We start from the raw sequence: 56,034 nt of genomic DNA, 5'->3' as shown, positions 1-56,034 counted from the left end.
TCTCCTTGGTGTTGAGAAAGTCGGTATCAGTATGGGATTGTTTGGTACTTTAGTTTTAGAGAAAGCTCGCTTCATTCTACTCGTTCAACATTCTGTAAGTTCTAAATCTGAGGTTAAGGAGAGGGTCTCGGCAGATGATTGGGTTTTTATAGAACAGATAGCAATGAAGAAGGGTATTACGCCTGTTGTTTTGGCGTCTCTTCTAGATGCTGTGGATGCCGTCGGTAGATCCAAGATAGAAGTTTTGCCATTGGAGATAGCGGTGGTAAAGATTTGTGAAGGAGTTTCAAAATAATAGAAGTATTCAGTTTTAAATGTAACCTTGTATATCGGCCTTTTACGGGTTAATATAAGAACAAGTTCAGATTTGAATCGTAAGATTACAGGCTGGATCAAAGGTATAACAGAATATTGGGGGATCGTCTAATGGTAGGACATCAGGTTTTGGTCCTGATTATCGGGGTTCGAGTCCCTGTCCCCCAGCACACTGATACAGTTCTTGGATATTTGATGTTCGTAACTGGGCTTTTGTTAAGCCATTTTTTTCATGTCTGTTTACTTTGATCCTAGGTAATAAACGGTACAGGCAAGTAAACAGGGGTCCAAAAGTAAACACCATCGGCGTCCAGGCTTGTTTATGATGCCAGGATATTGCTAAATTGGGAAAATGATCCCAATACTTTCCACTCGCACGTTTAAGCATCTGCGTAAAATCCAACGAAAATCAGGAATAGAATCTACTGATGAAGAAATTCATGACATGGGTGTACGGTTCCTTGGTCTCTGCCACATTGCTGCTAGTGTGAAAAATCAAGAGGAAAAAGCAGTTCAAGATTTACTCACCGAACCAGAAAAGGAAGCTCTTCAAGTTTTACGTCAGCAATATGCTGCCACTGGTAGTTTTCCTTCTGTAAGGGGACTTTCGTCGGCTTTAGGTTACCAATCGTCACGATCTGGACATGTGCTCCTGCAACGTCTTTTGAGTAAAGGATTTTTGGTCAAGCGGGGTGGGCACCTCAGCCTTGTTAGGGAATGAAAAGGGAATTTTGAGCGAAACGCCAATCTCCCTATCCTTCAGAACTATTGCTGAAAATATTGATGTAACAATTTCTCGTTGAACATCTGGACTGCTATTGGGGAATGATTGGGTAATGACTGCCAACATGCTGGTGGTATCCGGTTTTGTGCTCAAACGTCCAAAACAGGTGTTAACCCAGTGGTTGTGAAAATCGGGAAGATGCACACCTTCAAGGTGGCGAATGATCTGACGTTCCAATTCTTTTCGCTCAACTCCGAGCTCGGTACAGGCGGGATTGGAAGATTTGGTACAGTGGTAGTAGGTGTAAGTGAGGTGGACTGGTTTTACCATGTTTGCGATAGCTGTCTGGCATCGTGGACACTGCTCTTTGGAGCGGTAAGCGAACTTCAATTTACAGACTGGGCATATAATCTGATGCTTTTCCTCTGCTGTCACAGCGCCTTGGCATCCACCGCACCGGATGATTCCAGTGAAGGCAAACACCTTGCGGTTTCGTGGCATATGGCGAGATCGTGATAAAATGTGTTGGACCGTATCAAATTCTTCCTCTGTTATCATAGGGGTATGCCGACCAGTGTGCCAGTTATCACTTCCTCTTGGATATTCATAAGTGCCATGGTAAAAGGGATTTGAAAAGATGTTGTAAATGGTGCTACGCCCCAGAGGATTTCCATGATTTGTTGTATACCTCCATGCGGTATTGGCAATTTCTCTGATTTCTGGAGGTGTGTACTTTCCAGTAAGCATTAAGTCCCAGCACTTTCGGATAATATCAAATCGTTTGGGATCCTTGGCGATAACATTGCGTCCCTCGTCGTTCTCACAATTCATGTATCCTGGCGGGGTAACGCTTGGAAACCAACCAGATTCCGCTTTCGCCCGCAAACCCCGTTTTACGGTTCGGCTCAAGTCATCAACGTATTTCTGTGCCATGCCAAATTCCAGGTACATCCAGACGACATTGTCTTCGGATTGTCCGTATGTCTGTAAAGGGGTAATAATTTTTACCCCATGTTCCTTCATGGCCCAGATGATAGCACCACCATCAACAGGGTTACGAGCAAGACGGTCCAATTTCCAGCACAGGATTCCATCAGCTTCACCACGGTACAACCGTTCCATTAGAGAATTAAACACCGGACGTCCCGGTGCCTTGGCTGATTTGGCCTCGGTCAGAACAGCTACAATTTTGATTCCTTTCTTTATGGCATGCTGTTTGAGTTCATTGATCTGAGAATCAATTGATAAAATCTGCCTATCCTCGGCTTCGGTAGATTTGCGGCAGTAAACAAAATATGTGGGCATGGTTTGCGGTTTAATTAATCACCCCGAATCCTACTCTCTTTCAAAAAAGGCGCAAATCTGGGTGGTAAATCCATAATGTAATGGGTATTGACTTTAGATATACTTGGGTATACTATAATGATATACACGCCCCAGCCAGCCGCAAGGTCCGCTGGGGTTTTGCGTTATTGATATGGTAGAATACCCCCATGGAAACAGTCCTGTTAATTGATGGGGAGAATCTCAAGGGCAAAATAAGGGCCGTTTTCAGTGAGACTAAAAACAACAAACCAGTATGGCATGAATTTGATTTTCGTGGATTATTTGTGAAAGTCTTGGAAGGTTTTGTTATTGATCGTAAGATCTTCTATTTTGCCCAGATTAAAGTACATGAAGGAAGCAGGGAAAAATCCCAGCAACTCATAGAAGAGCAACGTTTGTTGAAGACTCATCTGGAAAATCAGGGTTTTGAAGTGGTTTTACGTGGACGCGTCAGGGGGCAAATGGAAGAAGGTCTGAATGGAAAGAAAGTCTTGGTTTTTAAAGAAAAGGGTGTGGATGTAAAAATTGCTGTTGATATGGTAACAATGGCTTGTGACGAATCTGTAAAAGAAATTATATTGGCTAGTTCCGATTCTGATCTGCAACCAGCCATCAAAGAAGTTCGTGCGCGAAAGGTAAGTTGTGTCTATCTTGGTTTTGAGAATCAGCCAAACAAAGGTTTGTCGTATACTACAAACAAGACCATTTTGATGCGCAATTCTGAGGTCCTCGCATTTAAGACGTGTCAGCCGACTATTGTTTAATTTATCGTTGATGGCTACATTTGGAGTAGTTGTAACTAATAATTGGGAATTTTAATAGTTGAAGAAATTTTCTTAAAAACCTTCCTTTTCTGCAAATAATATGGTAAGGTTTTGTTATGTAAATTTCCATATCGGAATGAATAATCTCGCCACTAAATTTGTTGATCTACTACCATATGTTATCTTTGTTGTTTTAGTTGGTGCAATATTAATCCCGATTGCTCATTTCGGTCTAACATACGATCATTTAATAAGCTTAATTAACGCAACAATTTGGCCAGCGATTACACTTTGTGCGCTTATCTTCTTTAGGAAAGTATTTACGTACCTTTTCTTTTCAATTGAAGAATTCAATTTTTTTGGAGCGAGGGGAAGACTTAATGATATACAAGAAATGATTAGGAATAAAGCGAATAAATTATGGGATGATGAAAAAAATCAAGAAAAATTAAATGCCGAAAGAGTTGAACATCAGAAAGAACTTGCGGAAATAAAAAACGATAGAGATCAGAGTGCCTTTAATCGTGAACGTGTGGTGAAATTTGCTGAGAAACTTATTGACGAAAATGGTAAACTTCAAAAGCAAAATATTGAACTGGTGAAAAAACAAGAGATGTTGAATCTGATTTTATCAAAAATTCCACAAACGGACTCGGAGACGGGGGTGGAGTTGGCAAGTATCGAAGAAATCAGGGATGTTGGATCTACAAACCCAGTATCTGTGACTTCAGAAATAAAATAATAATAATGAATACCTACCTTATTTCATATGATCTAGGTCAACCAGAAACACGACAGGATTATGTTAATCTTATAGCAAAGATTAAGTCTTATTCATGGTGGGCAAAGCCATTATATTCCGTATGGTTTGTAAAAAGTAAAAAAACTGCTGGTGAAATTAGGGATGAGCTAAAAGGCTTCCTTGATGCTAATGATAAATTATTGGTCATTCAGATCGTTAAACATTGGGGGACATACGGAGTATCTAAAGAAGTGAATGAGTGGATGAAGAATAATATAGAATAAGATGATATCCTTAGAAAACATAAAAGTATTTGGTGCTATTTGTATTGTTGGTCTGATTTTACTTCCAATCTTTTCAATTCCTGTTATGGGGCCTAAATTGCTAAGGTCGTTACGTCTTAGGAAATTAGCTAGACGATATAATCTAAACTTCCAAATGAAGTTTTGGTCAAACATAACTTTTGCAGATATGCCAGACCATATGGAGCAGAATGTAATAGAGGGAATTTTGAAAGGAAAGTCTGTAAAGATTTATGACTCTTTTGAGATAAATAACAAAATTAGTAACCCTCTTATGTTTGAGTCTATTTACGGAAAGAATTCTTCAAAACCATACGCTCGTAAAACAATCATTGAGATTAATGGTAAGCCAGAAATGATTAAAGGGTCATTCATATTTCCGTTTGCAACTGTTTATGAAATTAAGAGGAGAGTTGAAGTAATTTAAACAAAACAAGTAACGGTTCACTGTAAAAGTTGCTTGTCCCGGCAATTTTTGCCGTCTTTTTTCAATTCCATATATCGTCGATACTTCCCGAATGATATAACAGAAACCAATCAGATATTGTAAAGGAAGGGGACTCACAGACGCTTCTGAAGAAGTGGTATATTGCCTTGACTGCATACTCATTTATATTGCGAAATGTTCGAACATCGTCCAGCCCTGCCAGCAATTTCGCAGAAAGGTTCGGAGTCCGAAGAGCATTTTTATAAGACCCATAATGAAGAAAGCATTAAATTAATATGAAAGATCAAATTGAGAAGATTGATAATGTCTTAATCACAGCATCGATAGCCCTGTTGGCTGCCTTTGTGGTTTTATATTCCCTTCAGACGGGGCAAACTGTCTATTTCAAGATTTCTACTATTGTCTCAATCGTTCTTCTTGTTCTGTGCCTACTTCTTACGTTGTACGCTAAGTACAGGGAGTCTCTGAGAAAAAGTATCTTTGATAGTCAGAAAGATAAATGGAAATCAGATTTTGAATCTGATTTGGATAAGATAATGAAGGAATTTTATACTCCATCATTATTACAGTTCATAAAAGTAACTCTAAGCAATGAAGAAAATAAAAAGGCTTTAGAAGAAAAAACTAGAAATGTAAAAGATATATTGGAATCTGAAAGACTGCTTTGGGAGAAAGAAAATAAAAGCCAGCATGAGTATCCAAGGAAACTTTTTGCGGAGAACCAAGGTTTAAAAATTCAAAGAATGCTTGACAGTACTTTTTCAGGACCACTGAAGGAAAAGCATGCAATCGTAAAGTACCAAATTGAAATGTTATCTCAAAAACGCTTTACATTGTTCGTGCTGGGCCTCCTAGCCTTTATTGTTTCTGTAGCCGCAAAACTTTTTGCGTAAAATATTCCGAGGAGTGTCAAAATGATAAACTAAAAAACATTGGAAAAGTCTTGTGGGGTAAGGTGTAGAAATATACGAACCCGCGAAGGTCAGCTAATGTAATTAGAAAATATTTATCAAAATCAAAAATATAATGACAATCCTTCTCTGGATACTAATCAGTATTTACTTCAAATGATTTCACCTGTGTCTGGTAGGTTGTGAATACCTTGCCTTAACCCCCTCCATTCCTCTATAAACATGTTCCAACTTCGTCCCACACAGCCAGCAAAAGTTGTAGATAACCACGGTCATTTAAAAATCAAGATATCTTACATATGCATATGGAAATAAAATTCTCTCACATTAATCGTTCTGGCCAAAAACTCAACCTCATTTATCGTGAAGATAATCCGTTGAAGGATCTCGATGGAAAAATACTTCAAGCTGTCCATGCTTTTTGTTTCTATAAGGGCAAACTCGTTGTTGTCTATGCATCCGAAAAAGGGTATTGGACTCCACCGGGAGGAGGTATTGAACAAGGAGAAACATATGAAGAAGCTGTTGTGCGAGAGGTAAAAGAAGAAACGAATATGAAAGTATTAAGTCAAAAGTTTATCGGCTATCAAGACATCTATGAACCGGATAGGATCGTGCGACAGACTCGTTCAGTTTGTATAGTAGAGCCTTATGGACCATTTGAGTCAGATCCAGATGGAGATATTACAGAGATCAATTTGATTGATCCAGCTGATTACAAAAAGTATTTTGATTGGGGTGAAGTTGGAGAGAGGATTATGAAAAGAGCGCTTATTTTGAAACGTGATCTTTCAATAAATGTTTGAATTCTTCTAGTTTGTTGATTCCTTTGTTTATAACCATTTCATAAATCTCTTGTCCAGATATTTTGACACCGTTTTCTTGTCGGTATTTTTTGAATGTTAGAATAGCTTCTCGTTGCTCGTCAGATAGGGTGAGCTTCGTTACATCCATATTTTCCTTATTGAATCGATTCTGCTCAGCAATACTCACAAACCAAATATCAATTTTCCATCTAATATCGCCAATCCGTGTCTTCAAACCGATGTAATATCCATAAGGAAATTTGGGGTGAACATTACTGTCATTCCAGTCACCAATGTAATAACTGTTGAATTTGGTGGAAGCAACAATTTCATTGAACATATTCAACGTTTCTTGTTTAGTAAACTCTTTGTCGCGGAGGATGTGAATGTCAATGTCACCATGCATCATCAATCCTGCCGAGTAAGAACCGACGAACCTGACTTGACCATATTTTTCTAAAATCTGGGGTAATTTTGATGAGGCGAGTAAGTCATCCGCGAGGCTCTTGAATTTGTTACTTTGTTCAGTGAGTAGGGACATGTTGGTATTAAAATGATAACATAAACTATTCATAACCATGCAAGTCTACAACAACATAATCTAATGACCGAACAAGACATTCTAAAAATTATTGAAGATGATAAATGGATGATGGATATTTTGCACGTTGCTCAAAAATTGAATTTGCCAGATTGGATGATTGGTGCAGGGTTTGTGAGAAATAAAGTTTGGGATTATCTGCATGGATATAAAAATGAGAAGGTGCCGACAAGGGATATTGATCTCATATATTTTGACAAAAACAATATTGATGAAAATAAAGATAGTCAACTATCTCTGGAAGCCAAGGAAAAAACTGGTGTAGATTGGGAGATTGTCAATCAAGCTTATACCCATAAATGGCACAATAGAGGGTCATATAAAGATACGCAGGACGCTTTAGCTGATTGGGTAGAAATACCAACATGTATAGCGGTGTCTATGGATAATAATGGGGAACTACGACTCCATGCTTCGTTCGGGATTGATGATTTGGTGAATTTGGTTGTACGGATGAATCCTAGATGTTCTGATGCTGGGGCATACAACGATAGAGTGGTGAGTAAGCGCTGGAAAGAAAAGTGGCCGAAATTGAATATTATTTGGAATTAGATCATATATGAAATTATCAATGCATACCAACTTTATTCTCTTTGATTTTGATGGAGTTATAGTAGATTCTTTTGCTACAGCCTTTGAGGTGAAAAAGATGATCTGTCCTAATGCAACAGAAGCTGATTATAAAAAAGGTTTTGAAGGAAATATTAATGATTGGCAAAAAGCAGATACAAAACATGATGAAAAATGTCGTCACGATATTGATTTTTTTGCAGAGTATATTCCAAGAATAAAAGAACGAGTTCTGACTATTCCTGGTATAGAAAAAGTTATAAAAGAGTTAGCAAAATCATATACACTCATAGTGATTTCTTCTACACTTACAGCTCCGATACAAGGACTTTTGGAAAAATATAATCTAGCACCGTTTTTTGTAGAAGTGATGGGAAATGATGTGCACACGAGTAAGGTTGAGAAAATGAAGATGGTTTTTTCTAAATATAATATTGATTCAAATAAATGTGTTTTCATCACGGATACTCTTGGTGATATGCGCGAAGCAAAGCATGTAAAGATGGGTTCTATTGGAGTTACTTGGGGTTTTCATGATAGGGAAACTCTTATTCGTGGAGAACCTTTTAAGATTGTTGAAAAACCAGAAGATTTGGTAACGACAGTTTCAGAATATTTTAAGAAATAAGAAAAGACCTCACATTAAAAGCGTGATGCCTTTTCGTGTGAGGTCTTGAGATTGTTACTCTGCAACACTCTATTTGTAATGTCCGAAGAGTGGTCCAGAAACTGTAGCGACACCGGTAATACGTCTACCTGTTATACGTTTACCTTCTTTACAGATTTCAGCTTCCTCGTTTTTATCTTCTGTACCAGAATGTACAACCCATAAACCACCAAAATCATCAACGTAACCAGTACCGCTCTCACCTTGCCTAACATGTTTTTCAATAAGAACAAAGTTAGAAATGTTTGTTCCTTGCCTGCTTTGTACATAGCCAAGTGTATTTACGTATTCACCTGATAATAATGAACGTAAACGTGTAATTTTAGTTTTACCTATAACGACATTACCCCAGAAGTTTTGACCAATTTCGTTATATAAGAATCCGGAATATGGTTTAAGAACAACAGGTTCCGATCCTAACGAGGCAACAACAATATCACGTTCATCATGATCTGGTCCACCGAGTTCTTTACCTGTTGCAATAATACGATTGATGTAGGCTACGGGCGGATTCATTTTTTGACGTAGGGTACGTACACTTAATATTTGCGATGAGTGTATATCAGTCCGAAAGACATGTTCAGCTGTGGCTATTTGTATAACACTATTTTTATCACTGAATATTGTTCCAACACAACAGAACATCTCATTTGTCATGTTAGGGCGTTTGAAGTAGATGAAGGCTGGTTCGAAACCCGGAGCTACGTCTTTCTGTGTAATTTGTGAGCGAATATAAGATTCAATCTCAGGCTCATGGTTTGATGATTGAATTATTAGGTAATAGATGATGCCTATTAGTGCAATTATGTTTAGCACCACTATTGTTCCAATTTTTGTTCCACGGCCGTTTTTGAACTCATAACGACTAGTTATTTTCTGTTTTTTCAAGGAGGATCCTTTCTCTTTAAGGTTTATTGTTTATGTTTCTATCTGGTATTTAGATTACTATATTATGATACGTAAGTCAACACTTGGCAAGTCTCGCAAATTATCATTTTTTTCAATAAAAACATCTTTCGTAGTATACTAAGTTTATGAGGATTAATACTTATTTGAATATAACTCCAGAAGAAATAAGAGATAAACGTCATAATATATGGTTAGGTATAAGTCTTGGAAATAAATATTTTTTTAAAGATAACATTGAAAAGTATATTAAATGGGCTATTGCTAATACCAAAGATGGTGTTTTAATCGTAATACCTGATGCGTTGCATACAGTTAATTTGGAGGTATTGGATAAGCGAAGTCCTAAGCGTGCTTTGAGGAAAGCTACAAAGATTGGTGACAAGAAGAATGAAGAGATCCAAGAAATTATTGCCACTTTATCATCAGAAGATCGGAATAAAGTTCGAGTAGTGAGATGGGGTGATGTAACTCAGAATGAGATTTACAAATATAATTTACAGGCGATAAAAGACGAATTTGTAAATAATAAAGAATTTCATGATTTTATGACAGATATCGTAGTGTCTGGAAGAAGTGATCGAGTAGAGAGTATTTCAAAAATGTCCCAAGAGGAATTAGATAGACTAACAGATTATGTACTATATGAGTTACCGCTTTTTGTGAACGGAGTACATATTCAAGGTAGTGATCTAGTTTATACTCTATTACCATATCCGGGTTTGAATAAATTAGATGATTTGTGTATTGGTCTTTCGAATAGGACCATGTTTCCGCATTTGGCCGACAAATTACATTTATCAAATCATATAGGTATCGTAGAGGCTTATGTGGATTGATGTAGTATACTAACCCTATGAAAAAACCTTCTTTAATTTCAATTATCGCTATAGTAGTTATCGTCGTTGCGGTCTTTACTGTTCGTCTTTCTACCGCTCCAGAAGGTTTACAAAACGGTAACGCTGACCCAAAGGATGCAACTTACATCATTGATGGTAAAAGTATCACACTTGTAAATGGGGTGTCTGAAATAGAGATAACTCCAGTATCGGCTTCAAAAATGGTTACGAGGTACTTTGGTAATGAAGTCCGACACGATTTTAATGGTGATGGTCGCGAAGACATCGCTTTTCTCTTGACTCAAAATTCTGGTGGTACGGGTACTTTCTATTATTTAGTTGTAGCTTTGAATACCCCTAGGGGGTATGTTGGTTCAGAGGGATTCCTTCTAGGAGATCGTATTGCTCCACAAACAACCGAAATGGGTAAGGGTAATATTATTGTTGTTAATTATGCTGATAGAAAAGAAGGGGAAAGTTTCGCTGTACAACCTTCAATAGGAAAAAGCATATCTATATTATTAGATCCAAAGACCATGCAGTTGGGTGAAGTTGTTCAAAATTTTGAAGGTGAAGCTGATCCTGCCAAAATAACTTTGGATATGAAGGATTGGAGTTGGATAAGTACGGTCTATAAAGATGGCAAGATTGTAGTTCCAAAAGATCCAACGAGATTTGTTCTGACATTCAAAGGTAACAATTTCTCAGCTAAGACCGATTGTAATGGTGTCGGTGGTGAATATATAGTAAATGGCAGTAAGATTTCTTTTGAAAGGATGATGTCTACACTCATGTATTGCGAAGGTTCACAAGAAAATGATTTTTCCAAGATGATGAGTGAGGTACAAAGTTATCATTTCACCTCAAAAGGAGAATTGGTTTTCAATCTGAAACTTGATGGGGAAATGGTGTTTAGATAGTATCATCAAGGTCGGACCTTGATGAAAAAAGCGGAACCTTTTGGGTTCCGCTTGTGTTTAGTTGGTGACTACTATCGTTTTTGCAATTTTTTCAATTGTTGTTCCGCTAACTCTTTGACTTGTTCAGCTTTCCTGATTTTTTTAAGCCTCTTATCTTCAGCTTTCATGATCTGATGTTTTTTAAAAAGCCACGCTGGTGCTGAGCCTAGAAGACAAGCTTCTTCAATACTCATAACATTGCGTTCCTTCATGACATATTCAGAATGTGCGCAGAACTTACTTCTGAAGGCTATTTCCTTCATTTTCATTAAACAATTGTCGTCTAATTTCAGGATATGCTTGTCTAATAGCCGAAGTTCCTTTATACAACAAAGAACTTCAATCATCCAAAACATCGCCGAAGATATCGTGGAACGTATCATGAGATTTTTTCTTTCTTTCTCTACTCCACAAGAATCCCATTCTCTAATTGGGTCTTCTTCCCATGCCCACATGAAATTAGCTAGACGGAGTAAGAATTTCTTGGCATTCTCGTGCCTAAGATCTTTATCGCCTATATCTATATTACGAACTTGAAGTTCACTGAATCGTGTTTCAACACGAAAAAAGTTCTGGACAATCGTAAAAAGTTTCTTTTCTGAAACCAATGTTATCCAACGCCAATTTTCCTCACCGTTGTATATGTATGGTCCGATGTTAAAGAAATTAGCACAGAGCATTTCAAAAGCTTTGGTAGCAAGCAATTGACGTATTTCGCTAATACTCAGATCTTCAGCTTCATTGTTGTTTTCTCTTTTCATTCTAAATGCCCAGCTAGGATGTTCAGTGGGTTTTTCTAATAAAGAACTACTTGTCCAACCATCTGCAATGGTTAGATAAAAGAGATCACGATCGTTTGGACAGTATTTTTTATCGCCATGTTTTTGAGGGTCAAAAGATATGACTTTGTAACCTCTGTGTAAAAGGCCAAGCATTTCCTCATACGTCTTAGCGGATTGCCAACGTTCCAACCATTCATTCCAATTTTGTATAGGGCGAATCTCGCGCGAGAACAGGTCGTGTATTTGGTTTTCTACCGGAGGAGCCTCTTTTGAGACTGTATTATTTGCTGTTGTCATAGAACTAACTCACTTTCTTTGTTATGCCCCGCACTGTGACGGGACAGTTTTATTCCATTTAAAATCTACTCCTTTGGTAATAGGTGTCAAGGTCGGTCCACCAGTTGGCGGATTGATGAAATGCTATAATCCAGAGATGAAATCCACCGATATTACAAAAGAATTAAAAACTCTAGCCGATCCTACCAAAGCCAAACTCCTACAAAGATATTTCAAGACTGGTAAAGGTGAATATGCAGAAGGGGATAAATTTTTAGGTATTATGGTGCCACAGCAAAGAAGTGTGGCAGGGAAATATCAAGAACTTTCTTTGGTTGAAATTTCCAAACTTCTTTCCAGTAATATTCACGAATATCGTTTTACGGCACTGGCTATCTTAGTCTTGAAATACAAAAAAGCTGATCAAAAAGAAAAAGATCAAATTGCTAAATTTTATTTAAATAATCGTAAAAATATAAACAACTGGGATTTGGTGGACACTTCCGCGCCTTATATTTTAGGAAATTGGCTGATTGATAACGACAGATCTATTTTATATAAATTAGTTGTATCAAAAAATCTTTGGGATAGGAGAATCGCTATAATTTCTACTTTTTCATTTATAAGAAAAAGTGACTTCAAAGATTCTTTACGTTTAGCAGAAATACTTTTGGACGATAAACATGATCTCATCCACAAAGCGGTTGGTTGGATGTTACGCGAAGTCGGTAAGAAGTCGGAGTCAACCTTATGTGAGTTTTTGGATAGGAATTACAAGATCATGCCTAGAACGATGCTCAGATATGCTATAGAAAAGTTTGAGGAAGATAAAAGGAAGAGATATTTATCAAAGTCCGCTTCGGTCGCCGTAGCTTATTAAAGCGAAGGCGACACCTCGTCAAAATGCCATAATAACACAATGGATAAACATTCACCTTTTGTAACTTCTATAAATGGTGATTTTGCAACCAAATAGGTGGTTCGTTCGTATATAAATAAAAGGTCTATTTATTAGAGATTAACTTTTTGACACCATGATAACAAAAATATTTGTCAATCTACCAGTCAAAGATTTGGGTAAATCCATGGAATTTTTTAGTAATCTTGGGTATAGTTTTGATCCAAGATTTACTGATGAAAAAGCGGGATGTTTGGTCATAAGTGAACATATTTTTGCAATGCTTGTTACTGAAAAATTCTTTAAGACTTTTACCAAGAAAAAGATTGCTAATGCAAAAGAGGTGACAGAGGCGTTATTGGCTTTATCGGTAGAAAGTAAAGAAGAAGTTGATGATGTATTTAATAGGGCAATAGAATCTGGTGGTAAGATTAATCATGAACCAGAAGATTTGGATTGGATGTACACCAAAAGTTTTCAAGATCTAGATGGTCATGTTTGGGAAGTGTTCTATATGGATGAAAACAAGATGCCAAAAACCCCATAATTTCATCTCTCGTGTAGTTATAACGAAGTCTCGAACGTTGTACGGATGCAAACCCTTGACAAGGAAAAGAATATGGATTATACTAGGGCAACTGTGTATACAAATTTTAGAAACGCGCCAAGAGGAGGAAAACCCTTTTCTGGCCAGCATAGACGATCTCCTGGCACTGCCGGAGGTCGCCCAAAATTCTCAGGGAGAGGCCGTGGTAACAAAGGTTCTACAGGAGAATATCTCAATCCAGCACGCTTCGTTAACAAAGTTGTCGTAACGGAAGAGGCACAAATCTACAAACCCGAACATGCTTTCGGTGATTTTCTCATTGATGAACGCATCAAACAGGCTATTGTTACAAAAGGTTATACCGCTCCAGCTCCTATTCAAGATCGCTCCATTCCTCATATTTTGAAAGGTGCAGACCTCGTAGGTATTGCAAATACTGGTACAGGTAAGACTGCCGCTTTTCTTATCCCTCTTATAAACAAAGTTATTCAGAAACCTTCTGAACACATTCTTATTATCGTCCCTACAAGAGAGCTCGCTTTGCAGATTGATCAAGAATTCAAAAGTTTTAGTAAAGGTATGAAGATTTTCTCTGTCTGTTGTGTTGGTGGAATGTCTATCAATAAACAGATTTCTGATCTTCGCTATCCTTACAATTTTATCATTGGAACACCTGGTCGTCTCAAAGATCTTATTGATAGAAAACGTATCAATCCAGCTATTTTCAGTACTATCGTTTTGGACGAAGCTGACCGCATGTTGGATATGGGATTCATCGGTGACATGAGACTTGTCATGTCCCAGATGGCCAAAGTCCGCCAAACACTATTTTTCTCTGCAACACTTTCTCCTTCTATTGAAAAACTGATCGGTGAATTCCTCAAAGAACCAGTCCGAATCTCTGTAAAGACAGGAGATACTGCTAGAAATGTTGAACAAGACGTTGTTCGTACTGCTGGAAAAGATAAATTGGATGTTTTACGCAACCTTTTGGCTCAAAAAGAATTTAGTAGAGTCCTAGTCTTTGGTCGCACCAAACATGGTGTAGAAAGACTTTCAAAATTGCTCATAGAAAAAGGTTTCAAAGCTGAGTCTATTCACGGCAACAAAAATCACTCCAAGCGCCAACAGGCTCTAAGGATGTTCAAGGAGGGAAGTGTCCAGATCTTGGTCGCTACTGACGTAGCTGCTCGCGGTCTTGATATTGCTGATGTAAGTCATGTTATCAACTACGAATTACCTGCTACTTATGATGACTACGTACACCGTATTGGTCGTACAGGCAGAGGTGACAAGCGTGGTAAAGCTTTGACTTTCATCAACTAATTTTCTCCGGAGGTTACACCTCCGGAGTACTATGTAGTTATCCACAGTTTTTGCTTGCAGGTGAACTATCGTTCACCTATAATGATATGGCAATAGAGAACATTAATCATACAAAGCCATGAGTAAGCATCAAGCCATCAAAACAATTCGTAGTGAGATAGAAAGACTCAATAGAGAGATTGACCTACGCATCATCAAAGGTCTTTCATACAGACAACAATCTCAAAGACACAAATTTTTGATGGCTCAGCTTGCTAGGCTCTCCAAGATCCAATCCAACTGGTTTGGTAAATCTTTGAGTTTCGTATCAACCTTCATGTTTTAATTTAAAAAATTTATACCGTATCACTTTATTATTTAATTTATGGAAAATTATAAAAACAAAATAATCTCTTTTTATAAACGAACAAAGCGTATGCCTAGTTATACCGAGATTATGTCTTTACTTGGTTTCAAATCCAAAAATTCTGTCTACAAACTTATAAATAAACTAGTTGATGAAGGTGTTTTGGACAAAGATTCTAGAGGCAGGCTTGTGCCAAACAGGCTTATCGGTGAGATACCTTTGCTTGGTTTGGTAGAAGCTGGTTTTCCTACAACAATGGATGAACAGATGACTGACACCATGAACATAGAGGATTATCTTATAAAAGATAAATCCGCTACGTATTTATTAGAGGTAAAAGGCGACTCTATGATTGATGCTGGTATCCAAGAGGGCGATTTGGTCATAGCAGAGCGCAAAGGAGAACCAAAACCAGGTGATATTGTCATTGCCGAGGTTGATGGTGGTTGGACTATGAAATATTTCCGTAAACAGGGAAATGTCATCTATCTAGAACCAGCCAATAAAAAGTATAGACCGATATATCCGGAGCAGGATCTCAAGGTTGCCGCTATTGTAAAAGGGGTTGTTAGGAAGTATTAAGTAATCAATGATCAGCGCCCACAAAAAAGTGACGGATTTTTCGTCACTTTTTTGTTAGAAAAATGGCGGTCAAAGAATGACCGCCATTTTGAATTTTGTCTTAGCCAGTTACCTTTAAACTCGAAAGTGATAAATACACCAGAGTAACTACAATACCAATGACTATGACAAAAATTGCTCCGTTACAATCATTAGATTTTTGACTCATATTTACCTCCGCCGTAATTTATACCACAGAGGCTCACGGTTTTCAATTGTTAACTTCAGCAAGAGTTTTGAACCTCATGGTATCTCGTATCTCCTCTTTTATGTCACCAATAGTATCCGACATATCTTGTCGACTGGATTCTATACGGTCTTCTATTTCAGAAAGACGTGAATAGATGCGTGACTCACTGTCATCGCCACGTTTTTCTAGTCGTTCAAAGCTTCTAGCTATGGATATTGCTATATCGTCACTATTTTTGTAGATTAGACTTTCTATTAACTCAAGATCTTTTTGTTCTAAGGACATATTTGTTTTGATAAATGATAATGTGTACGACATTACGATATCAAAACGAGTTAAAATCCTGATTAAGAAAGGTTAAAGAAACGATAAAGAAGTTATTAAGAAATAATGAAGAAATTCTGTTGTCATTCCCGCGAAGGCGGGAATCCAGGATATTACCAAAAAATCCATTTATTTGTCTTCATGGATTCACCGGTCCATTCGACACGATTTTGCTAAATCGCCTTCGCGGGAATGACACAGCGACTATATCCTAACGATTTCAATCCCCTCAGCCGTATCTTTGACTGTAAAGCCCCTATTCTCAATCTCTTTTCGGATGGCATCAGCCTTTACCCAATCTTTCTCTTTACGAGCCTCTTCACGCGTTTCTGCCAAAGCTTGTATTTCTGGAGGGACTTCTTCTTTTGTCTCAGGGATAGAATCCAATTTCAGACCAAAAACTCTATCAAAATCAATCAAAGTTGCTCTTTTGTCAGCATCTTTTTGATTGGAATCAGCGATTAGATTCCAAGCTAGAGCGATAGCTTGTGGCAAATTCAAATCATCATTAATAAGAGTCAAAAATTTTTCTTTGTATTCAGGAATAATCTGACCATCTTTTGGATAACTTACGATCGTCTTCATAAGTTTTATGAGGGCATTTTGAGAACCACGGACAGCTTCGTAGGTGAAATTAACTGGTGAACGATAATGTGCAGTCAATGACCAATAACGATATGCAAGAGGTGAGATAGCTTCTTCTTTCAGGGTCTCTAAAGTTACATAATTACCCAAAGACTTGGACATTTTGTCTCCGCCAATGATGAGAAACTCATTGTGCATCCAGTAATTGGCCAGAGGCTTATCGTAAGCCGCTTCAGATTGAGCTATTTCATTGTTGTGGTGAACAGGAATATGATCAATTCCTCCAGTATGGATATCAAATGGTTGTCCCAAATATTTCGCTGACATTGCCGAACATTCTATATGCCAACCAGGAAAACCTTTACCCCAAGGACTATCCCAACCAATCTTCGGGTCAAATCTCCATAAGACGAAATCTGCGGGATTACGTTTGTTTGAATTAGTCGTTATGCGAGCACCTTCCTTGAGGCTTTCAATGGAAATGTTTCCGAGCTTGCCATAAGAAGGGAATTTGGCAGTATCAAAATACATACCATCATCCAGAGCATAATCGAAACCTTTTGTCTCAAGTTGTTTGACTATCTCAATATCTTCAATGATATGTTCGCTAGCTCTAGGATATTTTTGAGCCGGCTCTATATTCAATGATTTCAAATCTTCCAAAAACTGGTCGGCGTATTTAGAAGATAATTCCAACATTGCTTCTAGGGTGATAGGTTTGCCTTCACGCTTCAAACCTTTTGTCATTTTATCTTCTCCTTCATCACCATCACTGACCAAATGGCCAACATCAGTAATGTTCATGATCTGTTTGACCTCATAACCGTTGTATTCAAACATTCTTCGTAAAATGTCTGGAACTATAAAAGCGCGGAAATTACCAATGTGAATACGATCATAGACGGTTGGTCCACAGTGGTACATTCCGACTACGCCTTTGTTTATAGGCTTGAAAATCTCTTTTTTGCGAGAAAGGGTGTTAAATATTTGAATGTTATTTATCATGTTATTTTTCAAAAACCTATGAATTTGAATGCAGTTCGAGGCGCAAGCGATGTTTGCGACTGAGCTGTATAGTTTAATACTGCGATGGAGCAAACGAGCGAAGCAACGAAGAAATGCATCAAATTCATAGGTTTTTACTAGATCCAGTTCTTCTTTTTAAGTAGATACCAAAAACCGCCGGTACAGACAATAGAGATGATCATGAGGATACCCCAACTATTTGAATTATTCAAAATAGGGATGCCTAAAGCTGGAATAGTGAATATGGAAGCAATGAGTGTGGCTGGATAGAAGATCACGGTGATAGTGGTCAACATTTTGATCGTCTCATTTTGCTTGGCATTTAAAAGGGAATCGTTGGTCTCGCGTAGATCCGCCAAGAGTTCATGGGTATTTATGATAAGTTCATGAATGATGTTAAATTCATTGCGAATATCGTGTACGTAAGAATTGAAGTCTTTTCCGAAGAAATTTTTCTCATCATAGTCCACCATTTTCTCCCAAACTTCACGATGCATTCTGGCAGTTTGCTTGATATCAATAAGTTCATGACTGAGAGCTGATAAAACCTCAACCATTTTGCGTTCATCGCCTTGGTATATACCTTTTTCTGCTGAAGCCAGTGAATCCTGAATATTTTTCAAATCTTCAACCATGCCGGCGTATATACGTTTGACCATATAGTAGAAAAGATAACCGGCGTGTTCAATCTTTTCATCTTTATTGAGAATAGAATTGGTATCAAAAATCTTACCGAAATACTCCAATTGTTCAATAGTATCTTCTCTTGAGGTAATAAGAAAATTTTTACCGATGACAAAATCTATCTCACGATCTACAATCTCATAGCCACCATTTTTTGTACGCTTGCGGACTGGTAGGGTAAGAACGATAAAGATGTAATCATCAAAGAAATCAATCTTGGCTATAGAACTAGAAATCTTGAGTTCCTCTCCAACTAGAGGATGGAGTCCATAACGTTTTATTAAACTGGAAACTTCTTCATCTGAAGGGGATTCCATATCGAGCCAAACGATACCACGGTAAGAATGTGTGTAAATCATATGAATAGTATAACAAAGATAAGCCCCGATTCGCCAGTTGATGAGAAACCTCAAACATATTAGGTTAATATCACCATCTATGCTATGATGTCTACACAAAGAAACGAGTCGAACTTCTTCAATTTATATTTTAAAATCAAAAACCATGCAATCAGGAACAATCAAGACTTTGACAGAGAAAGGATTCGGATTCATCGCTCGTGAAGGTGAGACAAAAGATCTCTTCTTTCACTCAAACGATCTTTCCGGTGTCACTTTTGCTGAACTCAAAGTAGGTGATGCTGTTACTTTCAATGTCGTTGACGGTCAAAAAGGACCAAACGCACAGGATGTAAAGCGCGTATAATACTTTTTAGGCCTAACGGCTTAATAAGAATAGAAGAAGCCTCGCGAAAGCGGGGTTTTTTCTTGGTCGGGTTTTACCATTAGAGAATCCAAAAACCTTGACATTTTATAAAATAGTAGTACACTTTTTGTATGAAATCTTCCAATAAATTCACCCTAGCCGGAATCATTGTTATTGCCATATTTGGCTTGTTTATGGCTATTCCTAGCCAAGCAGAGGCTCAATATTACGATTACGGAGGTTATTACAGTGATTATGGTGGATATGATGGAGGTTACGATAGTTACGACAGTGGTTATTATGGAAGCTATTCCGATAGTTACTACAGTGATTATTCTAGTGTAAGTTATTATGACTCTAGTTATTACGGATCATATTACGGTGGATATGACTATGGTGGTTACAACGATTATTACGGTGGCTATGATAATACTTATTATGGTAGTTCTTACTACGGCAATCCTTATGGTACTGGAATTTACAATGGTGGATACAATTATTACAATTACGGCGGTCCTGTTGGCAGTGCTTATTATGGTGGCCCATTTGGTACTGGAATCTATAACGGTGGATACAACTATTATAACTACGGTGGTCCTATAGGTAGTGCTCATTTGAATACTTATTATGGAGGATACGGCCACAGATACTAATCCTTGCGTCATTCCCGCGAAGGCGGGAATCCAGGATATTACCAAAAAATTCCTTTAATTGTCTTCATGGATTCCCGCCTTCGCGGGAATGACACAATATGCTAATATCTTCATATGGACGGAAAATTCCTAAAGCCTTACGACCCAAAAGAGACCGAGGAGAGAATATACACGAAGTGGGAAAAAAGTGGTTTTTTTAACCCTGATGAATGTGTAAAAAGTGGAATCACTGCAAAGGATGCCAAGCCTTTTACTATTATCATGCCCCCAACCAATGCCAACGGTTCTCTTCATGCTGGCCACGGACTAGTTATGACGGTTGAAGACATCATGACTCGCTACAAGCGTATGTCTGGTTTTAGAACTCTTTGGTTGCCAGGTTTGGATCATGCTGGATTTGAAACTCAAGTAGTTTATGAAAAAAAGTTGGAGAAAGAAGGTAGAACTCGTTTTGATATTGAACCAAAAAAGTTATATCAGGAAATCTTGGATTTTACTTTGACCAATTCTTCCAATATCACATCTCAAGTTAGGAAAATGGGCGCTTCCTGCGATTGGTCACGTCAAAAATTCACACTAGATCCAGATGTAGTCAAGACTGTTTACGGAACTTTCAAAAAACTCTCTGATGATAACCTACTTTATCGTGGCAAGCGCATAGTCAGTTGGTGTACAAAACATCAGACGGCTTTTTCTGATTTGGAAATAAAAGATGAAGAGAGAACCGAAGAATTCTATTTCTTGAAATATGGCCCATTCGTCATCGGTACTTCTAGACCAGAAACAAAATTTGGTGACAAATATGTCGTTATGCATCCGGATGACAAGCGTTATGCAAATTACAAAGAAGGACAGAAAATAGAACTTGAATGGATAAACGGTCCCATCACCGCCACCATCATCAAGGATACAGCTATAGATATGGAATTCGGTACAGGTGTCATGACCATCACTCCTTGGCATGATCCTGTGGACTTCGGCATTGCCGAGCGTCATAACCTTGATAAAGAGCAGATTATAGATGAAATGGGTAAACTTTTGCCTATTGCAGGAGAATTCGCTGGCCAACATATCAAGAAGGCTCGTCCGCTTATCATTGAAAAATTGAAATCAAAAGGTTTGGTTGAAAAGATTGATACTGGTTACAAACACGTAGTTCGTACTTGCTACAAATGCGGAACTCTCATTGAACCTCAGATTCGCAGTCAGTGGTTCGTCAAAATGAAACCTTTGGCAGAGAAAGCTCTAGAAAAGATTAATTCTGGTGACATTACTTATATACCAGATCATTATCAAAAGATCACTCTTCATTGGCTAGAGAATATAATGGATTGGAATATTTCTAGACAGATCGTTTGGGGTATACCTATACCTGCCAAGATTTGTAAGAGTTGCGGAGAAGGTTTTGTTGATCTAGAAGACAAACTAACCAATTGTAAAAAATGCGACGGTGCTTTGGAAAAAGATAACGATACTTTTGATACTTGGTTTTCTTCATGCCAATGGCCTTTTGCTACACTCGGTTTTCCAAATGGAGAAGATTTCAAAAATTACTATCCTACAGATGTCATGGAAACAGCTGGAGAAATCATTTTCTTCTGGGTTTCTAGGATGATAATGATGGGGCTTTATGTTACGGGAAAGATTCCTTTCAAAACTGTTTATTTACACGGGCTTGTTTTGGATGCAAAAGGTCTGAAGATGAGTAAGAGTAAAGGAAATGTTATCAACCCTCTAGACCTCACTTCTAAATTTGGTACAGATGCCTTCAGGATGGGATTGGTCATAGGCAATACTCCTGGAACTTCTCTAGCTCTATCTGATGACAAAGTCTCGGCTTACAAAAAGTTCGCAAATAAACTATGGAATGTTGCCAGATTCGTCTTCTCAACCTTGGAAGGCATCGGTCCTGGTGGAAAGATCATTGAAGGGACTTTACCTTTTACATTTGATAGCAATTTCAAAGCCTATGCACCAGCTGATCTGAAATTATTGAATGAAATGAAAGCTCTCATGACTGACGTTACTTCAGATATGGACAATTTTAGATATTATCTAGCTGGAGAAAAACTCTATCATTATGCTTGGCACAACTATGCTGATCTCATCATAGAAGAAAGTAAGAAAGTTATTTCTGAGGGTACAGCCGAGGAAATCCTCTCTAGAAAACAATTGCTCATGGAAATCTTCGCTACGATCCTGAAGGCACTGCATCCATTCATGCCATATATCACAGAGGAGATTTGGTCAGAAATGCCTATTTCAAACAAGAAAATGTTGATTGTGGAAAAGTGGCCTGCTCCGAGCACGGTCGAGGAGCCCGCTTAAATTATCCACAAGACCAAATTTAAAATAAGAATAGTGCTATAATTATCTATCATGTCAACTGTTGCGGAAAATATCGCTGATACGTTCGAAATACCAACTACGAAAAAAGCTGTCTCAAAAGAGAGGATCATAAACGAGTTTGCCAAAATTACTCAATACGTCACGTGGCCGTTGCTTTTCTTGTTGTTCCACAGCACGCTCAAAGTCCGTATACGTGGCCAAGAAATATTCCCACGCACGAAGGGGCCTTTTGTCATCATTACAAACCACGTCTCTTTTTACGACAGTTTTCTCTTTCGTCTAGTTCTAGGTGTATTCACCCATCATCTACCTTTGCGATTCATGGCTGTTACCAAGTTCAATACTAGATCTCTGAATTTTCTCGCTAAAATAGGTGTTGTTGATTTTATTTATTCATTATTTGGGGTATTCACTGTAACCCCTGGTTTGGGTATTGAAAAGAATATTGAGAAAGCTGTAGAGATCATCCATATTGGTGGTAATATCGTTATTTATCCGGAAGGGAAGATCACCTATGGCGACCAAGTTGGTCCATTCAAAAAAGGTGCCGCTGTCCTCCAACAAAAGACTGGTGTCCATATCATTCCTGTCTCATTCCGCCTGGGTGAACGTAAGTGGCTTCGAAGAGAGTTTTTCATCAATGTTGGTGGTGAAATCAATATCCCCAATGGTCAATCTGTAGATTCTATAACAGAGATTTTGCATAGGGAAGTGAGTGGGTTGTATGAGAGGGTTTAGGGTGATAGAAAACTTGATTTTTATAAAATGTGTGATATAATGTTACACAGAATTTTTGCGTACGTGCGTACGTGAAAAAATTAACATCAACAAAAGAAAGATCTTTGACTTGTGAAAAAAGTACAAACTCTAAAACGGATTTGGGGCTTATGTGCTCCATATCATCGTAAAATCATCAGTATTCTCGGCCTTATCCTTGTCATTCAAGCGATAATCGCGATATTCCCAATGATCTTTGGAATGATCGTAACGTCGGTCTCATCGTCAAAAACCGACGAGACTCAAACCCTGATCATAGCTATCTGTCTTTGGGGATTACTCGGATGTACAAGGAACAGTCTCGCTCTCTTTCGAGAACGTTTTGAAATTCATAATTTGGATTATGAATTGTACAGGCATCTCTCACGGATATCTCTGGAAAAGTTTTTCAGCATATCTATGGGCCAACATCATGCAGGACACTCGATCATCAAACGAAGTATTATGAGCAAAGGAGAAGCTGCCGTTGCTGGTATTGTAAATATGGGAATATACGAACTTGTTCCGACTATTCTCATGGTTTTCATACCACTAGGACTTCTTCTAGTGAAAGTACCGATTATCGGTGCTTGTGTAATCTTTGTAATTATCTGCTATGCCATCTATACCGTGAAGTACAATACTTCTTTTTCTCCACGGTTACGAAAATTGGACACTTTATCCAATACTGTTTCAAAGAAACGTGGCGAGGTGATAGAAAATGCAGATCTTGTCTTTGCTAATGCCCAAGAAGAGCGTGTGCGAAGAGAGTGTGACGAAGAAAAGAATACTGAAGGATTGCAAGGTAAGCCAGTGTGGTTATCCTACGGTGTTTGTTTCTATGGGGGACAATTCTTTTTGATAATCTCCCAGACATTATGTATTGCTATTAGTGCCTACTTGGCCCGTAAAGGAACGATTACACCAGGAACATTTGTAGCAGTTGTCATATGGATTGGTTCGGCATTAGGGACTTTGACTAACATTAGTCACGTCCAACGTAATCTGATGAAAAATCTAGCACCTGTTAGTAAATATTTCAGGTTTTTGGATTATCAGCCAGATATTCTAATGCCCGATAAGCCGGTACCCATTGAAAATCTGCAAGGGAGAATTGAGTTTCGTCACGTCAGTTTCACTTATCGTAAGCGCACAGATAAGGATTCATTAAATGACGATGAAGGTGAAGAAACTTCCACGAAAGAGCATCAGGAGATACCAGCTCTTCAGGACATCTCTCTCGTTCTAGATCCCGGTAAACGTTATGCGTTTGTTGGTCCATCTGGAGCAGGGAAATCAACGCTTATAGGACTTGTTCTTAGGGCGTACGATTCTCAGGCTGGTCATGTACTGATAGACGGAGTTGACATACGGATGCTCGATTACCGAGAGCTTCGTCGCAATATTGGTTTGGTACCGCAAGACGTAGCACTGTTCGACGGTTCTATGCGCTACAACATCACCTTTGGTCTGAATGGGTCAGCTGATAAAGTTACCAACGAACAACTTGACCATATTTCCAAACTCTCACGCGTATCGGAATTTTCCAATAAGCTTGAAAATGGTTGGGATACTTTGGTCGGTGAACGTGGTCTCAAATTGTCTGGCGGTCAGAGGCAAAGGGTCGGTATTGCTCGAGCACTCATCAAGAATCCGCAAATATTGATCTTTGATGAGGCTACTTCAAGTCTTGATACTGAAAATGAAGCTATTATTCGGGAAAGTATCCGAGAAGCTTCTGTTGGAAAGACGACCATCATCATTGCTCATCGTTTGGCGACAGTGAAAGATGTCGACAAAATATTTGTCTTTGATGAAGGGAAGCTTGTTGAGCAAGGTTCTCACGAGGAACTTGTACAAAAAGATGGTTATTATCGACGTTTGGTACACAATCAAGTGATTCTGGCCTAACGTATTTTAAATTCACGAAAACTGCATGATCCCAAAAGGATTTTGCAGTTTTTTAATTCCACAAATTCACCTTCACTATTCCAAAAGTCTCTAGAATCCTGAGGAGAAAAAATCCAACGATCAGCATGAGGACACCACCCATGCCTATACATTCGGTGAAAAAAGCGATCGCTTCTTTGTTGGGTGATTTATCCATTAAGGGAATAAATCTAGCACATCTCTCAAATATTTGAAATTTTTTGTTTCTTACCGACTTCGCTCGTCCTTTTTTGTTCCTATAAATGCGTCAAATAAATCTTTGAAAAGGTAAAAGGCTTTGGATAAGATATCCTTGATTATTATAGGAAATATAGCATTTGGATTATCGATTTCCATATTTAAAACATAAAATACCTATACGTAGGTAACTTGTTAGTGATTGGTATAAACTATCACGCTGTAAATATTTATGTTTACATAAAAATTATTTTTGACCCAAAAACACCCTCACATACCCCTTTTTACTCTCACTTTTTACATGTTTTTAGCAACTTCTCGAGGTAAAAGTAGATTTTATCGTTATTTGTAGCCACATTACAGAATCAAAATCTTCATTGTTTCTTTAACGCTTTTTTATCGTTTCTTTAACCTTTTTTTATCAGGATTTTAACTCGTATGTGTATGATATACTCAAAGAAAGTAGACGATTGTAGTTTTAAAACGAAAGGAAAAACTATGCCCGAAAACACATGTGACGGTGATGGACAATGTGGAAGGAGAATCAATTGATAAAGAAAGGTCTAAAAAGAAGGAAGCTATTGATTGCCTATTTTAAATAATATGAAGATATCAAAAATTGTATCCATTGATAATGCTAAGATTCTACAAGATGACAAAAATATATTGACTTCATTTTGTGATTCGTTTGTTGAATATAATTCAGACCCAGTTTCGGATGAGGAGGTTTTACACCGCATATCTAATGCGGAAGTTATTATTGTCAATAAATATAGACTAGACGATTCTATCATCGGAAAACTCAATAAAACAAAATTAATTTGTGTATTCGGGTCTGGTTTTGATTTTATTGATATAGATGCTGCAGATAAAAATGGAATTGTGGTGGCAAATATACCTGATTATTGTACACAGGCGGTTGCTGAACACGTTATCGGTCTATTGATTGCATCATCAAGATTATATTATAAGGCTGTATCTGAATTACGTGCTGGTATTTGGGATCCACATCTTTACAGGGGACTAGAATTGAAGGGTAAAACGCTTGGAATTATAGGATACGGAAGGATAGGTAAAAGAGTCTCTGAAATAGCGCGTAGTGGATTTGATATGAATATTATTTCAATTGATAGTAAGAGTAATAGAGATGAGTTGGAACAGTTGCTCAGTAAATCAGATTACATTTCATTGCATGTGCCGTTGAATCAAAATACAAAGCATCTAATCGCTCGGAGAGAGTTTAATCTGATGAAAGATGGGGTAGTGCTTGTAAATACAAGTCGAGGTGCGGTTATAGATACTGAAGCTTTGGTAAGTAATATTAAGAGCAAAAAGATTTTTGCGGCTGGACTAGATGTATTTGAAAGAGAACCAATCAAAATAGATGATTCCTTACTTAGTTTTAATAATGTCATTCTTACACCGCATATAGGTTTTAAGACAATGATGTCTGAGACCAAGATATCTAAAATATTAGTCGATAATATCAGGGCGTTTATATCAGGAAGAAATTTAAATATCATAAATCATGAAGACAAGTATATTATCTAAGTTGCCCGTAAATGAATATCGACCATTCTTACTCTGGATACTCTCCAATCTGGAGTCTTTATCGTATGTGAATTCGTGTTGGCTTCACGGTTCTCGTGTGGCGGGGACACATGATAAGTATTCAGATTTGGATATAGCATTTATTGTAAATCGTGAAGCGGATAAAGAAACACTTAATAAATTATTTAAGACAAAGCTTTCACATAGAGAATTTTTTGATTATTTTAAGAATAGAATATTTAATTATTGGAGATTTCATGACCGAGAAGTTGGAATACATGTATATACCAGCAAGGAATTAACTGAAAAAGTAGATTTATTCACCTCGAACTTCAGTAGTTTTAATGAATTACAATGTCCCGTACAACATATAATTATAGACTCGTCTGTATTTTTTGATAAAGATGATTTTTTTGTTTCTCAGCGAGAGAGATGTTTTAATTTTATGAATACTCGTCAGAGCGAGTTTATAAATAACTACATAAATCGATTAAAACAAGAAGCAGAATGGTGGGCTATCCGCGGTAGGTGGAGAAGTGTATTTGAAGAGATGAATCAAGTGAATTTATTCATGGCTGAGGTAGCAAAATGTCATTATTTACTAAACGGTAAGTTATCTATGAATTCATCTAAACATTACCAGGATGATCTATTGGTACTTAAACCAAGCCTTGGTAAAGAAGTGATCAGATTGGTGGCGATTGATCCACACGATCTTGATTGTAAGAATAAGATTAAACTTATGGGAATCATCTATAAAAAATTATTAGCCTATTCAAAATCATCATGATAAAACTGTCTAACATTTCTTTACACTTTCTTGAGCCTGATGAGAAGAATTTTGATTTGATATCAGAAAAACAAAAGAAGTTGCATGAGATAATTTTGAATTCTTCAAATGACGTCGCTTCTCCTAGGATGAAGATTGATCCCATGTTTAGATACGGAGAAAAATTAGAAAAAGAATCGATACCATTCAACGGTTTAGATGACGACATGATTTACAGCCTTGTTTCTAAAGCTTTTGAAGGTGTAATCAAATTTCATCATCCCAATACTCTTTTTAATATTACACCTCCAACATCATTGGATGCTATAGCTGTATCAACGGTGACGAACCTTTATAATCCGAATATTTTATGGGATATTAATTCTGGGAATATGGTTTTATTTGAAAGGTATGTAGTCAAGTATCTTTGTGATTTAGCTGGGTTTGATTATAAAACCGCAGATGGCATTTCTTGTTTTGGTGGCAAGGCGACTATGATATACGCGATAAAACAGGGATTGGAAAATATAGACAAACACACAAAAGATGACGGCGCTAAAGATGATTATGTTGTTATAACATCGAAGGCTTGCCATTACACCATTGAAAGTGTTTGCGATTTACTTGGTCTCGGTAGAAAGTCATGTATTAGGGTATCTTGTGATGAGAATGAGAACATGCGTCTGGATGATTTTGAACATGTGTTAGGTAAATGTATCGTTGATGGTAAGAAAATCGCTTGTATTATTTTGGCTGGTGGAGGCACTTTGGATCTTAATGTTGATAACATTCCTATGGTTATCGAAATCGTCAAAAAAATATGTCTTAAACATAATTTACAATATGTGCCACATATTCACCTTGATAGTGTTATCGGGTGGGCATGGTTGTTCTATAAGAATTACGATTTTGAAAAAAACGAGCTTTTGATTAGTGCATCAGCTCTTAATAAGCTAATGTTGGTAAATAAAAAAATAATGAATGTCAATCTAGTCGATTCTTTTGGTGTGGACCTGCATAAAATGGGTTTTTGTCCTTATTCTTCAAGTTTTTTTATTACAAAGAAGAGTCTTGGTAATCAAGATAAATTTAATCAATCATATGGCGATAATCAAGTCTATACATATTCAATCGAAAATTCTAGATCTGGTACAGGAATATTGTCGGCATGGGTAACACTTAATCAGTTAGGAATTAATGGATTTAGAGAATACTTGGCATATATTATGGAAGTGTCTGAATATTTGAAAAGACAAATATCAGTAAAATATTCAAATGATTTTCAGATTATCAACGATTTTTCAGCTGGTCCATGTATAATGGTTAAGCCTCATTATAAGGGTCAAGGTAGTGACTTCTACGAATTATTGTCTCATGATCAATCAATAAGAGATGATTACAATTGTTACTGCGAAAAATTTTATAAGTATGCCTTTTATAAATTATCTAAGGAAAAACAGAATTATCCATTGATTGGTTTCTTGTCCAATTATCGAAAACGAACTATAGGATCTGATCTATCCGCCTTAAGATTATTTCCAATGTCATTATTTTTGGATGAAAGCCTATGCGATAGGATATTGGACGGTCTTCTAAAGATGAAAACAGAATTTGAGCAGTCATACTTACACAGTAATGAATCTGACACAATTAGTATTCATGAGCATCAGCCAAGATAATGTTTTTTATGATTAAAAAACCTAATTTATCAAACTATTATCAGACTAGAAAAGTTTCCGTGATTAGATCTGTCTACGAGAAATTAAAAGAACGTAAAGATATTGTGGTGCCAATAGATATGGCGCTCGGAAACATCAATCGTGCGATGTATCCAGCGCTAATTAAGAGGATGAGAAGATTAGCTGGTCCTCAGAGTCCATTCAATAAAGGAATAGTCAAGTATTCTTCATCGGCAGGCTACGTTGAGACACAAAAAGCTTTTTTAAAGATATTCAATGCGAGCGACTTACCGATAGATAATCTCTATATTCAGATTACAGATGGCGCAAGTCAAGCAATAGAATTTTGCTTATTGGGTATTTCTGGAAACACAGAAAAAAATATTGGACCGATTTTATTATTTGATCCTGCATACACTTCATTTGAATACATGGCGAGAAGGTTAAATCGTAGAACTATATCCATGGTTCGTATAATCCAGTCAGATGGGATATTCGAATTTCCGTCTATAAAAAAGATCGAGCAATTCATATTAAAGAAAAAACCGAACGCGATGATAATTATTCCATACGATAATCCTACAGGACAACTCATTACTCAAAATCAACTAGAAGCTTTAGCGAGGCTTTGTGTTAGATATAACATGTGGCTAGTGAGTGATGAAACCTATCGTGAATTGCATTACTCGAAATCAAAAGCCCCAAGCATTTGGAGATTGTCCGATGAAACCATCCCAGGCATTCAAGGAAGACGAATTTCATTGGAGTCAGCTTCTAAGGTTTGGAATGCTTGTGGTTTGAGGATTGGCGCGATCGTAACTGACAACGAAACTTTTTACGAGAAGTCTGTTGCAGAAAGTACAGCGAATGTGTGCCCAAATGTAATTGGTCAATACATATTTTCAGCTTTAGCTAAAGAAAATAAGAAAGATATCAAATGTTGGTTTGATAAACAGAGGGAGTACTACCAATCTATCATTAGCTTTGTCTCCTGTGACCTTAAGAAGAAAATTCCTAGCATAATTATATCCAAACCTGATGCGGCTTTGTATCTTGTCTTAGATTTTAAAAATATAGATCCAAATTTTAATGCTATTGATTTTATAAATTTCTGTGCAAAATCTGGCAAATCAAAATACGGTAACCAATATTATACAGTTCTCATGACACCACTAGAAAATTTCTTTAAGGACAAGAAATTAGGTAGGACAATGGTTAGGATATCATTTATGGATTCGATAAACAGGATTCGTATCTTACCAAATGTATTGAAGGATCTCTTGGATCAGTACTTCAATACAAAGTGACACTGTTCCATTTTATTAAATAAATGGTAATATATTAATATGATAAATATCGAAAGTAATAAGGAAAAAATATCCGATATACTTACACGCGGGGTTGAAGAAGTGATCGATAAAGATATTTTGGAGAAAAAACTCCTAAGCGGTAAGAAATTACGTGTAAAATTAGGTATTGATCCTACAAGCCCTAATATTCATATTGGGCGATCCATCCCACTTCTCAAGCTCAAAGATTTTCAGGAGCTTGGACATACAGTGGTATTCATTATAGGTGATTCTACTGGTATTATCGGAGATACTTCCGACAAGGAAAGCGAACGACCAATGCTGTCTAAGGAAATAGTCCAAAATAATCTCCAAACCTATATAGAACAAGCGGCAAAAATAATTGATGTGGAAAAGGCAGAGATATATCACAATAGTGAGTGGCTTGATAAGCTTACTTATCAGGAGATCGGAAGACAGGCAGGAGTCTTTTCGTTGAATTCTTTTATCATGCGTGAGAATATTCGCAGAAGATTGGATGACGGTAAAAGGGTTTCATTACGAGAATTACTTTATCCTCTTATGCAAGGATATGATTCGGTTAAGGTTAAAGCAGATGTTGAGATAGGTGGTACAGATCAAAGATTTAATCTACTTGCTGGTCGTGATCTACAACGTGAATACGGTCAAGAACCACAAGATGTGATAACTAATCCATTGTTAGAGGGTCTTGATGGAAGAAAGATGAGTTCGAGTTGGGGTAATACGGTTAATCTGTTAGATACGCCAAATGATATGTTTGGAAAAATCATGTCTCTGAAAGATGAATTTATCATCAGGTACTTTACTTTCGCTACTCGAGTCCCTACGGAAGTCATCAATACTTATTCTGATGCATTGAAAGCTAAATCAAATCCACGTGATATAAAAATGAGACTGGCTTATGAATTAGTAAGGATGTACAATTCAGAGAATATGGCCAAGCAGGCCCAAGAATTTTTCGTAAATACGTTTAGTAAAAAAGAGATCCCCGATGTCGTGCCCGAAATAAAGCCTAGTAGTTACGATGTCATCACTGTTATGGTCGAGTCCGGACTTTCTCCAAGTAAATCTGAGGCTCGACGTCTCATTGAGCATAAGGGAGTCAAGATTAATGAAGCCGTCATGGACGATCCAAAGAAGGTGCTTAAAAAAGACGATATCGTCCAGAAAGGAAAAAGGTTTTTCGTTAAGGTTATTTAACAGGTTAGTAACACGCGTTAACGAGAAAGTAGATCTGCCAGAGTACCTTCGTGCGGAATTTTTATGCGTTCGATTTTGTTTTTTCTGTTATACACCTTAACCTAAAAGGTGGAAAAATTGGAAAGGATATGCCATACGAAGTACCACTAAATCCTGATTTGACTATTGATTCAACCGAGGAATCATTACTTGCAAGCTTGGATAAAATCATAAAAAGCATAGGTAAATTAGCGGGTATAAGTAATATCTCTTCAAGATAAATCGGTTTTTACTTAATAAGTAGATTTCAATTCCGACAAGAAGCCAAGTAAAAAGTAGAGGGTGGAGGAATATTGTTGTTGAGGAGGAAATAATGAAATATTACCATTTTCTCTTGCGTTAGGAGAATTACTATTGTATATTTATTAGGAAAGGAGGTGTTATTATGTTTACACACCCCAATGAGATTGACGAGTACAAAAGACAAGGAGCTCGCAAGATGGGTATCATCGTTCCGTCTGCGACCTATTCAGGAAAACAGATTACCGTGATACTACTTGTTTTTGCTTCTCTGGTATTGTGCGGATTGTATCTTTTCAAATGAAAGTGGAAATATACAACCGTCGTGCCACACAGTCCTATCGGAATAGGGCTGTTTTTATAACTGGAAACACAAGCGTGTGGTAGAATAAAAGAAAATTATGAAAACATTATCTGAAATACAACAAGAACAGAGCGAGTTGTTGAGTGGTATCGAACATCCACGCTTGGGAAATACTCTAGGTCTCTTCGAAGAAGTTGGGGAGGTGGCCAAGGAAGTGACTGAAATTGAGATGTATGGTCAAGCAAAGAAAGTTGAACTTGGAAAAGAATGCGCGGACGTTCTTTTCAGTTTACTTTCTCTATGTGATTCGTACGGTATCAATCTGTCCACCGAATACGTTGCAAAGCTCGAAGAAATTAAGAAAAAAGTTCCTGAATGGAGAGTAAAGTACGGTAGAGTTCTGGACGAATTGAGAAAAAAACTCGATTAAACACGAACTACAAAGGCATCTACCCAATCTTTTTAAAACCCTCCACCCCTCACCCTCACCACCACCTTCGTTCCTCTCCCTTCACCCTCTGATACCAGTTCAAGTTCACCATGATGAGCTCGGACAATAGCTCTCGCAACCGATAATCCAACGCCCATGCCCATAGGATTGGCTTTGCGAGCCACTTCACTGCGATGGAAGAGGTTACCGAAAATCTTTTCTCTGTCTAGAGGATTGATACCCACGCCAGTATCGGTCACAGAAAGTTCAAAAGAGTCACCAGAAATACTCGTCTTCATCTCTATTCGCCCACCGAGAATGTTGTAACGTACTGCATTCTCTATGATGATGAGCAGGGCATCACGCATCTTGGATGCATCAACCATGAGTATTGGCCAACTCTTTTCATCTTCTGGATAATTCACAATCAATTTCTTTTGTTCAATATCTATATACAGTTCCGCGAGAATGTCCACAATCATAGGTTTCAAACTAGCCGATGCCAGATTCAAAATATTTCCACCCGGCTTGATGGCTGTTATGGCGAGAAAGTCGTTCACTATTTTGGTCAATCGTACCGCTCCAGCATTTGCATCTGCGATGGAACCGCGCAACTTCGAATCAATATCACCATGTTCACCCGATAGTATTGACTCCAATTGGCACTTGATACCCGTCACTGGTGCCCGCAAATGATGTTGGGTGATCATAATAAACTGATCCTTTGTCTCATTGAGCTTTTCCAACTCCCTTCGAGCATGCTTTTCCATGTCGTAAGATTTGCGGATTTCTTGGGTTTGTTCGGCGACTTTGGCCTCAAGGTTTTCGTTGAGGTCTTTGAGCAATTCAGCCTGACGTGTTTCAAGGAGAATACTTTTGATGAGGTAGAAGGCGAGGGTGATAAACGCGATAAAAGTGATGACGCTGAGCCATAAGTCAGAAGTTATATTGAGAAAGATGTTAATGAAAAGAATAACCGTCATCGCAATAGCCAAAATTTCAGCCGTTACGGCCTTTACGTTCATCTGGCGGTATTTGATGATGGAATACGAAAATATTGGTATCCAAATCAATTCTGTTACAGGCCCTAGCCAATTAAGATCGTAGTATCCGAATCTTGGTAAAATAATACACATCAAACTTGGTGGCGTTGCACCGACAACAATAACCCAAAGCATGTATTTTAGATTTGCTTTTGTATTTAAATCTGTACATTTCTTAAATTTGTAATATAAAATCACAATACCAGTTCCAAAAAATCCAAAAAAGAAAATCTCAAATAGAGGTGATAAAGGACCAAATCCCCACCCCAAAAAATTATTACCACTAATTGGAAATAACTTAGATACTATGGTGTCTGTAAACAAAAATAGATATGCAAAAATAATCTGAACAGTTAAAATCGACCATTTTATCCAGTTACTAATTTTTCTATCTTCAGGATAACTTAGGAAGAAGTATAAAAATGAAGCCGCAATGGTACTTCCTAGAAAATATGTCATTCTAGAAAAAAATATTGCACTTTGGTAGTCTTTAGACGTTGCAACAAAAAGACCTACACACGTAATCCATATTGTTACCCAAAAGATACTATGAGTAAAAGCACGAGAAGACGGGTTGCTACTTCCTAGAAAGATAACCAAATCAAGACTTCCAATCAAAATTGCTGAAAACCAAACAAGTGTTGTATAAATATTAATTTCCATATAATTAGCACTATGATATCATATACTCATATGAATATTATCGTTGATCATGATAATGATTTGACGTACGAGACAAATGGTTATTTGCGTAGATTTTTCAATAGCATATGTATCCCAGTTTTAAACATATTGCCACCAAAGTCAAATACGTTAATTAGAAAGAGTCACAAATCTGTTGATGAGGTTGTAGATAATGCAACCACCCACAAGGCTCTTGAATTGTTATACAAAAAAGGACACAAGAAGCATTCAAAAAGTTGGCCACAAAAAGTTATGCATAAACTTTGGTTCGGTACTAATAATTCAAAAGCTGTGCGTAATAGACTGCAGCTTGTTAAAAGAGAACTAAGAAATACACTAATGACCCTTAAACAAAAAGATACACCAATTTCAATTTTAAGTATTGCTTCTGGCTCTGCAAGGGCCGTTATAGAATCTATAGTAGAAACCAATAGTATGGATAAAAAAATCTCAATAATTTTTCTTGATAAAAATCCTGAGGCTCTAGAATACAGCAAGAGACTCTCTGAGGAACATAATCTAACAAGTAACAGTAATTGCAATCTTACGTGGATTAATGGCACAGCGGAAACATTTCTTAGATCTGTACAAGATAACAAGTTCGATATTGTCGAAATGGTTGGATTACTAGATTATTTTATTGATGAAAAGGCTGTTTCTGTATTTAGGAATATAAAAAATGTTCTAAATGGTTCAGGAATATTTATAACAGCAAATATTAGTCATAATCAGGAAGAGAAATTTCTAACCGATGTGATTGGTTGGAAAATGATTTATCGTTCTGCAGAAGAATTAGGAGGACTTCTTTTAGAGGCTGGCTTTAACGAAAGAGAAATCCAGTTATATTACGAGCCTTTAGAAATTCACGTAGTATCAGTAGCAAAAAATAAGTAAATATGGACATAATTAGTATATCTCTTACACTTGTTTCTCTAATTACCGCAGGTCTAAGCTTGTTCATTATTAGGGGTGAAGATAATGCCTCAAATAAAGTCTTTTCTTTATTTATACTATCAATCAGTCTCTGGGCTTTTGGGCTTTTGATGTTCAGACTAACCGATAACCTAGAATACGCTCTTTATTACACACGTTTTTACTACATTACAGCAGCAGCAATTCCATTTTTCTTCTTAAATTTCTCATACACATTCCCTAAAAAAATCACCCTAACGATTGCCCAACGTTTCTACATATATTTACCTTTTTCGTTAATTACACTTGGAATACTGATCAGTCCCCACTTTATATTGCAATCGGTTTACTTTTTAGAAAGTGGCATTAAATCAGCCACCGTTAATACTTTTGGTTATACTATATATGTTATATATTTTATTGCATCTCTCGTTGTTGCTTATTCAAATTTATTTAAATCATTTAATAAAAGTAATGATCATACGGTAAAAATTCAATTAAAATTTATCTTTCTGGGTACAATACTTCCTTATCTTATAGCCATGTACTTTGACCTTATCTCTCCACCTTATGATTATACCCATATTTGGATTGGTCCTCTCATGGCATTTATTGTTGCTTGGGTACTTTTATACGCAGTTTATAAACATAATCTACTAAACGCCAAGGTCATTACCACAGAAATGTTTACTGCATGTCTGTGGATATTTATCTTAGTACGAGTACTACTTGCAGAGACAGATCAAGATCGTCTATTAAACATAGGTCTATTAATTCTTACTATTATAGTCGGTTCGTTACTTATAAGAAGCGTCCGACAAGAAGTCAAACACCGCGAAAAAATCGAACTTCTCGCAACCGACCTTGAAAAAGCCAACACGCGTCTGACGGAATTGGACCGTCAGAAATCCGAATTCGTTTCCTTTGCAACACATCAGTTGCGGGGACCACTTACGGCAATGAAGGGTTATTCATCTCTCATACTGGAGGGCGATATGGGTGAGATTTCTACAGAGGTTAGAAACGGTGTTACGAGAATATTTGATTCCACGAATACATTGGTGAACATTGTTAATGACTATTTGAACCTCAGCCGTATTGAGCTCGGGGCAATGAAGTACGCATTTGAAACGATAGATCTAAAGACGATGATAGAAGACGTGGTGGCTGAACTCAAACCAAACATTGATAAGACTGGCGTCAAACTCACGTTCACAGCCGAAAATCATGGCATAGATTACAGGACTACAGCAGATAGGGACAAACTCAAACAGGTTGTTGCCAACATTATTGATAACTCACTCAAATACACACCTTCCGGTTCTATTGACGCCAAACTTTCTTATGACAAGTCTCGCCACCTATTCATCTTCGCGGTCAAAGATACTGGCGTGGGCATCGCACCAGAAACATTACCTAGATTGTTCCAGAAGTTTTCTAGAGCCGAGAATGCAAGTAAGACAAACATCCGTGGTACTGGCTTGGGACTTTATGTGGCAAAACAAATGATAGAAGCTCATCACGGTACCATCCGTGCCGAATCTCCTGGAGAAGGGAAGGGTGCAACATTTATTGTTGAATTAGAACCTTTCGCAAAGGCATAGTATTCGACCGTGTCCGACCTAGCCGAAAACATACAAAAAAAATACCCCGTACAAAAGTGGGGTATTTCTGATTGAAACTTGCTCGATCACTTTATTCTTGATCACTTGGTGGCAATCCACGCCACTTAGGTTGCTCCTTCTTCCTTGGCGTTGGGTGCGATTTACTCAACATAGGATGAGCAGTACGAGCTACTCCGACCGATTTCCTGATGTTATTAAAAAGATCCATCAAAAAATCCCTTTGGGTACGCGTTATTGCATGATTCATAACGATTCCGTTTCGGTTAGTTGTTGTGTACAAAACTACTATAACAGTATACGCTAAATCGGTGACAAAGTCAATAGTAGTACTTATTTTACCAAACCCTCTAGTACAATCTTAACATCATTACCATCTGCTCTGCCACCCAATTCCTTCATAACTTGACCAGTGATCTTTCCGATAGCTTTTGCATCAAAAGAACCTTGTTTCTTGAGGTTTTCAATGACTTTACTGGCAACAACCATTATTTCTTCTTTAGTAGCACCAGCTGGCAAGAATGATTCCAAGATCACAAGTTCAGCCTTTTCTTTATCAGCCAAATCTGCACGTTTACCGATTTCGAATTGTCGGATTGAATCTTGACGTTGTTTTACACTCCTCTTGATGAGAGCTAAAACTTTTTCATCTGGCAAAAATTCTGTAGTGATCTTTTGGGCCAGCATTTCATTCAAAAATAATGCATTCAAACCTCGGAGAGTGTCTAGACGAACAGTGTCCTTGGCGCGCATAGCTTCTTTTATTTGCTCTTTGATGTTTTGGTGTAGGGTCATGATAAAGACAGTTTACAATGAAAAGTGCAATTCGCCAACCGGCGAAGCAAAGTTTTAATCACAATCGAACGCGTTCAAAGATACTTAATAACTATTAACTAAAACTGTTTGATTTCGTATAATAGAAACTTGCAAGTCACATTGTCGCACAACTGTGGATAACTTTTTTAGCGATACAACATAAGTAGACGAGTGGCCATAAATAGGTGTAATATTCAGGTAATATCTGGCTTAAACATTAATAATAACAAAGCTAGATAAATACAAAACTATGGCTCATGAAAAAGATTATACCATCATAGTGAACGGCACAGAACATGTGTTGTCAACTGATGTCGTGACTTTTGAACAAGTCGTTGAGATTGCTTTTCCTGGACATCCGACAACTCCAGACACAATCTTCTCAATCACCTTCGAGAAGGCACACAGTAAACCACATCAGGGTACGCTTGCCGCGGGCGGATCAGTGACCGTTAAAAAGCACGGTACCGTATTCGATGTCACACAGACTAATCGATCTTAATGACGATCTTCGGAAACTCCGTGACGCAGGTTTTAATGTAGATATCCATGCTGGACATCTTATCGTCAGGGATATTCCATATGTAAACGACAAGCGTCAGGTTTGTCGTGACGGTATTTTGGTGACCAGTTTAGACTTGAATGGGGACATTACCAATCGTCCAGGCGATCATACAATCAAATTTGTTGGGGATCATCCGTGCTCGAGTGATGGCCAGCTTATTGCGGGTATTAAACATAACAGTGACCTTGTTCGAATAAGCGAGAGTATAACTACGCGGCACTCTTTTTCTAGTAAGCCTCCTCGCGGCCACTATGAAAACTACTATGAAAAGATAAAAACATATGCGGCAATAATAGAGGGTCACGCCTCAGTCATTGATCAATCAGCGACTTCGAAGACGTATCAGGTGGTGGTGCCCGAAGACGACAATTCACCTTTTCAATATATTGATACTGCGTCTGCTCGGGTAGATATAAATATGATTACTCAAAAACTCGCAGTAGAAAAGCTGGCGATAGTAGGGCTGGGTGGTACCGGTTCATATGTTCTTGATTTTATCGCTAAAACACCAGTCAAAGAAATTCATTTATTCGATGGTGATAAATTCTCATCACACAACGCTTTTCGAGCGCCTGGGGCAGCTTCGATAGACGATCTCCATAGGCAAATGTTTAAAGTAGACTATCTTAAAGAGATTTATTCTCGTATGCATAAAGGAATCATCGCTCACCCAGTGCCGATTGATACTACGAATATCGATCAGTTAGATGGCATGTCGCATGTATTTCTTTGTATGGATGCAGGTCCCGCAAAGAAAACCATAGTCGAGTACTTGGAACAGAAGGATATTTCGTTCATTGACACGGGAATTGGTATTTATGCCAAAGACGAAAAACTGGGTGGAATATTAAGGACAACATCCAGCACATCCAGTAATCGTGAAAATGCGCGGTCACATATCTCGTTTGTACCAACTGACCAAGGAGCAAATGAGTACGATAAAAATATCCAAGTAGCGGATCTCAATGCCCTTAATGCAATTCAAGCAGTTATTAAATGGAAAAAAATGCGTGGCTTCTATTTTGACACGAAGAAAGAAAACTTTAGTACATACACGATAGGAGGAAATATGTTGTTAAATGACACAGATGAAACCGACTAAAATTATCCAACCAAATTTTGTTGAATTTATCCCAACTGACTTGAAGGAAGGCATTCTTTATATTTCAAATAAATACCAAACGTGCAGTCACTTATGTTGTTGTGGGTGTGGAAATAAGGTTGTGACACCTCTGAAGCCCAGTGGATGGAGTCTTAATATCCAGAAAGGAAAAGCAACACTGTATCCATCGATTGGTAACTGGAATTTTGCATGTCAGTCGCATTATTGGGTACGATCGAACGAGATAATGTGGGCGACTAAATGGACAAAGAGTGATATTGAGGCAGTTAGGATTAGTGATAGGGAAGCTCGAAGTCTACATTACGATCATGCATCAAAGCCTGATTCCTTCTGGATGAAAATCATATCCTGGTTCTGGGGGAGTTAGTTCTAAGATTATTTTCGTTATCCACCATATCTAAACTTTAGATATTGACTTTCTGTATATACGCTATAGTATATATGGATAAGACAATACGGACAAAGGAGTACGCGATCTTTATTGAGCGGATGAAAAAGGCTCGATTGGACGCAGGGCTACGACAGATAGATGTAGCAAAGAAGATGAGGCGCCCGCAGTCTTACATCTCTCGCGTCGAGTCAGGAGAATATCGTTTGGATATTATGGAGGTCAAAAAGTTTGCTCAGCTATACAACAAGGATATCAACTATTTTATTAAATAAAAATATGGAAGAGTCTAATAAAAAGAATATTTTCAAACGCTTCAAAGAAAGTTATGGTATATCCGGCATGTTTCTTTTTGTAGTAATTGTTATCGCTTCATATATAAAGATCGATAATTTTTGGGGTCTTAAAAATATGTATTCTGTGATGACATCAGATGAAATTCGAAAGGTTCTTTTCTCTGTAATTACTCTCGAAATGGTTTCGAGCTTTATTCTTGCATTGCTAGGCATAGTCACAATATATTTCTTTATAAAACTAAAAGACAAAGCTCTTATTTGTGCATTTGTTTTTATTGCACTGCAGCCTATATTGGATGGACTTACAGAAATTGGATATTCGGGCAATATCGGAAGCGGAGTAGGGTCTTTGATCGGTGGAGCAATAATCTTTTGGATTTTCTGGCATTTCTTAGGTCAAAAAGCATCAAGTTACCTAAAATTAGCGTATGTCAAAAAAATAAATTTATGACTGAAAAAATCAATTTGGAAAAAATAGAAAGAGAACTTCACCCTTTTGTTGTTGAGTATCTCGTAAAAAAGTTACACATTGATGACCAGTCAATGCAGAAGGCCGAAGTTAAACCTTTTTTGGTTCGCCCAGAAGAACAGTCATGGGATACTTTGGCGAATATAAACGAATGGAATGCAAAACCCGATAAGGCATCTAAATTCGGTAATTTTACTATCAATCCTGACACTATAACCTTGCATTGGGAAGATATATCACCAGATAGGGTTGTTATTGAGAGACTGCCAAAATATTTTTCAGGTAGCGGTGAGAAATCTGGAATAGCAAAAAATGCGGTTACGGTTGCTGACGTTGCAAAATTCGTTGTTGAAAACTACGGGACCACCCATTATATCCCCGGAATTGAATACCTAAAATATCTTCAAGAATCTGAATCGAATTGGTTTAAGGAGAAAGTAGGTGGAATATTTAATCGTATACAGAGTGGTGATAAAACTGCTGTTAAGGATGGCTTTGTCACATACGCGTTTTTCGGCTCAGTAATATATGGAAAAAGTAGAAAAGGAGATATTTACACTCAACATATACCTTGCTGGACTGCTCTAAATAAGGATATCACTCTCGGCAGTCTTCCTTGGATGGATGAACACGATAGGTTTGTTCTCATAAAAAAGTAGTTTAATGGAGAAAGATCTTATTAATCTGTTAGGTCTTGTATTGAATGTTCTGGGTTCAATTATTCTCGTAAAATATCTTTTTATTTCCGATAAGGAAATAGAGGACATATCGGAAATTCCGATAGAGCCATCAACTACTCATTTTACATCAGCGACTTCTAGGAAAACTTTGTCTGGTGCACTCACGGATGTAGAGAAAATAAATCGGTATCGAGGCGATTTCATACGGAGAAGGCGTGATGAAAGGACAAACGGTAAAAGGGGAATATATCTTGTCATCGTCGGTTTCATTATTCAGGCGGTCGCTTTATTTATATGAGAAATATTCTTTTTAAAACAGCAGCCATCGTCATTCTAGTAGGCCTGATTTTTGCCAGCATCTATATAGTAAAGATATACCAAAAGGAAGATAGTAAACTATTATGGCCGGAAAAGTTTTTTGATTTTGGATATGAACTGGAATCTTTGAAAGATATTCACGATTCAGCTATGAAAATATTATCTAAGAATAATCAAAATGTAAGATTTTGTGGATCATTTTTTGATGTGTACGACAGTCGTTACAAATTACAGCCAGGAGAAATTGGTGGGTGTGCCGAATTTGGTACTGGCGAAAGTCGAATTATTCGTACCAAAGACGATGTTCAGACTAAAGAGGTTGGTGATGATCAAGATAAATTTTTGGTGCATATCAAAACAGATAGAGCTTATAAAATAAAAGATTTTTCTCTAGAATTAATAGATACGGGTGACTACAATGTTGGTAATGACACGGACATCTGTAGAATATCGATTACTAATTCAACCAGGTCATTATTCTCTTTGAGTAAGGAAGATTTTCGTTGCGGTCACCTCTCAAGTATAGAATATGGTGACGATATACTTTTGATCATTCAGGACTATGCCCCCAAAGGAAACCAGTATACGGGCGATTCCCATATTTTATTTATTCAAGAGGATAAATTATTTGATATTGGAACAATTGATACAGACTGGTATGGAGGAGGATTACAAGCCAAAGATTTTTGGGTTAATAATAGTGAATTATTCCTTACATTTTATGATGGAAGATACGGGTGGAAGTACGGACAATCGCATAACAGCTCAACGTATTCATTCATTCCTCGTGTATTCAAAATCACTTCACATAACGATTCCGTATTGTTGAGTGAAGGAACGAAAGTATCAGATGATATAAAAAATATTTTTACACATCAACTTAATGCTATAAGAACATCATTTAGCAAAGTATCAACATCAACTCACGATGCGTCTACTATCAACGCCTTTATACCATATTGGATCGGAATTTCTCGATATGTCCTTACTGGTGATGCGCTATCAAGAGAACTTGAAAGCATCAAAAATGACATCGCTAAAATTAATAGTAGTAATTTCTCCATAAAACCTAGTGAAGTGGATACAATCTATACTGATATTATTTCTCAGGAAAAAGTAATAAAATCTCTATGATCCGTAACAAAAAGGCCCATAAAATATGGGTCTTTTCTGTATATATGTTATCAACACCTAGATATTGATTTCTAACTTCAATCGTCTATACTGTATCTAATCATTAGAAAACGCCAACCTGTGTGGCGTTTTCCTTTGTATATGATGTTATGCACAAGGGGTCTTTACAATTTCCTCAAATCTGCTAGTATCTAGATGACCTTAACAGTCAATTTTCCAGAGCTTGGGGGCCTCGCAAGAGGTCCCCTTTGCATTATAAAAGCTTCATCTCTTTTTTGTAGCAGATGAATTCCTTGATCTTCTTTACATCATAAATCTTAAGGCCTTTGGCGCAAAGATCACTAAGTTCACTGGCTACTTTACCAGAAGTCGCAAATAACATCACATGCTTTTTATCTGTAAGTAGCTGACTGATCGGGTCTTCAAAATCACTATCTCCACTCCATAATATAAAAGTCTCGACATTATTATTTTCAAAATCGCGAAGCAGGTCGCGTCCAATTTCCACATCAAAATTAGACTTCAGATCCTCGATCTCTAGAATGCCTTGCTGATTCAGTAATCGAAGTTCATTGTTCAGTGTTTCTATAGTTTCAACCTTGAGTTTTGCCAGAAAAGGCTTGCGAATAAAATTTTTTAGCAATTCAGGTGAATTCGCGGGAATACTGGAAGCATCAATAGATAGTTTCAGTATTTTGACTGGTTTGGTCCTCACAATGTAATCGAAATGCTTTGCATCCTCGATCAGCATTTTTGAATATGGATTTATCTTTAGGGTGCCATGATAGAACTTTACTTCGTTTATAGTGTCAAAGGATTTAATTGCATCAGACGACGGAGATCAACATGCCAGCCGAGCTTTTTGGCCCAAGGACGGACATTGCCATAGTCAATATAAATATTCGTCTTCTTATCGAAGATCTTTTCAAGGCCTTGAATCTTTTCCGGGTAAGCGGCCGCGAGCTCTTTTATCCTGTCTGTTGTGGGCTTAAACATATTGTGGAAATATTATCATATCCAGAATAAAATACATCATTGGATTTTCTTAGAAATTAGTAATTAAAAATTAGAAATTTTCTGTTATAATACCCCCATGCAAACCACCCTCATCATTTTAGTCGTCATTGCCGTCGTAGCCAACATTGTCATGATTTTTGCCATTATGAGACGTAAGAACGAAGAACCGGTAAAGGAAGACGGGCAAGGATTGAATCTCATCTTGGAACAAGTAAATGAACTCGGACGTATCGTAGACCGACGTGTCGGTGACCTTTCTAGGACCGTAGATAATAAGGTTGATGGACTTACCAAAGCCGTAGATACCAAGATCCATGAATCATCCAGAAACATGCAGGAATCAATGCGTGCTCAACTTTCTGAATCTTCAAAATTGATCAAAGAAGTTACCCAAGGCTTGACCAAGCTCGATGAGACCAACAGACAGGTCGTCTCTTTCGCTGATCAATTACAAAATCTGCAAGATATTTTGAAAAATCCCAAGCATCGTGGAATCCTCGGTGAATATTATTTAGAAACATTACTCAAAAATGTTTTGGCGCCAGGACAATATCAGATGCAATATGCTTTCAAGAATGGAGAGATCGTAGATGCGGCTGTTTTCGTTAAAGATAAAGTTATACCGATAGACTCCAAATTTTCTTTGGAAAATTACAATAAATTGGCTGAGGAAAAAAATCCAGCCGAGAGAGATAAACTAGAAAAGGCTTTTGTTGGTGATTTGAAAATCCGTATCCAAGAGACTGCCAAATATGTCCGACCAACCGAAGGGACGATGGATTTTGCCTTCATGTTTATACCTCACGAAGCTATTTACTATGATCTTTTGGTCAACAAAATCGGGGCCGTAACCGAAGAGACCGATAACTTGATTCAGAGAGCAGCCAATAAGTACAAAGTTATTATCGTTTCTCCAACTTCATTCTTGGCGTATTTACAAACAGTTCTACAAGGCTTGAAGGCACTACAAATAGAAGAAACTGCAAAAGATATCATCAAGAGGGTCTCGGATCTCGGTACACACTTAAAGAAATATGAAGAATATCATGGTAAATTGGGAGTTTCGCTTTCTACGGTGGTCAATCATTACAATACTGCTGGTAAGGAACTCAAAAAGGTAGACAAAGACATCCTACGCATTACAGAAGTGGCTCCAGGTATAGAGGTAGCGATGATAGAGAAGCCGGAGAGCGCAGAAGAGAGTTAAGAGTTAGGAGGTAAGAGTTAAGAAAAAACGCATTTGTGACTATTCTTAGCTCTTACCTCTTACCTCCATTTTTTGCTTGCATGTTCCAATAAAACCTGTATACTATGTTCCACTATGGAATTTGCAGTAATTCAAACAGGTGGCAAGCAATACAGCGTCTCAAAGGGCGATGTTATTAGCATTGAGAAGCTTTCTGACACTCAGAAAGAAGGCGACAAGATCGTCTTCGACAAAGTCCTCCTAGTTGATGATGGCAAAAATACTACTATTGGCACACCTTTCATTGAAAAGGCTTCAGTCAAAGCAACTGTCGTAAAGATCGGTCGTGAACCTAAGGTTGTGGTTGTTCACTACAAACAAAAGAGCCGTTATTTCAAGAAAAATGGTCACAGACAGCCTTTTGTTCAGGTCAAGATTGATGCGTTGAAGTAGGGTAGAGGTAAGAGATAGGAGTTAAGGGATAAGAAAAACGCACCAGAAATAGTGCGTTTTTTAACTCCTATTTTTGAGGGCACTCTTAATAGTCTCACCGTCAACATATTCCAACTCGGCACCAGTAGACAAACCGCGACCAAGTACCGAGATTTTGATAGGTTTGGCACCAACAACCTTTTGTATGGCCTCTTTAACTATTTGAGCAGTATTCTCACCATCAGGAGTCGTATTTAAAGAAAGGATAATTTCCGCGAGGTCCGACCTAGTGGGAGCCGAAACCGCCGAAACTCTTTTCAAAAGCATTTCCAAACGAATACGCTTATCTGGTTCTTTGTCTAGAATAGGTATTGTCCCACCAAGGACAAAGTACAAACCGTTATAAGCGTGACTCTTTTCTACAGTCTCTAGATCTGAATCACGAGCGACTATCATCAAGCTGGATTGGTCACGGGAAGTGTCGGAGCAAATTTGGCAGAGAGAAGATTTGGAGTTAAGAGGTAGGAGATTAGAGGTAAGAGTAAAAAAGCGGTGGCACATTGAGCATTCCAAAGTAGACTTTTTGACCTCTTCAATGAGCTGGGTAAATTCTCTTATAGAAGATGGTGACTTATTTAAAATATAATAAACAAAACGCTTGGCTTGGCGAGGACCAATACCGGGGAATTTGGCAAATATTTCTTCTAGGCGGTGAAGGGAATCCATAGGAGTAGAGTTAAGAGGTAGGAGTTAAGAGATAAGATCCAGCAAATTGATTGGTTTTCGAAATAAACCCTTGAAGAATCCTGTGCGTTTGATTGGCTTGTTCCTCAATATTTAAATAATCTACATCTGAAATATAACCTATATCCCTAGCAATTAAAAGTTGATTTTTTAGTTCAGTAAGTGAGCCTTGGGCAATATAATAAAAATGAGACCTCTCTTTATAAGCACGCCTACCAAACCCTTCAGCAATATTGGATGTAACTGAAACGGCAGATCTTTGCATCTGACTAACAAGCCCAAATATCTCAGATTTAGGAAACTTTCTAGTTGTCTTATAGATCATAAGAACAAGTTTATGACCCTCTTGCCAAACAACTAAATCAGTAAATTTTTGAATCTTAATTGTTGTCTGCATTTTTCTTACCTTCTTATCTCTTAACTCCTACCTCTTACCTCTCCCTTACTTCTCCTCAAAACCACCAAAGTCCGCTTTATCAATAGACATGAAAGTAGTTTTCTTACTATCAAAGAATAGTTTGGCAATACCAGTAGGACCGTTTCTATGCTTTTCAATGAGAATCTCAGCTTCTTCCTTCTTACCACCGAGGTCTTGGTCGGCTTCACGATGGATGAACATGACTACGTCAGCATCCTGTTCAATAGAACCTGAATCGCGAAGGTCTGAAAGGCGAGGTTTACCACCACGTTGTTCCACGGCACGAGAAAGCTGTGACAAAGCTAGGACAGGAACTTCTAGTTCACGAGCGAGGTTTTTCAAAGAGCGGGAAATCTCGGTGACTTGTTGAACAAGGTTGTCGTTGTTCTTTGTTGTAGTTGGCAACATGAGCTGGAGGTAGTCCACAACGATAAGTCCGAGACCCTTTTCATTTTTGAGACGACGAGCGACGGCGCGCATTTTCAAAATATTATTGCCCGGAGCATCGTCAATATAAATAGGAGCATCGGAGAGACGGCTGATAGCTTCACCGATAGCTTTGAAATCTTGTTCAACCGAAAGATTGTGACCGGTGCGTATCTTCCAACTATCAACTTGTGATTCTGCAGAAAGCATACGATCCACCAATTGTTGCGAGCTCATTTCTAGAGAAAAGATAGCGACTGGAACTTTGTGATTGACGGCAGCTTTACGTGCAATATCCAAAGCAAGGGAAGTTTTTCCCATAGAAGGACGGGCAGCGAGAATGATGAGGTCAGACTTTTGGAAACCAGAAAGTTTGGCATCAATCTCTGCAAAACCAGAAGGTACACCTCGAAGCTCACCCGTAGTCTTGTGTAAATGATCCAAACGTTCCCATGCTTCATGTAAAGTGTCTTTTAGAGCAACAAATTTGTGTGAGCCTGTCTTATTGGTTACATGATATAAGGCTTTTTCCGCTTTTTCCAAAAGTTCATGTAATTCTGATTCTTCATCATAACCAAGACCAGATATTTGCTCAGCTGCACGTAGAAGTTCGCGCATGCTGTGCTTTTTCTCAACTATTTCAGCGTAATGATTGGCGTTAGTAGAAGAAGGAACCGTGTTGATGAGTTCAGTGAGGAAAGCCATGCCACCAGTCTGTTCCAATTGCTCTTTTTCTTTGAGGCGGGCCGACAAAGTGAGAACATCAATAGGAGAACCTTTGGTATGAAGTTCCAACAAAGCTGACCAAACCATTCTGTGAATATTTGAATAGAAAGATTGTTCGCCAACAATATCAACAATGTCATGCATTGCCTCACCACGGATCATGATGGACCCAAGAAGAGCTTTTTCCGCTTCCAAACTGTGAGGCGGAATTTTGAGGTCTCTAGTTTTGAAATAAGGGGAAGCAGTGTCCATGAAATAAAATTCTTAAACAAAATTATGTGAAAAATATAATTGAGTTGTTTAATTGTAGCACGTGCAATTTTTATATCTCCAAATAAAAAAGGTGGACAAACAGTGGAAAAGTTATTTGCTTGTCATTCTCAGTGTTGTGTCATTCCCGCAAAGGCGATTTAGCAAAATCGTGTCGAATGGACCGGGAATCCATGGTTACCACAAAATATAGATTATTGATTCGTAATAATTCTGGATTCCCGCCTTCGCGGGAATGACAATAACAAAACTGTGGTAAGATACATGAAGGTGAGTTTGACTGCCGTTTTTTACGACTACCGTCAAACTCCGTGACACGAATTACCAATTAATATTTAAATTAAAAATCATATGACAACAACAGCAAAAACGGGTATTGCTCTAGTGATTATACTAGTTATTATCGTAATAGGTTGGATTTGGTACAACAATTCGCAAGTAAAAGTAGAACCAACACCAATAGTAACTGAAACCGTCGTAACTCCACCACCAAAAGAACCTAACACAGCAGGTACAGGACTTAGTGCGGAGACAGACACATCTACTACGGCTATACAAAATGATCTTGACGCTTTTAGTAAACAAGTAGAAGCTTTGAACGCTGACGCAGCCAATGTTGATCAGGGTATGACAATAAAATAATTATTAACCATAACCAATATACAAATATGAAAAACAAAACAACAATTCCACTTATAGTATGTTCTATGGTTTTTGCTTTATTTATCACAATATCTTCAGTTTCAGCTGAAGAAAGACGTGTAAATAAAATTTCTTCAGATGATCAAGAGGTTGAGAATGAGATTGAGACCAGATCAGCTTCCTCAACAGATAACAAAAAAGAAATTGAAGAAAAAAAGGGGGAATTGGCAGAAAAAAAGATTGAGAGAATCAAAACAGCGGCTGATAAGGAACTTGAAAAGAGGATAGAAGATTTAAAGAAACTTCAAGAGAGGATTAAGGAATTCAAAAATCTATCCGATAATGATGAATCTTTTATCGCCTCAAACGTCAACGAACTTGTAGCTGAGCTCAACAAACTTAAAAACACGATAGATACTACAAATTCAACGACGACACTAAAAGAAGCTCGTGATTCTATAACTAGTAAATATCGCGTTTACGCTTTGTTTATGCCAAAGATGAATATCATTGCGTCAGCAGATAGAATAACCACAATGGTAAGCATGATGTCTATAGTCAGCTCAAAATTGGAAGCTCGTCTGAATAGTCAGGCAACTTCAAGTCAAATAACATCGGCAAATATTGCTTCGGCTAGGGAAGCTCTTGTAAGGTTCAATTCCAAGGTTGCTGATGCTCAAATACAAGCTCAGGGAGCCATTACGGATGTTGCAAACCTTATCCCTGATCAAGGAGACAAAGGTATGATGGCTTCTACTACGAAGGCTCTACAGTCTGCTCGTGCAAAGATAAAGGTTGCTCATGGAGATCTCACTTCTGCCAAGAACGAAGCAAATACTATTATTAAGCTTCTAACAAAGGGTGATAAGGAAAGGGAGAAGTTAAATATAAATATGGGTAACAACGCAACTTCTACTCCAAAAAGTGATTCTGGTAAGGATTCAAATAAGAAATCCGATTAATAGTTGAAAACCTATTCAAAGGTTGGTGGATTTAATGGAATTAATTAAGAGGTGAAAGATTCCAATTCAAATAAGGATCTAGGAAAGTAGAGACTAACAGAAAAGACTGAAAAATGAAAAAACGTCGAACTTTTCGACGTTTTTTCATATGCAAGAAATTCAAAGGAAGGGGATAGGGAGTCTTTTTTCTCATAAAATAAATGTGACGGAAAATCCGTCACATTTATTTTATGAGAAAGAGAGAATTTTCAAAGAGTAATATGTGCGGACGTTCTTTTCTTTAAAAGTAAAAGCGACCCCCCCTCTAATCTTAATAGTCTTTAATTCGCTCAACCAAAATCAAAAGACTCACTTACTTTTTCACCACCCTCTTTGCCGGCTTAACAAACAAAATATGCTTGAAAAAATGATACCAATATTTCATCATCAGATTGAACTTACCTTCAGCCTTGAAACGGCGAGCCGAGGTCTTCATGACAACACTTGGACTGAACTTGACCTTACCATGAGCAGAGACACGCTTGGCGGTATCGGTATCTTCACCATAAAAAGTAATAGAAGTATCATAACCGCCGGCTTTTTCTAGTGCACTTGCCCGTATGAAATTGTTACCACCTATGATAGTTGCTCCACGATGAATGAAAGGTAATTGGAAAAACATATTAGCAATAGGATATATAGCACTTTGAAAAAACAATGAGGACTTTCTGAAAAACCAATCTGCATCATAATAATCATATGGTCCAGAAACTGCGGCAATCTTCTCATCTATAAAATATGAAGAACCATTTGATAACCAAGTTTTATCTGGCAAACAATCCGCATCAGTGTTAGCAATAATATCTCCGACGGCTTCAATCCTCCCTCGTTCACGAGCCCAAAGAAGTCCCTTCCTATTCTCAGTTACCACTTTAACAGGGAACTTACTGGCAACTTCGTAAGTTTTATCAGTACTAGCATTATTAACAACAATTATCTCATAATCTTTATAATCTTGAGCCAAAAGAGCCTCTATTGTCGTTGCAATATTTTTCTCTTCATTATAAGCTGGTATTACTATTGATATTTTCATGTTTTTGCCTCGGTCGCCGTAGTCGGATTTTTATCTAACATCTTTCCATTCCTTCGCTATTGACCTGTCATTTATAGCCACATACAAGGTTTCGGTCATCCAAATATACAAAAGCTTGGGCCACCCTATTCTATGCGCTCTACGGCCATAATGGAAGACCCTGAGATTGGATAAACAGATGGTTCTACCTATTTCACTCAATCTTTGGAACATGTTTGCATCTTCACGAGAAACGAGGTCCTCGCGGTAACCGTTAACTTTCAAAAAAGCTTCCTTACGAATCATCTGGAATTTGCCAGAAGCTTCGCCAGTATGAAAGATATTATTTTTTAAAACATGTGTCCAATTGAAAATAATATAAATAAAACGATCGGTAAAAGTCTCACATTCTTTCAAAACTTGCAAATAAGTAGTCACAGCCACTACATTTTTATTAGCCTCAAAATATTCTAAAATCGTACTAAAGAATTTATCAGGATTTTCTATTCTACTATCTCCATCCATGAAAACGAAAAAATCACCTTTAGCTGTACGAGCTCCTTCGTTTCTATTTGCTCCGATAGCTTGATGCTTTTTTTCTGGAACTAGGACGGTCACATCCTGAAAAGATTTGGCAATCTCAACTGTTTTGTCAGTACTTTTGTCATCAGATACGATGATTTCGTGAGGTAAAGTAAGCTTTTGCTTGAATTGCTCTAAGCTTTCGCCGATGTACTTCTCCTCGTTATAGGTTGGGATTATTATAGAAAGCATATAGAAAGCAGGATTATATAAAAGCTTTGGCTTTTTTGGATAAATACCTCTTGTATCTTAGGAATCCAATGAATACCAAGATAAACATAGCAACAACGAACATTTTTCCCAAAACAGATTCAACCGTTACATATAGATTACCAAAGAAATATCCTACACCAATCAAGAATCCTGTCCAGACAAATTGACCAGTAGCATTGATAGCCATGTATCTCCAAAATGGAATCTTAACCATACCAGCTGTCATGAGAGTAACAAGAGCAAAACCCAAACCATTTGTTATTTTAGAAATAAAAAGGATGTGATGTTTGTATTTATGAAAAATATCAGTGACTTTGATAACTGACTCTTCCGTAATATCAAAATATTTTCCAAAACGTTTGATGAAACGATGACCATAATAACGGCCGATATTATACCAGAGAGCATCACCAAGTAAGTCTCCGACCATCAAAGCCACATAAAGTGGGATAAAAGAGAAATAACCGAGCTTAATCAAGACTCCACCGATAAGTGACAGGATTGGCCCTTCGGCGCAAGCAGTCACAATTATAATTGCATAAACAACGTAAGGGTGAACTGTGACAAGTTGTATGAGCCATTCTTGCATAAAAACTTGGTTACATTATAACCTATTTTTCGTCTAGGTCCGACATAGTCGGAATATGGTAATATATCTCCATGTTATATAAATCAATCCTAAAACCTATATTCTTCAAATTTGACCCCGAAGATGTTCATGATTTCATGACTTATGTTGGTGAATTTCTAGGTAACTACAGTTTGACCCGCAAACTTACCAACCTCATCTATGGTTACAATGGTCCTGATATTTCTAAAACTGTTGATGGTATAAAATACCGAACACCTTTTCTTTTATCTGCTGGTTTTGACTACAACGGACATTTGGGCAAAATTCTTCCAGAAATAGGACTCGGTGGGGAAGAAGTCGGTTCGGTCACAGCCAAACCTTGCGAAGGTAATCCAAAACCTCGTTTGACTAGGTTACCAAAATCTCAAAGTATCATTGTTAATAAAGGTTTGAGAAATGACGGAGTTGATGCGGTGATCAAGAGGTTAAAAAAAGTACAACTAATAAGAAGTGCTCTGCCTTTTGTCACTGGCATCTCCATCGCCAAAACCAACTGTTCCGAAACAGCCGATATAGAATCTGGAATGAATGATTATTTGTATTCATTCAAAAGACTAAATGAAGAAAATGTCGGCGACTATTACACCATCAACATCTCATGCCCAAACGCTTTTGGTGGGGAAGCTTTCACTACTCCAGAATTATTGGAAAGGCTTTTGACCAAGCTTGATACTATTCCATGCAAAAAGCCTGTCTATATAAAAATGCCCATCAATATTCCTTGGGAACAGTTTGAGTCTCTACTTAAAGTTATTGATAAACATGGTTTACAGGGCGTGATCATTGGTAATTTGAACAAGGATTACAATTCACTAGATTATCGTGACGAGGCTCCAAAAGATTACCATGGCGGTCTTTCTGGCAAACCTTGTGCCAGTCTTTCTACTGAACTCATAAGGAAAACCAAACAGATTTACGGTTCTCGCTTTACTATTATCGGAGTCGGTGGAGTAATGTCATCAGAGTTAGCACAAGGAAAATTTGATGCTGGCGCTGATCTCATTCAACTTATTACAGGGATCATATATGAAGGTCCTAGTTTAATTAAAAAAATGTGTAAAAAAGTGCGACCAAATTTGGCCGCACTTGTGAAATAAATAACCTCTACCTTACCTTAGTGGCACATACTCGGTGCAAAATGTCTGACACACCAATCTTTTTTCTTCTGCTTCCTTGACGCTTTCTCTTTTTCCCGATGGATTCGTTCGTCCATGGCATGTCTTGCCGTATTAAGAACTGTCTTGATACTACGTATGATCTGACGAATAACATTTCCAATAGTTACACCGATGTTAACTACAATAACTGGAATCCAAACACCAGTCCGCCGACATCGCTTATCAAATTTCTTTTGAGCTCTCTTTGAGCTCTTGACCTGTAACGGAACATCATATCCATTCTCAAGCTTAACAACGAAATCGATCCCTTTCCTATCAAGATTTGAATTCGGAGTTGCATGAATTATTTCTGTAATTTCTGCAATATCAGGCTTTTTCTTTCTCTTAAGAATAGTCAACGCCCGTTTAACCATCGCCTCACTAGCGAAACCACGGTCTCTGTTATTATTGTTCATAACATTATAAGGACTCGAACACGTTTTGTGCTCGTATTATTCCGTATCAAGTCTATAATTTTTGGTAAATTTATACAAAGCAGGGCTGTGTACAAGACACAAAACATGGGTGCATATTTCAACAAGACCGTGATACAATTATTCCAATTAACTAACAATATTCATAATATGAAAAAAATCCGTGTTGCAATAAATGGTTTCGGTCGCATCGGTAGAGCCTTCGTCAAAGTTGTCAAAGATCGTAGTGACATAGAAGTTGTAGCTATCAATGACCTTGGTGACATAAAAAGTTTCGCTTATTTACTAAAATACGACACAGCTTACGGCGTTAGTCCTTTTGATGTTTCTGTAAATGAAAAAAATAATTCCATCGTTATTGATGGTGCGGAAATTCTTTATATAAGTGAAAAAGATCCTGCCAAATATCCTTGGAAAGCTATGGACATTGATGTTGTAGTTGAATCCACCGGATTATTTACTTCAAGTGAAAAAGCCAACGCTCATATCATTGCTGGTGCCAAGAGGGTAGTTGTCTCTGCACCTATCAAAGACAAAGAAGATTCAACAGTTAAAGGCGCAACCATTCTCATGGCTATGAATGAGGATAAATTAGAAACTTGTCAGATCACTTCAAACGCTTCCTGTACAACGAATGCTGCTAGTCCTCTCATGGCAATCCTAGATGAATCTCTTGGAATTGAAAAAGCTATTTTGAATACCGTTCACGGATACACCGCTTCACAAGGACTAGTTGATGGTCCAAACAAAAAAGATCTCCGTGAAGGTCGTGCCGCTGCCCAGAATATCGTTCCTTCTTCCACCGGCGCCGCTATCGCTGTTACAAAAGCCCTTCCTCAACTCGCAGGCAAGTTTGATGGTATTTCCATTCGTGTTCCAGTAGTTTGTGGTTCTATCGTTGATGTCACTTTCATTTCCAAAAAGAATACTACCGCCGAAGAGGTCAATGATATTTTGAAGAAAGCCGGTTCAACACCTCGTTGGAATGGTATCTTCACCACAACCGAAGAGCCTTTGGTTTCTCATGATATTATCGGTAACCGCCATGCTTCTATTGCCGATCTAGCACTCACTCGCGTTGTTGATGGTAACCTTGTGAAGGTAATGGCTTGGTATGACAATGAGATGGGGTATACGTATACATTAGTGGAACATGTGGTAAAAGCAGGGAGGTTGGTGTAAAAACTGTAAAAATTCTTAATTATTATGGAAAAACATCTGTAAAAATGGTATAATAATACTATGTCAAATGTTGACCAAATCAGCAAAGAACGAGCCAAAAAACTTTTCGGTAGTCAGGAAATTGAAAGTTTTGAGGTCGGCACAACCAGAGGTTTACAAAAAATCCACCAATATTTATTTGTGGAGCTTTACGATTTTGCTGGTCAGATTCGCATAAAAGATATAAGCAAAGGGGGCTTTCGATTTGCTTCTTCTTTATATCTGGAAGAAAGTTTAAAAAAGATTGATAAAATGTCGGAAATTACTTTTGAGAACATCGTCGCAAAATATGTGGAAATGAATATAGCTCATCCATTTATGGAAGGAAACGGGCGGAGTATGAGGATCTGGCTTGATTTGATGTTTAAAAAAAATCTCAAACAATGTGTTGATTGGGTCAAGATCGACAAGGTCAACTATTTGAACGCAATGCAACGCAGTCCGGTGAATGACCTAGAGATTCGCGAGCTTTTGCGTACCGCTTTGACCGATAAAATCGATGACCGCGAAGTTTTCATGAAGGGAGTGGATCAATCATATAATTACGAAGAAATTGAATGAGAAATTTATCCCAAAATATGCTATAATATAGATATGAAATTCAGAGAATCACTCTTTTGGGATACCAATCCCGCAAAAATAGATCTAGATAAAAATGCTCGTTATGTCATTGAGAGAGTATTGGAATATGGAAGATTAGACGAAGTTCGTTGGCTTTTTAAACAATACTCCAAAGATGCTATCAAAAAAGTTATGGAATTACCTCGTGTACAGTTGTCATCTAAATCAAAAAACTTATGGTCACTAGTCCTACAGTAAAGACATCGATTGAAAGTCTACACCTTGAGATGTTGTCCGAAAAGACAAAGGGGGCTTTCTTACGATGCGTGGAAATCCCATTATTTGCAGAAAATGGTTGGTATCTTGCTGGTGGAACAGCACTCACTCTTCAAGTTGGTCATAGAAAATCAGTTGACTTGGACTTTTTTACAAACCAAAAGTTTGATGAAGGGAAGATTGCTGAACAATTGAGCACTTTAGGTCAATGGGAAACAACCTCAATGAGTCCCGGGACTATTTATGGAGAATTTTTGGGCGCAAAGATGAGTCTGATTTACTATCCATTTTTTAAGAATGCAGATGATATGCTCAAGATTGGTTTTGTAAACGTTATAACTCCCAAAGATATCTCTGTCATGAAGGTTGTCGCTATAAGTCAACGAGGACGAAAACGAGATTTTATTGATATGTATT

General features: G+C 37.7%; 67 protein-coding genes and 1 tRNA gene (2 of these 68 running past the window's edge). 48 read left to right on the top strand and 20 right to left on the bottom strand.

What is annotated here, in order from left to right:
• Positions 1-295 carry the end of a DNA polymerase III subunit gamma/tau gene (gene dnaX, locus WCS89_01305; protein ID MFA6554124.1) on the top strand. The gene continues 758 nt to the left of window position 1, outside the view, so the window shows 295 of its 1,053 coding nt (coding positions 759-1,053); the start codon falls outside the window, past its left edge; it ends in the stop codon at positions 293-295.
• A gap of 117 nt (positions 296-412) precedes the next feature.
• Positions 413-483: transfer RNA gene (locus tag WCS89_01300), tRNA-Gln, on the top strand.
• A 463-nt stretch (positions 484-946) separates the two neighbouring features.
• On the opposite strand, the gene WCS89_01295 is transcribed toward WCS89_01300, so the two are convergent.
• Positions 947-2,344: a recombinase family protein gene (locus WCS89_01295; GenBank protein ID MFA6554123.1), complete on the bottom strand. Its 1,398-nt coding sequence runs from the start codon at positions 2,342-2,344 to the stop codon at positions 947-949.
• 188 nt (positions 2,345-2,532) lie between these two features.
• Between WCS89_01295 and WCS89_01290 the strand changes: the two genes are divergently transcribed.
• The 6 genes from WCS89_01290 to WCS89_01265 all read left to right on the top strand — a co-directional run bounded on the left by WCS89_01290 (position 2,533) and on the right by WCS89_01265 (position 6,338).
• On the top strand, positions 2,533-3,129 hold the full coding sequence (locus tag WCS89_01290) for an NYN domain-containing protein (GenBank protein ID MFA6554122.1): 597 nt from the start codon (positions 2,533-2,535) through the stop codon (positions 3,127-3,129).
• A gap of 136 nt (positions 3,130-3,265) precedes the next feature.
• Positions 3,266-3,871 carry a hypothetical protein gene (locus WCS89_01285; GenBank protein ID MFA6554121.1) on the top strand — a complete coding sequence of 202 codons (606 nt, stop codon included), beginning with the start codon at positions 3,266-3,268 and terminating at the stop codon, positions 3,869-3,871.
• A 5-nt stretch (positions 3,872-3,876) separates the two neighbouring features.
• The gene (locus WCS89_01280) at positions 3,877-4,155 is read left to right on the top strand and encodes a hypothetical protein (GenBank protein MFA6554120.1); all 279 of its coding nucleotides are present in this window, start codon (positions 3,877-3,879) and stop codon (positions 4,153-4,155) included.
• A 154-nt stretch (positions 4,156-4,309) separates the two neighbouring features.
• A complete protein-coding gene (locus WCS89_01275) occupies positions 4,310-4,600 on the top strand; it encodes a hypothetical protein (protein ID MFA6554119.1) in 291 nt (96 codons plus the stop codon).
• A gap of 296 nt (positions 4,601-4,896) precedes the next feature.
• Positions 4,897-5,514, top strand: a complete 618-nt coding sequence (locus WCS89_01270; protein MFA6554118.1) for a hypothetical protein — start codon at positions 4,897-4,899, stop codon at positions 5,512-5,514.
• Between the two features lie 323 nt (positions 5,515-5,837).
• On the top strand, positions 5,838-6,338 hold the full coding sequence (locus tag WCS89_01265) for an NUDIX hydrolase (protein MFA6554117.1): 501 nt from the start codon (positions 5,838-5,840) through the stop codon (positions 6,336-6,338).
• Here WCS89_01265 and WCS89_01260 read toward each other — a convergent pair.
• On the bottom strand, positions 6,304-6,879 hold the full coding sequence (locus WCS89_01260) for a hypothetical protein (GenBank protein MFA6554116.1): 576 nt from the start codon (positions 6,877-6,879) through the stop codon (positions 6,304-6,306). The genes WCS89_01265 and WCS89_01260 overlap by 35 nt on opposite strands.
• Before the next feature lie 63 nt (positions 6,880-6,942).
• Here WCS89_01260 and WCS89_01255 point away from each other — a divergent pair, with 63 nt between their 5' ends.
• Positions 6,943-7,491 (top strand): nucleotidyltransferase family protein, encoded by a 549-nt coding sequence (locus WCS89_01255; GenBank protein MFA6554115.1) that lies wholly within the window; start codon positions 6,943-6,945, stop codon positions 7,489-7,491.
• A 7-nt stretch (positions 7,492-7,498) separates the two neighbouring features.
• Positions 7,499-8,137: an HAD hydrolase-like protein gene (locus WCS89_01250; protein ID MFA6554114.1), complete on the top strand. Its 639-nt coding sequence runs from the start codon at positions 7,499-7,501 to the stop codon at positions 8,135-8,137.
• 69 nt (positions 8,138-8,206) lie between these two features.
• On the opposite strand, the gene WCS89_01245 is transcribed toward WCS89_01250, so the two are convergent.
• Positions 8,207-9,064 carry a hypothetical protein gene (locus WCS89_01245; protein MFA6554113.1) on the bottom strand — a complete coding sequence of 286 codons (858 nt, stop codon included), beginning with the start codon at positions 9,062-9,064 and terminating at the stop codon, positions 8,207-8,209.
• Positions 9,065-9,210: 146 nt separating this feature from the next.
• Between WCS89_01245 and WCS89_01240 the strand changes: the two genes are divergently transcribed.
• Together WCS89_01240 and WCS89_01235 are read left to right on the top strand one after the other, a co-directional pair.
• Positions 9,211-9,921, top strand: a complete 711-nt coding sequence (locus WCS89_01240; GenBank protein ID MFA6554112.1) for a tRNA-dependent cyclodipeptide synthase — start codon at positions 9,211-9,213, stop codon at positions 9,919-9,921.
• 17 nt (positions 9,922-9,938) lie between these two features.
• The gene (locus tag WCS89_01235; protein ID MFA6554111.1) at positions 9,939-10,841 is read left to right on the top strand and encodes an META domain-containing protein; all 903 of its coding nucleotides are present in this window, start codon (positions 9,939-9,941) and stop codon (positions 10,839-10,841) included.
• A 71-nt stretch (positions 10,842-10,912) separates the two neighbouring features.
• Here the strand turns inward: WCS89_01235 and WCS89_01230 are convergent, their stop codons facing one another.
• The gene (locus tag WCS89_01230) at positions 10,913-11,959 is read right to left on the bottom strand and encodes a hypothetical protein (GenBank protein ID MFA6554110.1); all 1,047 of its coding nucleotides are present in this window, start codon (positions 11,957-11,959) and stop codon (positions 10,913-10,915) included.
• A gap of 136 nt (positions 11,960-12,095) precedes the next feature.
• Here WCS89_01230 and WCS89_01225 point away from each other — a divergent pair, with 136 nt between their 5' ends.
• The 5 genes from WCS89_01225 (at position 12,096) to lexA (ending at position 15,637) form a co-directional block, all read left to right on the top strand.
• Positions 12,096-12,818 carry a DNA alkylation repair protein gene (locus tag WCS89_01225; protein ID MFA6554109.1) on the top strand — a complete coding sequence of 241 codons (723 nt, stop codon included), beginning with the start codon at positions 12,096-12,098 and terminating at the stop codon, positions 12,816-12,818.
• 154 nt (positions 12,819-12,972) lie between these two features.
• Positions 12,973-13,383, top strand: a complete 411-nt coding sequence (locus WCS89_01220; GenBank protein MFA6554108.1) for a VOC family protein — start codon at positions 12,973-12,975, stop codon at positions 13,381-13,383.
• A gap of 45 nt (positions 13,384-13,428) precedes the next feature.
• Entirely contained in the window at positions 13,429-14,709 is a 1,281-nt protein-coding gene (locus tag WCS89_01215) for a DEAD/DEAH box helicase (GenBank protein ID MFA6554107.1), read from the top strand.
• A gap of 118 nt (positions 14,710-14,827) precedes the next feature.
• Entirely contained in the window at positions 14,828-15,034 is a 207-nt protein-coding gene (locus WCS89_01210) for a hypothetical protein (protein MFA6554106.1), read from the top strand.
• A 39-nt stretch (positions 15,035-15,073) separates the two neighbouring features.
• Positions 15,074-15,637 (top strand): transcriptional repressor LexA, encoded by a 564-nt coding sequence (gene lexA / locus WCS89_01205; protein MFA6554105.1) that lies wholly within the window; start codon positions 15,074-15,076, stop codon positions 15,635-15,637.
• A gap of 250 nt (positions 15,638-15,887) precedes the next feature.
• On the opposite strand, the gene WCS89_01200 is transcribed toward lexA, so the two are convergent.
• The 3 genes from WCS89_01200 to WCS89_01190 all read right to left on the bottom strand — a co-directional run bounded on the left by WCS89_01200 (position 15,888) and on the right by WCS89_01190 (position 18,844).
• Positions 15,888-16,151: a hypothetical protein gene (locus WCS89_01200; GenBank protein MFA6554104.1), complete on the bottom strand. Its 264-nt coding sequence runs from the start codon at positions 16,149-16,151 to the stop codon at positions 15,888-15,890.
• 243 nt (positions 16,152-16,394) lie between these two features.
• Entirely contained in the window at positions 16,395-17,780 is a 1,386-nt protein-coding gene (gene cysS, locus WCS89_01195; protein ID MFA6554103.1) for a cysteine--tRNA ligase, read from the bottom strand.
• Between the two features lie 137 nt (positions 17,781-17,917).
• Complete coding sequence (locus WCS89_01190) at positions 17,918-18,844, bottom strand: CorA family divalent cation transporter (protein MFA6554102.1); 927 nt, start codon at positions 18,842-18,844, stop codon at positions 17,918-17,920.
• A 145-nt stretch (positions 18,845-18,989) separates the two neighbouring features.
• Between WCS89_01190 and WCS89_01185 the strand changes: the two genes are divergently transcribed.
• The 5 genes from WCS89_01185 (at position 18,990) to WCS89_01165 (ending at position 24,859) form a co-directional block, all read left to right on the top strand.
• The gene (locus WCS89_01185) at positions 18,990-19,190 is read left to right on the top strand and encodes a cold shock domain-containing protein (protein MFA6554101.1); all 201 of its coding nucleotides are present in this window, start codon (positions 18,990-18,992) and stop codon (positions 19,188-19,190) included.
• Between the two features lie 131 nt (positions 19,191-19,321).
• Positions 19,322-19,843 carry a hypothetical protein gene (locus tag WCS89_01180; protein MFA6554100.1) on the top strand — a complete coding sequence of 174 codons (522 nt, stop codon included), beginning with the start codon at positions 19,322-19,324 and terminating at the stop codon, positions 19,841-19,843.
• A 114-nt stretch (positions 19,844-19,957) separates the two neighbouring features.
• The gene (locus WCS89_01175) at positions 19,958-22,171 is read left to right on the top strand and encodes a valine--tRNA ligase (protein MFA6554099.1); all 2,214 of its coding nucleotides are present in this window, start codon (positions 19,958-19,960) and stop codon (positions 22,169-22,171) included.
• 51 nt (positions 22,172-22,222) lie between these two features.
• Positions 22,223-22,930, top strand: coding sequence for a lysophospholipid acyltransferase family protein (locus tag WCS89_01170; protein MFA6554098.1), 708 nt, complete (start codon positions 22,223-22,225; stop codon positions 22,928-22,930).
• Between the two features lie 111 nt (positions 22,931-23,041).
• Complete coding sequence (locus WCS89_01165) at positions 23,042-24,859, top strand: ABC transporter ATP-binding protein (GenBank protein ID MFA6554097.1); 1,818 nt, start codon at positions 23,042-23,044, stop codon at positions 24,857-24,859.
• A gap of 52 nt (positions 24,860-24,911) precedes the next feature.
• Here WCS89_01165 and WCS89_01160 read toward each other — a convergent pair whose 3' ends face one another.
• A complete protein-coding gene (locus tag WCS89_01160; protein MFA6554096.1) occupies positions 24,912-25,055 on the bottom strand; it encodes a hypothetical protein in 144 nt (47 codons plus the stop codon).
• A 623-nt stretch (positions 25,056-25,678) separates the two neighbouring features.
• On the opposite strand from WCS89_01160, the gene WCS89_01155 reads away from it, so the two are divergent.
• The 8 genes from WCS89_01155 (at position 25,679) to WCS89_01120 (ending at position 32,618) form a co-directional block, all read left to right on the top strand.
• Positions 25,679-26,626 carry an NAD(P)-dependent oxidoreductase gene (locus WCS89_01155; GenBank protein ID MFA6554095.1) on the top strand — a complete coding sequence of 316 codons (948 nt, stop codon included), beginning with the start codon at positions 25,679-25,681 and terminating at the stop codon, positions 26,624-26,626.
• Positions 26,604-27,416, top strand: coding sequence for a nucleotidyltransferase domain-containing protein (locus tag WCS89_01150; protein ID MFA6554094.1), 813 nt, complete (start codon positions 26,604-26,606; stop codon positions 27,414-27,416). The genes WCS89_01155 and WCS89_01150 overlap by 23 nt, the downstream gene beginning before the upstream one ends.
• Positions 27,413-29,074 carry a pyridoxal-dependent decarboxylase gene (locus tag WCS89_01145; protein ID MFA6554093.1) on the top strand — a complete coding sequence of 554 codons (1,662 nt, stop codon included), beginning with the start codon at positions 27,413-27,415 and terminating at the stop codon, positions 29,072-29,074. Before WCS89_01150 ends, WCS89_01145 begins: the two co-directional genes overlap by 4 nt.
• A gap of 8 nt (positions 29,075-29,082) precedes the next feature.
• A complete protein-coding gene (locus tag WCS89_01140) occupies positions 29,083-30,381 on the top strand; it encodes an aminotransferase class I/II-fold pyridoxal phosphate-dependent enzyme (protein MFA6554092.1) in 1,299 nt (432 codons plus the stop codon).
• 39 nt (positions 30,382-30,420) lie between these two features.
• The gene (tyrS, locus tag WCS89_01135) at positions 30,421-31,605 is read left to right on the top strand and encodes a tyrosine--tRNA ligase (GenBank protein ID MFA6554091.1); all 1,185 of its coding nucleotides are present in this window, start codon (positions 30,421-30,423) and stop codon (positions 31,603-31,605) included.
• Between the two features lie 128 nt (positions 31,606-31,733).
• Entirely contained in the window at positions 31,734-31,865 is a 132-nt protein-coding gene (locus WCS89_01130; protein ID MFA6554090.1) for a hypothetical protein, read from the top strand.
• Between the two features lie 164 nt (positions 31,866-32,029).
• Positions 32,030-32,188: a hypothetical protein gene (locus WCS89_01125; protein ID MFA6554089.1), complete on the top strand. Its 159-nt coding sequence runs from the start codon at positions 32,030-32,032 to the stop codon at positions 32,186-32,188.
• A 97-nt stretch (positions 32,189-32,285) separates the two neighbouring features.
• Positions 32,286-32,618 (top strand): MazG nucleotide pyrophosphohydrolase domain-containing protein, encoded by a 333-nt coding sequence (locus WCS89_01120; GenBank protein MFA6554088.1) that lies wholly within the window; start codon positions 32,286-32,288, stop codon positions 32,616-32,618.
• 32 nt (positions 32,619-32,650) lie between these two features.
• Here the strand turns inward: WCS89_01120 and WCS89_01115 are convergent, their stop codons facing one another.
• Entirely contained in the window at positions 32,651-34,324 is a 1,674-nt protein-coding gene (locus WCS89_01115; protein MFA6554087.1) for an ATP-binding protein, read from the bottom strand.
• 30 nt (positions 34,325-34,354) lie between these two features.
• On the opposite strand from WCS89_01115, the gene WCS89_01110 reads away from it, so the two are divergent.
• Together WCS89_01110 and WCS89_01105 are read left to right on the top strand one after the other, a co-directional pair.
• Positions 34,355-35,239, top strand: a complete 885-nt coding sequence (locus WCS89_01110) for a class I SAM-dependent methyltransferase family protein (protein MFA6554086.1) — start codon at positions 34,355-34,357, stop codon at positions 35,237-35,239.
• A 2-nt stretch (positions 35,240-35,241) separates the two neighbouring features.
• Positions 35,242-36,861: an ATP-binding protein gene (locus WCS89_01105; protein ID MFA6554085.1), complete on the top strand. Its 1,620-nt coding sequence runs from the start codon at positions 35,242-35,244 to the stop codon at positions 36,859-36,861.
• 91 nt (positions 36,862-36,952) lie between these two features.
• Here WCS89_01105 and WCS89_01100 read toward each other — a convergent pair whose 3' ends face one another.
• Together WCS89_01100 and WCS89_01095 are read right to left on the bottom strand one after the other, a co-directional pair.
• Positions 36,953-37,129 carry a hypothetical protein gene (locus WCS89_01100; protein ID MFA6554084.1) on the bottom strand — a complete coding sequence of 59 codons (177 nt, stop codon included), beginning with the start codon at positions 37,127-37,129 and terminating at the stop codon, positions 36,953-36,955.
• A gap of 83 nt (positions 37,130-37,212) precedes the next feature.
• Positions 37,213-37,674 carry a GatB/YqeY domain-containing protein gene (locus WCS89_01095; protein MFA6554083.1) on the bottom strand — a complete coding sequence of 154 codons (462 nt, stop codon included), beginning with the start codon at positions 37,672-37,674 and terminating at the stop codon, positions 37,213-37,215.
• A gap of 271 nt (positions 37,675-37,945) precedes the next feature.
• Between WCS89_01095 and WCS89_01090 the strand changes: the two genes are divergently transcribed.
• The 7 genes from WCS89_01090 to WCS89_01060 all read left to right on the top strand — a co-directional run bounded on the left by WCS89_01090 (position 37,946) and on the right by WCS89_01060 (position 42,668).
• On the top strand, positions 37,946-38,197 hold the full coding sequence (locus tag WCS89_01090) for a multiubiquitin domain-containing protein (protein MFA6554082.1): 252 nt from the start codon (positions 37,946-37,948) through the stop codon (positions 38,195-38,197).
• Entirely contained in the window at positions 38,172-39,362 is a 1,191-nt protein-coding gene (locus tag WCS89_01085) for a ThiF family adenylyltransferase (GenBank protein ID MFA6554081.1), read from the top strand. The genes WCS89_01090 and WCS89_01085 overlap by 26 nt, the downstream gene beginning before the upstream one ends.
• Positions 39,363-39,824: 462 nt before the next feature.
• On the top strand, positions 39,825-40,046 hold the full coding sequence (locus WCS89_01080; protein ID MFA6554080.1) for a helix-turn-helix transcriptional regulator: 222 nt from the start codon (positions 39,825-39,827) through the stop codon (positions 40,044-40,046).
• Between the two features lie 4 nt (positions 40,047-40,050).
• Positions 40,051-40,518 (top strand): hypothetical protein, encoded by a 468-nt coding sequence (locus tag WCS89_01075; protein ID MFA6554079.1) that lies wholly within the window; start codon positions 40,051-40,053, stop codon positions 40,516-40,518.
• Positions 40,515-41,195, top strand: a complete 681-nt coding sequence (locus WCS89_01070; protein ID MFA6554078.1) for a hypothetical protein — start codon at positions 40,515-40,517, stop codon at positions 41,193-41,195. The genes WCS89_01075 and WCS89_01070 overlap by 4 nt, the downstream gene beginning before the upstream one ends.
• A gap of 4 nt (positions 41,196-41,199) precedes the next feature.
• Complete coding sequence (locus WCS89_01065) at positions 41,200-41,514, top strand: hypothetical protein (GenBank protein ID MFA6554077.1); 315 nt, start codon at positions 41,200-41,202, stop codon at positions 41,512-41,514.
• Positions 41,511-42,668: a hypothetical protein gene (locus tag WCS89_01060; protein ID MFA6554076.1), complete on the top strand. Its 1,158-nt coding sequence runs from the start codon at positions 41,511-41,513 to the stop codon at positions 42,666-42,668. Before WCS89_01065 ends, WCS89_01060 begins: the two co-directional genes overlap by 4 nt.
• Before the next feature lie 253 nt (positions 42,669-42,921).
• Here WCS89_01060 and WCS89_01055 read toward each other — a convergent pair whose 3' ends face one another.
• Positions 42,922-43,383: an NYN domain-containing protein gene (locus WCS89_01055; GenBank protein MFA6554075.1), complete on the bottom strand. Its 462-nt coding sequence runs from the start codon at positions 43,381-43,383 to the stop codon at positions 42,922-42,924.
• Positions 43,384-43,469: 86 nt separating this feature from the next.
• Positions 43,470-43,664: a hypothetical protein gene (locus WCS89_01050; GenBank protein ID MFA6554074.1), complete on the bottom strand. Its 195-nt coding sequence runs from the start codon at positions 43,662-43,664 to the stop codon at positions 43,470-43,472.
• A 97-nt stretch (positions 43,665-43,761) separates the two neighbouring features.
• On the opposite strand from WCS89_01050, the gene WCS89_01045 reads away from it, so the two are divergent.
• Together WCS89_01045 and rplU are read left to right on the top strand one after the other, a co-directional pair.
• Positions 43,762-44,892, top strand: coding sequence for a DNA recombination protein RmuC (locus WCS89_01045; protein MFA6554073.1), 1,131 nt, complete (start codon positions 43,762-43,764; stop codon positions 44,890-44,892).
• Between the two features lie 114 nt (positions 44,893-45,006).
• A complete protein-coding gene (rplU, locus tag WCS89_01040) occupies positions 45,007-45,324 on the top strand; it encodes a 50S ribosomal protein L21 (protein MFA6554072.1) in 318 nt (105 codons plus the stop codon).
• Positions 45,325-45,384: 60 nt separating this feature from the next.
• Here the strand turns inward: rplU and WCS89_01035 are convergent, their stop codons facing one another.
• Genes WCS89_01035 through dnaB form a run of 3 tightly spaced genes read right to left on the bottom strand, consistent with a single transcriptional unit; the run spans position 45,385 to position 47,869 of the window.
• Complete coding sequence (locus WCS89_01035; protein MFA6554071.1) at positions 45,385-46,029, bottom strand: toprim domain-containing protein; 645 nt, start codon at positions 46,027-46,029, stop codon at positions 45,385-45,387.
• Between the two features lie 10 nt (positions 46,030-46,039).
• The gene (locus tag WCS89_01030) at positions 46,040-46,444 is read right to left on the bottom strand and encodes a four helix bundle protein (GenBank protein ID MFA6554070.1); all 405 of its coding nucleotides are present in this window, start codon (positions 46,442-46,444) and stop codon (positions 46,040-46,042) included.
• 45 nt (positions 46,445-46,489) lie between these two features.
• A complete protein-coding gene (dnaB, locus tag WCS89_01025) occupies positions 46,490-47,869 on the bottom strand; it encodes a replicative DNA helicase (protein ID MFA6554069.1) in 1,380 nt (459 codons plus the stop codon).
• A 369-nt stretch (positions 47,870-48,238) separates the two neighbouring features.
• Between dnaB and WCS89_01020 the strand changes: the two genes are divergently transcribed.
• Together WCS89_01020 and WCS89_01015 are read left to right on the top strand one after the other, a co-directional pair.
• Complete coding sequence (locus tag WCS89_01020; protein ID MFA6554068.1) at positions 48,239-48,529, top strand: hypothetical protein; 291 nt, start codon at positions 48,239-48,241, stop codon at positions 48,527-48,529.
• A 26-nt stretch (positions 48,530-48,555) separates the two neighbouring features.
• Entirely contained in the window at positions 48,556-49,491 is a 936-nt protein-coding gene (locus WCS89_01015) for a hypothetical protein (GenBank protein MFA6554067.1), read from the top strand.
• 352 nt (positions 49,492-49,843) lie between these two features.
• On the opposite strand, the gene WCS89_01010 is transcribed toward WCS89_01015, so the two are convergent.
• Genes WCS89_01010 through WCS89_01000 form a run of 3 tightly spaced genes read right to left on the bottom strand, consistent with a single transcriptional unit; the run spans position 49,844 to position 51,926 of the window.
• Positions 49,844-50,563, bottom strand: a complete 720-nt coding sequence (locus tag WCS89_01010) for a glycosyltransferase family 2 protein (GenBank protein ID MFA6554066.1) — start codon at positions 50,561-50,563, stop codon at positions 49,844-49,846.
• 30 nt (positions 50,564-50,593) lie between these two features.
• Positions 50,594-51,316 (bottom strand): glycosyltransferase, encoded by a 723-nt coding sequence (locus WCS89_01005; protein ID MFA6554065.1) that lies wholly within the window; start codon positions 51,314-51,316, stop codon positions 50,594-50,596.
• 13 nt (positions 51,317-51,329) lie between these two features.
• Positions 51,330-51,926, bottom strand: a complete 597-nt coding sequence (locus tag WCS89_01000; protein MFA6554064.1) for a DedA family protein — start codon at positions 51,924-51,926, stop codon at positions 51,330-51,332.
• Positions 51,927-51,997: 71 nt separating this feature from the next.
• Between WCS89_01000 and WCS89_00995 the strand changes: the two genes are divergently transcribed.
• Positions 51,998-53,065 (top strand): quinone-dependent dihydroorotate dehydrogenase, encoded by a 1,068-nt coding sequence (locus tag WCS89_00995; GenBank protein ID MFA6554063.1) that lies wholly within the window; start codon positions 51,998-52,000, stop codon positions 53,063-53,065.
• Positions 53,066-53,082: 17 nt separating this feature from the next.
• Here WCS89_00995 and WCS89_00990 read toward each other — a convergent pair whose 3' ends face one another.
• Entirely contained in the window at positions 53,083-53,541 is a 459-nt protein-coding gene (locus tag WCS89_00990; protein MFA6554062.1) for a hypothetical protein, read from the bottom strand.
• A 168-nt stretch (positions 53,542-53,709) separates the two neighbouring features.
• Between WCS89_00990 and gap the strand changes: the two genes are divergently transcribed.
• The 4 genes from gap to WCS89_00970 all read left to right on the top strand — a co-directional run.
• Positions 53,710-54,741 carry a type I glyceraldehyde-3-phosphate dehydrogenase gene (gap, locus tag WCS89_00985; GenBank protein ID MFA6554061.1) on the top strand — a complete coding sequence of 344 codons (1,032 nt, stop codon included), beginning with the start codon at positions 53,710-53,712 and terminating at the stop codon, positions 54,739-54,741.
• A gap of 60 nt (positions 54,742-54,801) precedes the next feature.
• Complete coding sequence (locus WCS89_00980) at positions 54,802-55,341, top strand: Fic family protein (protein ID MFA6554060.1); 540 nt, start codon at positions 54,802-54,804, stop codon at positions 55,339-55,341.
• A gap of 33 nt (positions 55,342-55,374) precedes the next feature.
• A complete protein-coding gene (locus WCS89_00975) occupies positions 55,375-55,599 on the top strand; it encodes a hypothetical protein (protein MFA6554059.1) in 225 nt (74 codons plus the stop codon).
• A gap of 68 nt (positions 55,600-55,667) precedes the next feature.
• Positions 55,668-56,034, top strand: the 5' portion of a protein-coding gene (locus WCS89_00970; protein ID MFA6554058.1) for a nucleotidyl transferase AbiEii/AbiGii toxin family protein. It continues 227 nt past the right edge of the window; only the first 367 of its 594 coding nucleotides appear in the window; its start codon is at positions 55,668-55,670; the stop codon falls past the right edge of the window.

The sequence above is a fragment of the Candidatus Paceibacterota bacterium genome, from assembly GCA_041666915.1.
In the GTDB taxonomy this organism is placed as follows: domain Bacteria; phylum Patescibacteriota; class Minisyncoccia; order Phycocordibacterales; family PALSA-1337; genus C7867-002.
The sequence above is the reverse complement of the archived record's forward strand: the minus strand, read 5'-3'. Positions and strand labels throughout refer to the sequence as shown.

What these genes read in the sequence shown, in the direction of transcription:
- WCS89_01250 (MFA6554114.1), top strand. Translation starts at nt 7,499, where the DNA reads ATGAAATTATCAATGCATACCAACTTTATTCTCTTTGATTTTGATGGA.
- WCS89_01190 (MFA6554102.1), bottom strand. Translation starts at nt 18,844, where the DNA reads ATGATTTACACACATTCTTACCGTGGTATCGTTTGGCTCGATATGGAA.
- WCS89_01265 (MFA6554117.1), top strand. Translation starts at nt 5,838, where the DNA reads ATGGAAATAAAATTCTCTCACATTAATCGTTCTGGCCAAAAACTCAAC.
- WCS89_01090 (MFA6554082.1), top strand. Translation starts at nt 37,946, where the DNA reads ATGGCTCATGAAAAAGATTATACCATCATAGTGAACGGCACAGAACAT.
- WCS89_01125 (MFA6554089.1), top strand. Translation starts at nt 32,030, where the DNA reads ATGTTTACACACCCCAATGAGATTGACGAGTACAAAAGACAAGGAGCT.
- dnaB (MFA6554069.1), bottom strand. Translation starts at nt 47,869, where the DNA reads ATGGACACTGCTTCCCCTTATTTCAAAACTAGAGACCTCAAAATTCCG.
- WCS89_01275 (MFA6554119.1), top strand. Translation starts at nt 4,310, where the DNA reads ATGAAGTTTTGGTCAAACATAACTTTTGCAGATATGCCAGACCATATG.
- WCS89_01200 (MFA6554104.1), bottom strand. Translation starts at nt 16,151, where the DNA reads ATGTCCTTAGAACAAAAAGATCTTGAGTTAATAGAAAGTCTAATCTAC.
- WCS89_01280 (MFA6554120.1), top strand. Translation starts at nt 3,877, where the DNA reads ATGAATACCTACCTTATTTCATATGATCTAGGTCAACCAGAAACACGA.
- WCS89_01070 (MFA6554078.1), top strand. Translation starts at nt 40,515, where the DNA reads ATGACTGAAAAAATCAATTTGGAAAAAATAGAAAGAGAACTTCACCCT.
- lexA (MFA6554105.1), top strand. Translation starts at nt 15,074, where the DNA reads ATGGAAAATTATAAAAACAAAATAATCTCTTTTTATAAACGAACAAAG.
- WCS89_01270 (MFA6554118.1), top strand. Translation starts at nt 4,897, where the DNA reads ATGAAAGATCAAATTGAGAAGATTGATAATGTCTTAATCACAGCATCG.
- WCS89_01180 (MFA6554100.1), top strand. Translation starts at nt 19,322, where the DNA reads ATGAAATCTTCCAATAAATTCACCCTAGCCGGAATCATTGTTATTGCC.
- WCS89_01185 (MFA6554101.1), top strand. Translation starts at nt 18,990, where the DNA reads ATGCAATCAGGAACAATCAAGACTTTGACAGAGAAAGGATTCGGATTC.
- WCS89_01010 (MFA6554066.1), bottom strand. Translation starts at nt 50,563, where the DNA reads ATGAAAATATCAATAGTAATACCAGCTTATAATGAAGAGAAAAATATT.
- rplU (MFA6554072.1), top strand. Translation starts at nt 45,007, where the DNA reads ATGGAATTTGCAGTAATTCAAACAGGTGGCAAGCAATACAGCGTCTCA.
- WCS89_01095 (MFA6554083.1), bottom strand. Translation starts at nt 37,674, where the DNA reads ATGACCCTACACCAAAACATCAAAGAGCAAATAAAAGAAGCTATGCGC.
- WCS89_01140 (MFA6554092.1), top strand. Translation starts at nt 29,083, where the DNA reads ATGATTAAAAAACCTAATTTATCAAACTATTATCAGACTAGAAAAGTT.
- WCS89_01170 (MFA6554098.1), top strand. Translation starts at nt 22,223, where the DNA reads ATGTCAACTGTTGCGGAAAATATCGCTGATACGTTCGAAATACCAACT.
- WCS89_00980 (MFA6554060.1), top strand. Translation starts at nt 54,802, where the DNA reads ATGTCAAATGTTGACCAAATCAGCAAAGAACGAGCCAAAAAACTTTTC.
- WCS89_01230 (MFA6554110.1), bottom strand. Translation starts at nt 11,959, where the DNA reads ATGACAACAGCAAATAATACAGTCTCAAAAGAGGCTCCTCCGGTAGAA.
- gap (MFA6554061.1), top strand. Translation starts at nt 53,710, where the DNA reads ATGAAAAAAATCCGTGTTGCAATAAATGGTTTCGGTCGCATCGGTAGA.
- WCS89_01120 (MFA6554088.1), top strand. Translation starts at nt 32,286, where the DNA reads ATGAAAACATTATCTGAAATACAACAAGAACAGAGCGAGTTGTTGAGT.
- WCS89_01075 (MFA6554079.1), top strand. Translation starts at nt 40,051, where the DNA reads ATGGAAGAGTCTAATAAAAAGAATATTTTCAAACGCTTCAAAGAAAGT.
- WCS89_01085 (MFA6554081.1), top strand. Translation starts at nt 38,172, where the DNA reads ATGTCACACAGACTAATCGATCTTAATGACGATCTTCGGAAACTCCGT.
- WCS89_01155 (MFA6554095.1), top strand. Translation starts at nt 25,679, where the DNA reads ATGAAGATATCAAAAATTGTATCCATTGATAATGCTAAGATTCTACAA.
- WCS89_01215 (MFA6554107.1), top strand. Translation starts at nt 13,429, where the DNA reads ATGCAAACCCTTGACAAGGAAAAGAATATGGATTATACTAGGGCAACT.
- WCS89_01020 (MFA6554068.1), top strand. Translation starts at nt 48,239, where the DNA reads ATGACAACAACAGCAAAAACGGGTATTGCTCTAGTGATTATACTAGTT.
- WCS89_01065 (MFA6554077.1), top strand. Translation starts at nt 41,200, where the DNA reads ATGGAGAAAGATCTTATTAATCTGTTAGGTCTTGTATTGAATGTTCTG.
- WCS89_01050 (MFA6554074.1), bottom strand. Translation starts at nt 43,664, where the DNA reads ATGTTTAAGCCCACAACAGACAGGATAAAAGAGCTCGCGGCCGCTTAC.
- WCS89_01150 (MFA6554094.1), top strand. Translation starts at nt 26,604, where the DNA reads ATGAAGACAAGTATATTATCTAAGTTGCCCGTAAATGAATATCGACCA.
- WCS89_01105 (MFA6554085.1), top strand. Translation starts at nt 35,242, where the DNA reads ATGGACATAATTAGTATATCTCTTACACTTGTTTCTCTAATTACCGCA.
- WCS89_01285 (MFA6554121.1), top strand. Translation starts at nt 3,266, where the DNA reads ATGAATAATCTCGCCACTAAATTTGTTGATCTACTACCATATGTTATC.
- WCS89_01240 (MFA6554112.1), top strand. Translation starts at nt 9,211, where the DNA reads ATGAGGATTAATACTTATTTGAATATAACTCCAGAAGAAATAAGAGAT.
- WCS89_01045 (MFA6554073.1), top strand. Translation starts at nt 43,762, where the DNA reads ATGCAAACCACCCTCATCATTTTAGTCGTCATTGCCGTCGTAGCCAAC.
- WCS89_01225 (MFA6554109.1), top strand. Translation starts at nt 12,096, where the DNA reads ATGAAATCCACCGATATTACAAAAGAATTAAAAACTCTAGCCGATCCT.
- WCS89_01210 (MFA6554106.1), top strand. Translation starts at nt 14,828, where the DNA reads ATGAGTAAGCATCAAGCCATCAAAACAATTCGTAGTGAGATAGAAAGA.
- WCS89_00995 (MFA6554063.1), top strand. Translation starts at nt 51,998, where the DNA reads ATGTTATATAAATCAATCCTAAAACCTATATTCTTCAAATTTGACCCC.
- WCS89_01015 (MFA6554067.1), top strand. Translation starts at nt 48,556, where the DNA reads ATGAAAAACAAAACAACAATTCCACTTATAGTATGTTCTATGGTTTTT.
- WCS89_00975 (MFA6554059.1), top strand. Translation starts at nt 55,375, where the DNA reads ATGAAATTCAGAGAATCACTCTTTTGGGATACCAATCCCGCAAAAATA.
- WCS89_01035 (MFA6554071.1), bottom strand. Translation starts at nt 46,029, where the DNA reads ATGGATTCCCTTCACCGCCTAGAAGAAATATTTGCCAAATTCCCCGGT.
- WCS89_01100 (MFA6554084.1), bottom strand. Translation starts at nt 37,129, where the DNA reads ATGAATCATGCAATAACGCGTACCCAAAGGGATTTTTTGATGGATCTT.
- WCS89_01220 (MFA6554108.1), top strand. Translation starts at nt 12,973, where the DNA reads ATGATAACAAAAATATTTGTCAATCTACCAGTCAAAGATTTGGGTAAA.
- WCS89_01235 (MFA6554111.1), top strand. Translation starts at nt 9,939, where the DNA reads ATGAAAAAACCTTCTTTAATTTCAATTATCGCTATAGTAGTTATCGTC.
- WCS89_01295 (MFA6554123.1), bottom strand. Translation starts at nt 2,344, where the DNA reads ATGCCCACATATTTTGTTTACTGCCGCAAATCTACCGAAGCCGAGGAT.
- WCS89_01260 (MFA6554116.1), bottom strand. Translation starts at nt 6,879, where the DNA reads ATGTCCCTACTCACTGAACAAAGTAACAAATTCAAGAGCCTCGCGGAT.
- WCS89_01115 (MFA6554087.1), bottom strand. Translation starts at nt 34,324, where the DNA reads ATGGAAATTAATATTTATACAACACTTGTTTGGTTTTCAGCAATTTTG.
- WCS89_01290 (MFA6554122.1), top strand. Translation starts at nt 2,533, where the DNA reads ATGGAAACAGTCCTGTTAATTGATGGGGAGAATCTCAAGGGCAAAATA.
- cysS (MFA6554103.1), bottom strand. Translation starts at nt 17,780, where the DNA reads ATGATAAATAACATTCAAATATTTAACACCCTTTCTCGCAAAAAAGAG.
- WCS89_01005 (MFA6554065.1), bottom strand. Translation starts at nt 51,316, where the DNA reads ATGCTTTCTATAATAATCCCAACCTATAACGAGGAGAAGTACATCGGC.
- WCS89_01130 (MFA6554090.1), top strand. Translation starts at nt 31,734, where the DNA reads ATGCCATACGAAGTACCACTAAATCCTGATTTGACTATTGATTCAACC.
- WCS89_01080 (MFA6554080.1), top strand. Translation starts at nt 39,825, where the DNA reads ATGGATAAGACAATACGGACAAAGGAGTACGCGATCTTTATTGAGCGG.
- WCS89_01175 (MFA6554099.1), top strand. Translation starts at nt 19,958, where the DNA reads ATGGACGGAAAATTCCTAAAGCCTTACGACCCAAAAGAGACCGAGGAG.
- tyrS (MFA6554091.1), top strand. Translation starts at nt 30,421, where the DNA reads ATGATAAATATCGAAAGTAATAAGGAAAAAATATCCGATATACTTACA.
- WCS89_00990 (MFA6554062.1), bottom strand. Translation starts at nt 53,541, where the DNA reads ATGAACAATAATAACAGAGACCGTGGTTTCGCTAGTGAGGCGATGGTT.
- WCS89_01060 (MFA6554076.1), top strand. Translation starts at nt 41,511, where the DNA reads ATGAGAAATATTCTTTTTAAAACAGCAGCCATCGTCATTCTAGTAGGC.
- WCS89_01145 (MFA6554093.1), top strand. Translation starts at nt 27,413, where the DNA reads ATGATAAAACTGTCTAACATTTCTTTACACTTTCTTGAGCCTGATGAG.
- WCS89_01030 (MFA6554070.1), bottom strand. Translation starts at nt 46,444, where the DNA reads ATGCAGACAACAATTAAGATTCAAAAATTTACTGATTTAGTTGTTTGG.
- WCS89_01000 (MFA6554064.1), bottom strand. Translation starts at nt 51,926, where the DNA reads ATGCAAGAATGGCTCATACAACTTGTCACAGTTCACCCTTACGTTGTT.
- WCS89_01255 (MFA6554115.1), top strand. Translation starts at nt 6,943, where the DNA reads ATGACCGAACAAGACATTCTAAAAATTATTGAAGATGATAAATGGATG.
- WCS89_01160 (MFA6554096.1), bottom strand. Translation starts at nt 25,055, where the DNA reads ATGGATAAATCACCCAACAAAGAAGCGATCGCTTTTTTCACCGAATGT.
- WCS89_01110 (MFA6554086.1), top strand. Translation starts at nt 34,355, where the DNA reads ATGAATATTATCGTTGATCATGATAATGATTTGACGTACGAGACAAAT.